This is a genomic window from Mesorhizobium sp. B2-3-10 (assembly GCF_006442275.1).
Lineage (GTDB): Bacteria > Pseudomonadota > Alphaproteobacteria > Rhizobiales > Rhizobiaceae > Mesorhizobium > Mesorhizobium australicum.
On the sequence record NZ_VFVT01000007.1, the window covers coordinates 1 to 55,073 of the forward strand.

Annotated in this window: 62 protein-coding genes and 1 pseudogene (1 of these 63 running past the window's edge); 28 read left to right on the forward strand and 35 right to left on the reverse strand. The window is 61.5% G+C overall.

The window, feature by feature from the left end; translation table 11 throughout:
* From FJ943_RS20245 to FJ943_RS20260, 4 genes are all read right to left on the reverse strand, one after another.
* The coding region (locus FJ943_RS20245; RefSeq protein ID WP_140724216.1) for a hypothetical protein at positions 1-229 on the reverse strand (229 nt) is incomplete at its 3' end.
* Complete coding sequence (locus FJ943_RS20250) at positions 216-1,652, reverse strand: type II and III secretion system protein family protein (protein WP_140724219.1); 1,437 nt, start codon at positions 1,650-1,652, stop codon at positions 216-218. The genes FJ943_RS20250 and FJ943_RS20245, both read right to left, overlap by 14 nt.
* A gap of 53 nt (positions 1,653-1,705) precedes the next feature.
* The gene (gene cpaB, locus FJ943_RS20255) at positions 1,706-2,746 is read right to left on the reverse strand and encodes a Flp pilus assembly protein CpaB (protein WP_140724222.1); all 1,041 of its coding nucleotides are present in this window, start codon (positions 2,744-2,746) and stop codon (positions 1,706-1,708) included.
* A gap of 93 nt (positions 2,747-2,839) precedes the next feature.
* Positions 2,840-3,055 carry a Flp family type IVb pilin gene (locus FJ943_RS20260; RefSeq protein ID WP_140724225.1) on the reverse strand — a complete coding sequence of 72 codons (216 nt, stop codon included), beginning with the start codon at positions 3,053-3,055 and terminating at the stop codon, positions 2,840-2,842.
* Positions 3,056-3,596: 541 nt separating this feature from the next.
* On the opposite strand from FJ943_RS20260, the gene FJ943_RS20265 reads away from it, so the two are divergent.
* From FJ943_RS20265 to FJ943_RS20295, 7 genes are all read left to right on the forward strand, one after another.
* Positions 3,597-4,985 (forward strand): CpaF family protein, encoded by a 1,389-nt coding sequence (locus tag FJ943_RS20265; RefSeq protein ID WP_140724228.1) that lies wholly within the window; start codon positions 3,597-3,599, stop codon positions 4,983-4,985.
* Positions 4,985-5,953 carry a type II secretion system F family protein gene (locus FJ943_RS20270; RefSeq protein ID WP_140724231.1) on the forward strand — a complete coding sequence of 323 codons (969 nt, stop codon included), beginning with the start codon at positions 4,985-4,987 and terminating at the stop codon, positions 5,951-5,953. The genes FJ943_RS20265 and FJ943_RS20270 overlap by 1 nt, the downstream gene beginning before the upstream one ends.
* 18 nt (positions 5,954-5,971) lie before the next feature.
* A complete protein-coding gene (locus tag FJ943_RS20275) occupies positions 5,972-6,922 on the forward strand; it encodes a type II secretion system F family protein (protein WP_140724234.1) in 951 nt (316 codons plus the stop codon).
* Between the two features lie 54 nt (positions 6,923-6,976).
* A complete protein-coding gene (locus FJ943_RS20280) occupies positions 6,977-7,537 on the forward strand; it encodes a tetratricopeptide repeat protein (RefSeq protein ID WP_140724237.1) in 561 nt (186 codons plus the stop codon).
* A 1-nt stretch (position 7,538) separates the two neighbouring features.
* Entirely contained in the window at positions 7,539-8,078 is a 540-nt protein-coding gene (locus FJ943_RS20285) for a prepilin peptidase (RefSeq protein WP_140724240.1), read from the forward strand.
* Between the two features lie 245 nt (positions 8,079-8,323).
* The gene (locus FJ943_RS20290) at positions 8,324-8,626 is read left to right on the forward strand and encodes a hypothetical protein (protein ID WP_140724243.1); all 303 of its coding nucleotides are present in this window, start codon (positions 8,324-8,326) and stop codon (positions 8,624-8,626) included.
* A gap of 368 nt (positions 8,627-8,994) precedes the next feature.
* A complete protein-coding gene (locus tag FJ943_RS20295) occupies positions 8,995-9,489 on the forward strand; it encodes a hypothetical protein (protein WP_140724246.1) in 495 nt (164 codons plus the stop codon).
* A 67-nt stretch (positions 9,490-9,556) separates the two neighbouring features.
* Here FJ943_RS20295 and FJ943_RS20300 read toward each other — a convergent pair whose 3' ends face one another.
* Positions 9,557-11,668, reverse strand: coding sequence for a catalase (locus FJ943_RS20300; RefSeq protein WP_140724249.1), 2,112 nt, complete (start codon positions 11,666-11,668; stop codon positions 9,557-9,559).
* 291 nt (positions 11,669-11,959) lie between these two features.
* Here FJ943_RS20300 and FJ943_RS20305 point away from each other — a divergent pair, with 291 nt between their 5' ends.
* Complete coding sequence (locus FJ943_RS20305; RefSeq protein ID WP_015319164.1) at positions 11,960-12,523, forward strand: sigma-70 family RNA polymerase sigma factor; 564 nt, start codon at positions 11,960-11,962, stop codon at positions 12,521-12,523.
* On the opposite strand, the gene FJ943_RS20310 is transcribed toward FJ943_RS20305, so the two are convergent.
* The 10 genes from FJ943_RS20310 to FJ943_RS20355 form a co-directional block, all read right to left on the reverse strand.
* Positions 12,524-12,700, reverse strand: a complete 177-nt coding sequence (locus FJ943_RS20310; RefSeq protein ID WP_015319163.1) for a hypothetical protein — start codon at positions 12,698-12,700, stop codon at positions 12,524-12,526.
* Positions 12,701-12,733: 33 nt separating this feature from the next.
* On the reverse strand, positions 12,734-13,909 hold the full coding sequence (locus FJ943_RS20315; protein ID WP_246671910.1) for a class I SAM-dependent methyltransferase: 1,176 nt from the start codon (positions 13,907-13,909) through the stop codon (positions 12,734-12,736).
* 70 nt (positions 13,910-13,979) lie between these two features.
* Entirely contained in the window at positions 13,980-14,972 is a 993-nt protein-coding gene (locus FJ943_RS20320) for a GNAT family N-acetyltransferase (RefSeq protein ID WP_140724252.1), read from the reverse strand.
* Entirely contained in the window at positions 14,969-15,844 is an 876-nt protein-coding gene (locus tag FJ943_RS20325; RefSeq protein ID WP_246671911.1) for a glycosyltransferase, read from the reverse strand. The genes FJ943_RS20320 and FJ943_RS20325 overlap by 4 nt, the downstream gene beginning before the upstream one ends.
* A gap of 318 nt (positions 15,845-16,162) precedes the next feature.
* Positions 16,163-17,095: a beta-xylosidase gene (locus tag FJ943_RS20330; RefSeq protein ID WP_140724257.1), complete on the reverse strand. Its 933-nt coding sequence runs from the start codon at positions 17,093-17,095 to the stop codon at positions 16,163-16,165.
* Positions 17,088-17,849 (reverse strand): TIGR04290 family methyltransferase, encoded by a 762-nt coding sequence (locus FJ943_RS20335; protein WP_015319158.1) that lies wholly within the window; start codon positions 17,847-17,849, stop codon positions 17,088-17,090. Before FJ943_RS20335 ends, FJ943_RS20330 begins: the two co-directional genes overlap by 8 nt.
* 2 nt (positions 17,850-17,851) lie before the next feature.
* A complete protein-coding gene (locus FJ943_RS20340; protein WP_140724260.1) occupies positions 17,852-18,655 on the reverse strand; it encodes a sugar phosphate nucleotidyltransferase in 804 nt (267 codons plus the stop codon).
* Positions 18,655-19,755, reverse strand: coding sequence for a glycosyltransferase (locus tag FJ943_RS20345; RefSeq protein ID WP_140665711.1), 1,101 nt, complete (start codon positions 19,753-19,755; stop codon positions 18,655-18,657). Before FJ943_RS20345 ends, FJ943_RS20340 begins: the two co-directional genes overlap by 1 nt.
* Positions 19,756-19,769: 14 nt before the next feature.
* Positions 19,770-20,366, reverse strand: a complete 597-nt coding sequence (locus FJ943_RS20350; protein WP_140617543.1) for a histidine phosphatase family protein — start codon at positions 20,364-20,366, stop codon at positions 19,770-19,772.
* Entirely contained in the window at positions 20,363-21,466 is a 1,104-nt protein-coding gene (locus FJ943_RS20355) for an inositol-3-phosphate synthase (protein ID WP_140724263.1), read from the reverse strand. Before FJ943_RS20355 ends, FJ943_RS20350 begins: the two co-directional genes overlap by 4 nt.
* Positions 21,467-21,623: 157 nt before the next feature.
* Between FJ943_RS20355 and FJ943_RS20360 the strand changes: the two genes are divergently transcribed.
* Complete coding sequence (locus FJ943_RS20360; protein ID WP_140724266.1) at positions 21,624-23,369, forward strand: hypothetical protein; 1,746 nt, start codon at positions 21,624-21,626, stop codon at positions 23,367-23,369.
* Between the two features lie 6 nt (positions 23,370-23,375).
* Here FJ943_RS20360 and FJ943_RS20365 read toward each other — a convergent pair whose 3' ends face one another.
* The 9 genes from FJ943_RS20365 to FJ943_RS20405 all read right to left on the reverse strand — a co-directional run bounded on the left by FJ943_RS20365 (position 23,376) and on the right by FJ943_RS20405 (position 32,607).
* Positions 23,376-23,576: a hypothetical protein gene (locus FJ943_RS20365; protein ID WP_015319152.1), complete on the reverse strand. Its 201-nt coding sequence runs from the start codon at positions 23,574-23,576 to the stop codon at positions 23,376-23,378.
* A gap of 80 nt (positions 23,577-23,656) precedes the next feature.
* Positions 23,657-24,703 carry a UDP-glucuronic acid decarboxylase family protein gene (locus FJ943_RS20370; RefSeq protein ID WP_140617540.1) on the reverse strand — a complete coding sequence of 349 codons (1,047 nt, stop codon included), beginning with the start codon at positions 24,701-24,703 and terminating at the stop codon, positions 23,657-23,659.
* A gap of 23 nt (positions 24,704-24,726) precedes the next feature.
* Positions 24,727-25,830: a glycosyltransferase gene (locus tag FJ943_RS20375; protein WP_140715380.1), complete on the reverse strand. Its 1,104-nt coding sequence runs from the start codon at positions 25,828-25,830 to the stop codon at positions 24,727-24,729.
* Positions 25,827-26,921: a glycosyltransferase gene (locus tag FJ943_RS20380; protein WP_140724269.1), complete on the reverse strand. Its 1,095-nt coding sequence runs from the start codon at positions 26,919-26,921 to the stop codon at positions 25,827-25,829. Before FJ943_RS20380 ends, FJ943_RS20375 begins: the two co-directional genes overlap by 4 nt.
* Positions 26,918-28,048 carry a glycosyltransferase gene (locus tag FJ943_RS20385; protein ID WP_140724272.1) on the reverse strand — a complete coding sequence of 377 codons (1,131 nt, stop codon included), beginning with the start codon at positions 28,046-28,048 and terminating at the stop codon, positions 26,918-26,920. The genes FJ943_RS20380 and FJ943_RS20385 overlap by 4 nt, the downstream gene beginning before the upstream one ends.
* Positions 28,049-28,050: 2 nt before the next feature.
* Entirely contained in the window at positions 28,051-29,151 is a 1,101-nt protein-coding gene (locus FJ943_RS20390) for a glycosyltransferase family 4 protein (protein ID WP_140724275.1), read from the reverse strand.
* The gene (locus FJ943_RS20395) at positions 29,136-30,428 is read right to left on the reverse strand and encodes a TIGR04295 family B12-binding domain-containing radical SAM protein (protein ID WP_140617536.1); all 1,293 of its coding nucleotides are present in this window, start codon (positions 30,426-30,428) and stop codon (positions 29,136-29,138) included. Before FJ943_RS20395 ends, FJ943_RS20390 begins: the two co-directional genes overlap by 16 nt.
* Complete coding sequence (locus tag FJ943_RS20400; RefSeq protein WP_140724278.1) at positions 30,425-31,504, reverse strand: NAD-dependent epimerase/dehydratase family protein; 1,080 nt, start codon at positions 31,502-31,504, stop codon at positions 30,425-30,427. Before FJ943_RS20400 ends, FJ943_RS20395 begins: the two co-directional genes overlap by 4 nt.
* Positions 31,501-32,607 (reverse strand): NAD-dependent epimerase/dehydratase family protein, encoded by a 1,107-nt coding sequence (locus FJ943_RS20405; RefSeq protein WP_140724280.1) that lies wholly within the window; start codon positions 32,605-32,607, stop codon positions 31,501-31,503. The genes FJ943_RS20400 and FJ943_RS20405 overlap by 4 nt, the downstream gene beginning before the upstream one ends.
* A gap of 215 nt (positions 32,608-32,822) precedes the next feature.
* On the opposite strand from FJ943_RS20405, the gene FJ943_RS20410 reads away from it, so the two are divergent.
* A complete protein-coding gene (locus FJ943_RS20410) occupies positions 32,823-33,095 on the forward strand; it encodes a hypothetical protein (RefSeq protein ID WP_015319143.1) in 273 nt (90 codons plus the stop codon).
* Positions 33,096-33,239: 144 nt separating this feature from the next.
* Here the strand turns inward: FJ943_RS20410 and FJ943_RS20415 are convergent, their stop codons facing one another.
* The gene (locus FJ943_RS20415; protein ID WP_015319142.1) at positions 33,240-33,836 is read right to left on the reverse strand and encodes a response regulator; all 597 of its coding nucleotides are present in this window, start codon (positions 33,834-33,836) and stop codon (positions 33,240-33,242) included.
* Positions 33,837-33,840: 4 nt separating this feature from the next.
* Positions 33,841-34,083, reverse strand: a complete 243-nt coding sequence (locus tag FJ943_RS29690) for a hypothetical protein (protein ID WP_140617534.1) — start codon at positions 34,081-34,083, stop codon at positions 33,841-33,843.
* Between the two features lie 83 nt (positions 34,084-34,166).
* Here FJ943_RS29690 and FJ943_RS20420 point away from each other — a divergent pair, with 83 nt between their 5' ends.
* Positions 34,167-37,277 (forward strand): CheR family methyltransferase, encoded by a 3,111-nt coding sequence (locus tag FJ943_RS20420; RefSeq protein ID WP_140724282.1) that lies wholly within the window; start codon positions 34,167-34,169, stop codon positions 37,275-37,277.
* Entirely contained in the window at positions 37,274-37,645 is a 372-nt protein-coding gene (locus tag FJ943_RS20425) for a response regulator (RefSeq protein ID WP_015319140.1), read from the forward strand. Before FJ943_RS20420 ends, FJ943_RS20425 begins: the two co-directional genes overlap by 4 nt.
* A gap of 23 nt (positions 37,646-37,668) precedes the next feature.
* Here FJ943_RS20425 and FJ943_RS20430 read toward each other — a convergent pair whose 3' ends face one another.
* The 3 genes from FJ943_RS20430 to FJ943_RS20440 form a co-directional block, all read right to left on the reverse strand.
* Positions 37,669-37,908 carry a hypothetical protein gene (locus FJ943_RS20430; protein WP_015319139.1) on the reverse strand — a complete coding sequence of 80 codons (240 nt, stop codon included), beginning with the start codon at positions 37,906-37,908 and terminating at the stop codon, positions 37,669-37,671.
* A 126-nt stretch (positions 37,909-38,034) separates the two neighbouring features.
* On the reverse strand, positions 38,035-39,213 hold the full coding sequence (locus tag FJ943_RS20435; protein ID WP_140617532.1) for a zinc-dependent alcohol dehydrogenase: 1,179 nt from the start codon (positions 39,211-39,213) through the stop codon (positions 38,035-38,037).
* A gap of 126 nt (positions 39,214-39,339) precedes the next feature.
* Positions 39,340-40,125: an SDR family NAD(P)-dependent oxidoreductase gene (locus tag FJ943_RS20440; RefSeq protein ID WP_140715363.1), complete on the reverse strand. Its 786-nt coding sequence runs from the start codon at positions 40,123-40,125 to the stop codon at positions 39,340-39,342.
* A gap of 355 nt (positions 40,126-40,480) precedes the next feature.
* On the opposite strand from FJ943_RS20440, the gene FJ943_RS20445 reads away from it, so the two are divergent.
* The 8 genes from FJ943_RS20445 (at position 40,481) to FJ943_RS20480 (ending at position 44,687) form a co-directional block, all read left to right on the forward strand.
* The gene (locus tag FJ943_RS20445) at positions 40,481-40,747 is read left to right on the forward strand and encodes a hypothetical protein (RefSeq protein WP_015319136.1); all 267 of its coding nucleotides are present in this window, start codon (positions 40,481-40,483) and stop codon (positions 40,745-40,747) included.
* Positions 40,744-40,968 carry a hypothetical protein gene (locus FJ943_RS20450; RefSeq protein WP_015319135.1) on the forward strand — a complete coding sequence of 75 codons (225 nt, stop codon included), beginning with the start codon at positions 40,744-40,746 and terminating at the stop codon, positions 40,966-40,968. The genes FJ943_RS20445 and FJ943_RS20450 overlap by 4 nt, the downstream gene beginning before the upstream one ends.
* Before the next feature lie 252 nt (positions 40,969-41,220).
* Positions 41,221-41,439 carry a hypothetical protein gene (locus FJ943_RS20455; protein WP_015319134.1) on the forward strand — a complete coding sequence of 73 codons (219 nt, stop codon included), beginning with the start codon at positions 41,221-41,223 and terminating at the stop codon, positions 41,437-41,439.
* Positions 41,440-41,694: 255 nt separating this feature from the next.
* Positions 41,695-41,922, forward strand: coding sequence for a hypothetical protein (locus FJ943_RS20460; RefSeq protein ID WP_181174592.1), 228 nt, complete (start codon positions 41,695-41,697; stop codon positions 41,920-41,922).
* A 449-nt stretch (positions 41,923-42,371) separates the two neighbouring features.
* Entirely contained in the window at positions 42,372-42,776 is a 405-nt protein-coding gene (locus tag FJ943_RS20465; RefSeq protein WP_140715510.1) for a hypothetical protein, read from the forward strand.
* Positions 42,773-43,993: a divalent metal cation transporter gene (locus FJ943_RS20470; protein ID WP_140724288.1), complete on the forward strand. Its 1,221-nt coding sequence runs from the start codon at positions 42,773-42,775 to the stop codon at positions 43,991-43,993. The genes FJ943_RS20465 and FJ943_RS20470 overlap by 4 nt, the downstream gene beginning before the upstream one ends.
* Positions 43,993-44,352, forward strand: a complete 360-nt coding sequence (locus FJ943_RS20475; RefSeq protein ID WP_015319130.1) for a hypothetical protein — start codon at positions 43,993-43,995, stop codon at positions 44,350-44,352. Before FJ943_RS20470 ends, FJ943_RS20475 begins: the two co-directional genes overlap by 1 nt.
* Before the next feature lie 2 nt (positions 44,353-44,354).
* A complete protein-coding gene (locus tag FJ943_RS20480; protein WP_140724290.1) occupies positions 44,355-44,687 on the forward strand; it encodes a hypothetical protein in 333 nt (110 codons plus the stop codon).
* A gap of 28 nt (positions 44,688-44,715) precedes the next feature.
* Here FJ943_RS20480 and FJ943_RS20485 read toward each other — a convergent pair whose 3' ends face one another.
* Together FJ943_RS20485 and FJ943_RS20490 are read right to left on the reverse strand one after the other, a co-directional pair.
* A complete protein-coding gene (locus FJ943_RS20485; RefSeq protein ID WP_140715508.1) occupies positions 44,716-45,033 on the reverse strand; it encodes a hypothetical protein in 318 nt (105 codons plus the stop codon).
* A gap of 72 nt (positions 45,034-45,105) precedes the next feature.
* Positions 45,106-45,393, reverse strand: coding sequence for a DUF982 domain-containing protein (locus FJ943_RS20490; RefSeq protein ID WP_224595357.1), 288 nt, complete (start codon positions 45,391-45,393; stop codon positions 45,106-45,108).
* A 218-nt stretch (positions 45,394-45,611) separates the two neighbouring features.
* Between FJ943_RS20490 and FJ943_RS20495 the strand changes: the two genes are divergently transcribed.
* The 5 genes from FJ943_RS20495 (at position 45,612) to FJ943_RS20515 (ending at position 49,462) form a co-directional block, all read left to right on the forward strand.
* Positions 45,612-46,355 carry a DUF4142 domain-containing protein gene (locus FJ943_RS20495; RefSeq protein WP_015319126.1) on the forward strand — a complete coding sequence of 248 codons (744 nt, stop codon included), beginning with the start codon at positions 45,612-45,614 and terminating at the stop codon, positions 46,353-46,355.
* A 21-nt stretch (positions 46,356-46,376) separates the two neighbouring features.
* Entirely contained in the window at positions 46,377-46,979 is a 603-nt protein-coding gene (locus FJ943_RS20500; RefSeq protein ID WP_015319125.1) for a general stress protein, read from the forward strand.
* Positions 46,980-47,266: 287 nt separating this feature from the next.
* Positions 47,267-48,076: a hypothetical protein gene (locus tag FJ943_RS20505; RefSeq protein WP_015319124.1), complete on the forward strand. Its 810-nt coding sequence runs from the start codon at positions 47,267-47,269 to the stop codon at positions 48,074-48,076.
* A complete protein-coding gene (locus FJ943_RS20510; protein ID WP_140724293.1) occupies positions 48,069-48,818 on the forward strand; it encodes a metallophosphoesterase in 750 nt (249 codons plus the stop codon). The genes FJ943_RS20505 and FJ943_RS20510 overlap by 8 nt, the downstream gene beginning before the upstream one ends.
* Before the next feature lie 212 nt (positions 48,819-49,030).
* Positions 49,031-49,462, forward strand: coding sequence for a hypothetical protein (locus FJ943_RS20515; RefSeq protein ID WP_023771244.1), 432 nt, complete (start codon positions 49,031-49,033; stop codon positions 49,460-49,462).
* Positions 49,463-49,519: 57 nt separating this feature from the next.
* On the opposite strand, the gene FJ943_RS29695 is transcribed toward FJ943_RS20515, so the two are convergent.
* The 4 genes and pseudogenes from FJ943_RS29695 to FJ943_RS20530 form a co-directional block, all read right to left on the reverse strand.
* On the reverse strand, positions 49,520-49,684 hold the full coding sequence (locus FJ943_RS29695) for a hypothetical protein (RefSeq protein WP_015319121.1): 165 nt from the start codon (positions 49,682-49,684) through the stop codon (positions 49,520-49,522).
* A 91-nt stretch (positions 49,685-49,775) separates the two neighbouring features.
* The gene (locus tag FJ943_RS20520; RefSeq protein WP_015319120.1) at positions 49,776-51,401 is read right to left on the reverse strand and encodes a DHA2 family efflux MFS transporter permease subunit; all 1,626 of its coding nucleotides are present in this window, start codon (positions 51,399-51,401) and stop codon (positions 49,776-49,778) included.
* Positions 51,398-52,450 carry an HlyD family secretion protein gene (locus FJ943_RS20525; protein WP_140715351.1) on the reverse strand — a complete coding sequence of 351 codons (1,053 nt, stop codon included), beginning with the start codon at positions 52,448-52,450 and terminating at the stop codon, positions 51,398-51,400. Before FJ943_RS20525 ends, FJ943_RS20520 begins: the two co-directional genes overlap by 4 nt.
* A gap of 552 nt (positions 52,451-53,002) precedes the next feature.
* Positions 53,003-53,944, reverse strand: a pseudogene (locus FJ943_RS20530) (YihY/virulence factor BrkB family protein).
* A 149-nt stretch (positions 53,945-54,093) separates the two neighbouring features.
* Between FJ943_RS20530 and FJ943_RS20535 the strand changes: the two are divergent.
* From FJ943_RS20535 to FJ943_RS20545, 3 genes are all read left to right on the forward strand, one after another.
* Positions 54,094-54,453 (forward strand): DUF768 domain-containing protein, encoded by a 360-nt coding sequence (locus tag FJ943_RS20535; protein WP_015319117.1) that lies wholly within the window; start codon positions 54,094-54,096, stop codon positions 54,451-54,453.
* Positions 54,450-54,632: a hypothetical protein gene (locus tag FJ943_RS20540; RefSeq protein ID WP_015319116.1), complete on the forward strand. Its 183-nt coding sequence runs from the start codon at positions 54,450-54,452 to the stop codon at positions 54,630-54,632. Before FJ943_RS20535 ends, FJ943_RS20540 begins: the two co-directional genes overlap by 4 nt.
* Before the next feature lie 213 nt (positions 54,633-54,845).
* Positions 54,846-55,073, forward strand: partial view of a DUF427 domain-containing protein gene (locus FJ943_RS20545; RefSeq protein ID WP_015319115.1) — the 5' portion only. It continues 183 nt past the right edge of the window; only the first 228 of its 411 coding nucleotides appear in the window; its start codon is at positions 54,846-54,848; the stop codon falls past the right edge of the window.

Genomic DNA, 55,073 nt, shown 5'->3' on the forward strand with positions numbered 1-55,073 from the left:
GCGGATATTTGTAGTTATGCGCAACAGCGGCGGCGCGCGTGCCATCGCCTTCGATATGCGTATTCCTCGAGGCCGGATTGAGCGGGTCGACCGTCTGCAGCATAGAGTTGAATTTCTGCGTGTCGCCGGCGGCCAATGTCACCGAGTCATAGTGGTTCAGATAGTCCGCGGCACAGCCCGAAAGCGACCCGGTGCACAGGATGAGGATCAAGGCGCTATTTCTTGACATAGAGCATCTTGTCCTTCGATTTGAAGTCCAGCATGTGGCCGTAGGGGCCGGTGACGCCGTCGCCCGTTTCATATTTGCGGATCATGTCTTTGTTCACTTCGAGCTGGCCGAGCACGAAGAATTCCGGGTCGTTGGCGGGCCGCGTCTTGTCGAAAGGTGTCGCCAGCTGCTCGCCGGGCTTCACCGGCCGCACGATATGCGGCGTGACGACGACGACGAGTTCGGTCTCTTCTTTCTGGCTGCTCGAATTGCGGAACAGCGTGCCGATCACAGGCACCTGGCCGAGCCACGGCACCTGGTCCTGAAGCTTGGTGGTCTTGCTGGACAGAAGCCCGCCGACCGCGAAACTCTGGCCGTCGCGCAGTTCGACGACGGTTTCCAGCTTGCGGTTGGTGAAGATCGGGTCGCCGGCGGTGGTGAAGCCGGTCAGGTCGCTGACCTCCGGCGCCAGCTGGATGTGAATCTTGTCGTCGGCGAGCACCACCGGCGTGAACAGGAGATTGACGCCGAATTGCTTGTACTCGATCTGGACCTCGCCGTTCTTGTCGACGCTGCGGATAGGCACCTGCCCGCCCGCGTTGAAGCTGGCGGGTTCGCCGGAAAGCGTGGTGAGATTGGGCTCCGCCAACGTGCGCACCACGCCTTTGGCCTCCAGCGCCTCGATGATCAGGTCGACCTTGATGTTGCTGTCGATAACGCGGGTGATCAGTGCTGCAAACGGATTGGTGTTCGACAGCAGGCCGGTGACTAGATCTGCTGCCGGATTTGCCACCACGCCATCTTGATCGACGGCCGCAATGCCAGTGCCGGTGCGGGTCGTTCCCCTGCTGTTCTTGGTCCTGATCGATACGCCGAGATCGCGTCCGGCGTTGCGCTTGGCTTCCAGCACGCGCACTTCAAGATTGACCTGCTGGCTGTCATCGACCGTGACGGCATTGATGATGGCGTCGGGCCCGTATTGCTGGGCAACTTCCATGATGGCCGCCAGCGTCGCGCCGTCCTTGACATGACCGCCAAGCCGCACCCTGCCGTTGACCGAGCCGATTTCTATCCGCGACCTCGGCGAAACCTGACGGATCGCCGCCGCCATGTCGCTGACATCCACGCCGACCTCGATCTGGATGACGCCGAGCGAACGTTTGTCCGTGGAAAAGAGATTGACCGTGGTGGTGCCGGCGCCCTTGCCGATGACATAGAGTGTGCGGTCGGTCATCGGCTGCGCATCGGCGATCTTCTCGTCGCCGACGACGATGTCGCCGAGATTGGCATTCACCTGGATTGTCACCGATTGCGACATCGGCAGGAAAACACGATGGACGCTGGGGTTCGACACATCGATGAAACGGTCGGCCGCATCGGCAACAACGCTCGACAGCAACGCCGCTAGCGCGGCAGCCGCCATCCCTAACCAAAACCCCTTCATCCCCGTCTCCCCAATGGCTGCCGGTGGCAGCCCTATTCAATCGCGCACTTTTTCTATGGCTGTCGCGGCACGTCATAGGTCTCGAGCTTCACGCCCCGGAAAACCCCGACCGTGGCGCGTGCAGGCGGCTCCGGCTGCACATATTTGATCACTTCCTTGACGACGTCCTTGGCCGGCGGGGCCGGGACCGCCACGGGAATCGGCTTGGCCTTGCCCAACTCGTCAAGCCGGCTTCCGACGCGCTCCACGGCCTGGGCGAGCCCGGCAATCTTGTCGTCGGCGCGCTTGCGCTCGGCTTCCGCCAATGCGTCCGCGGCCGCTTTCTTGTCGAGTTCGGCCTGCCGCTTGGCGACGTCTTCGGGCATTTCGCCGGTCAGGTCGGAAAGCGTCACCCGCTCGGTGACCTCGCCCTTGCTGGCCGCCGCCTGGCGAAGTGCCAGCGACAACTGGCCGGCCCCCGCAGCAAGCGTCAGCTTCTGGGCATCCTTGGTGCTGGCCTCCAGCGTTACCGCCTTCACCACGGTCGGGCTGTCTTTGCTTTCGTCAGCGACTTGGTCGACCGCGAGCACCTTCATACTCTGCAACAGCACGTCGACGAAACTCTTGTCCGCGCCGTCACCATCGCGCACCGTGCGCGTCAGCAACACATCGACACGATCACCCGGGAAGACAAAGCCGGCGACGCCAAGCACGTCGTTGACCCGGATAGAGACAGCTTTCATCCCTTCGCCGAGCACCGCTGAGAGCGTGGCGCGCTGGCCTGGACCGGTGATCTTGCTGGCGAGTATCGGTTCGTTGACGCCGATTGTTTGGAGGGCTTGTCTTGCACCTTCGCCAGCCAGCGCTTCCTTCGCCGTCTTGAACGCGCCTGTCGGAATCGCGCCTGCCGGCCATGCGATTTCGCGCAGCTTGTCGACCGAAAGCGCGTCGCCAAATTTCAACGGCACCGCCGCCACGACGACCGTGTCACGCTGGACTCCGTTCGCCTCCGCCATGGCGCTGCGTTGTCCGGCCAGCCAGATGTTGGCCAGAACCACCGCCAGGACACCGAAAACGCCGGCGAGGACGATCATGATAAGTGTGTTGGCGCGCATGCCCCAAGCCTCAAGCCTCAATGCGGGATTCGCCCGCTGCGATCGGATTCGGACCCGGCTCGAAACGAGCCGGGCCCGAATGTAGTCAGCCGATCAGGTGCCGACGCCCGTAGCTGCGACGCAGCTGCCAACCCCCGCGCCGAGGGCGGTGCAGAGGTTGGTGAACCGGGCGTTCACCCAGTGGCCGATGGCGATGACAGTCAGAATCGATGCAACGGCGATAATGCCGATAAGGATGGAATATTCGACCATGGCAGCGCCGTTTTCATCGTCGCGGAACTGCCGGGTCATCGTCATGAGCTTCTTCATGTCAATTTCTCCCTTTGGAGGTTTGAACCCGACGAGACAGAGCCAAGGATGAACTCCATACCCAAGCATCCCCCGTCATCTCGATCCTAGGTCCCGAGAAATTGCAGAGTCAAACGGGATTAACGGTTCCTTAACTTCGCAATACATGGAATTTCGAACTGAGAGTGCCTCCAATTTTCAGCAAGAGCTTGATTCGTCTAATTTTTCAAGCGCCCTTAACCATTCGTTCACAATTATGCATGCGCCCTAATGGAACTACAGCTAATTTAGCAATACGGCATACTCCTTTATATCTAAGGGGTTATAGCCAGATATGGAGTGGATTGCGACGTTAGAGCACCCAAGCACCAAAGGGCGCTCTGGACGCTTATTCACTCAGTCATGGTTGGCAGCGCGGGACCCATAATAAAAACGATATTTTTCGAGTGCGCTTCTTAACTATGTTGAAAGTATTGGCGGTACGTGAGGCGCCCCGGCGCTTGTGCGTCGCGTGGTTAACGTTTAGTTTCCGCTAATATGCGCTGGAGGGGTATAAGGGATTATGCTGGGGCGGTTTATCAAGGGACCAAGCGAGCAGCAGGTCGCAACAAAGGCTGAGCCGCTGACTGTGCCGCCTGCCGCTTCGGCCCTTTCTCCGACAGTCGAAATCGAATCGCATGCCAACGATTTTCTGACGCTCAAGGTTGATCTTCATCGGCATCTTATCGATCGATTCAATCTGACGGCTCTGGAAAATGCTTCCAAGGACGAGATCCTGAATGAGATCCGCCCCATCGTGCGCGAGTTCGTTCGAAATCGAAATGTGCCGTTGAATGCACGCGAACTCGATCAGCTGACCAGCGACACGGCAGATGAGATGCTGGGGCTTGGGCCGATCGAACCGCTGCTCAAGGACGATTCGATCACAGACATCATGATCAATACCCACAAGCGGGTTTTCATCGAGCGGCACGGCTTGGTCGAAGAGACGGCCATCCGGTTTCGTGATGAGGCGCATCTGCTGCGCGTCATCAACAAGATAGTCTCGAATATTGGGCGTCGGGTCGATGAATCGTCGCCGATGGTTGATGCCCGCCTGGATGACGGCTCACGTGTCAACATCGCGGTGCGGCCTATCTCGGTCGATGGCCCGCTGGTATCGATCCGCAAGTTCTCCAAGAACCCCTATTCCCTCGAGCGTTTGATGGCATTCAATTCGATCCGGCCGCCGATGATCGAGCTGCTGCGGATCGCCGTCCAGGCACGGAAATCGATCCTGGTTTCGGGCGGCACCGGCAGCGGCAAGACGACGTTGCTCAATGCCTTGTCGAGCTACATACCCTCGAAAGAACGACTGATCACCATCGAGGATGCGGCCGAACTGCAATTGCAGCAGCCGCATGTCGGCCGGCTGGAGACGCGGCCACCCAATGTCGAGGGGAGGGGCGAGGTTCGCCAGCGCGAATTGCTGAAGAACGCGTTGCGCATGCGGCCGGACCGCATCATCGTCGGCGAGGTGCGCGGCGAGGAAGCCTTCGACATGCTGCAGGCGATGAACACCGGCCATGAGGGCTCGATGACCACAATCCATGCCAACACGCCGCGCGACGCGATCTCGCGGCTCGAACAGATGGTCGGCATGGCCGGCATGCCGATGACGCATGATTCAATCCGGGCACAGATCGCCTCGGCCATCGACATCATCGTCCAGACACAGCGTCTTTCGGACGGCGGCCGGCGTGTCACCTCCATATCGGAGCTGACTGGCATGGAGGGTAATGTCGTCCAGCTTCAGGAAATCTATCATTTCGTCCGCCGTGAGGTCACAGCCGAGGGCAAGGTCGTCGGAGACTTCCGCGCAACGGGTGTCCGTCCGCGTTTCGCTCCGGAGGCTGCGACGCTTGGCCATCATTTTGCCAAGGACGCCTTCAGCCCGCAGGTCGCCCTCTGATGCCGACCGGTCAAGCTCTACTGTACTTCATCTACATGCTAGCGGCGGCTTCGGTCATTCTCGCCGGCGAAGCCCTGTATCTTTCATTTGCCGGCCGCCGCTCCCGGTCTCTAGCAGTTAATCGCCGATTGAAGCGGCTCGCTGGCGACGTCCCGGCCGAACAGACGTTACAGGGATTGCTGCGAGAGCGCGGGCTCACGGACTCGGGCGATTTTCTTTTCGGTATGGTCTGGTTGAACAGGCTCTATACCCAGTCCGGTATCACCGGAAATCCGTTGACCTTCGCCGCAACATTTCTGCTTGCAGGGCTGGCGATGGCGTTGCTGCTGGTAATCTTCAATTTTTCTGCCTTGCCGTCGCTCATTGTCTTTCTGGTCTTGGGGCTTGTCCTGCCGCTGCTCGTTCTCCGGCGTGCCCGCAACAAGCGAATCCGGAAGTTCGCCAAACAGCTGCCGGATGCGCTGGACATGATTGTTCGCTCGCTGCGCGCCGGACATCCCGCTTCGGTCGCGATCGGTCTTGTGGGGCGCGAGATGCCGGATCCGCTCGGTACCGAGTTCGGTATCGTCTCCGACGAGATCACCTTTGGCCTCAGCATCGAGCAGGCCGTGCGAAAGCTTTCGCAGCGTGTCGGCTTCGATGGCCTTCAGCTGCTGTCGGTATCGCTGTCGATCCAGGCTAAGACGGGCGGCAATTTGACCGAAATTCTGGCTAATCTTTCCTCGGTTATGCGTGAACGGCAGAAATTGCGGATGAAAATCAGGGCACTTTCGGCCGAAGGTCGTGTCTCCGCGTGGATCATCTCCTTGTTCCCTATTGTGATGTTCTTCGCACTTCAAATCCTTGCCCCAGCCTATTACGGCGCCGTCTGGGGCAATCCGCTCATCTTCCCGATATTCCTGATTTTTGGGTTGTGGGCGCTGCTTGGCGATTTCATCATGTACCGGATGGTTACTTTCGATTTTTGACTGGGGCGACGAACAAAATTGTTTTCGAACATTCAGGACCTGGGCTTGTTGGTGTCGATTGCCGTCTTTGTGGCGGCGGTGTCCTTCTTCCTGTTCGGTGCGCTTGTCTTCCTGCCGGCTTTGCAGACACGAAAGCTCGTCGCGCAGAGCCTGATGGGCGAAGGGATTACAGACCGCCGATCGATGCTCGGACAAGACCAGCTTGCCAAGCTTGCCGCGCAACGGCCGGTCGAGGCATACTTCAAGTCGGTCGAGAAGGAGCGGGAAGAGCCAAACGCCTTGGAAGCGAAGCTGTTTCGCGCCGGCTTCTATAAATCGAGCGCACCGCTGATTTATACGCTGTCCCGCCTTGTCGCGGTATGCGTTGGTTTTCTGGCAATGTATGCAATCCTGTCGCGGGTTCTGCCGCCGCAGCTGCCAGGTTTCATCACCCTTGCTGGTTCTGCCCTGTTCGGCCTCGCCTGCATGGTGGTTCCCTCCATTCTGCTCGACCGTTTCGAAAACAGCCAGAAACAGATATATCGTAGAGCTTTCCCCGACTTCATGGACATGATGATCACTTGCGCCGATGCCGGCATGAGCCTGGAGGGGGCAGTCGAACGCGTCAGCCATGAAATGGCCGCCACCCACAAATGGCTGGGAATACAGCTGTCGATCATGAATTTGCAACTGCGCGCTGGCAAGCCGCTGCGAGAGGCGTTGCGCGAACTCTCGGACCGCATTGGCCTTGATGAGGCGAGGGCGCTGGCCGTGCTGTTCCGGCAGTCTGAGGAACTTGGCACCAGCCTCACCGACGCTTTGCGTGTTTATAGCGCGGAGATGCGTGGGCAACGAATCCTGAGTGCCGAGGAGCGGGCCAATTCTCTTCCCGTCAAAATGATGATCCCGTTGGGGTTGTGCATCTTCCCGGTCGTCATGATGGTCATCATGTTGCCGGTGATAATTCGGATGAAGGGCATTTTCTTCTAAATGGGTATATGCTTTGATTCTAAAATAGAGTCGCAGGACTCTTGGGGGATAAAAATGACAGGGCCAACGCGCCTCGCAACCGTCGTCGCTGCCAGTCTGTTGTTGGCGGCGCTTGCCGGATGCCAGACAAACGGTGCGGACACCACTGGTGGGGTCGTGCGCACCAACGAACCCTCGAAAGGCGACGTGACGTCGTTTGGCGACGCCTTCGACGGATTGAAGACCGTCAGCGACGTCGAATATTACGTCTCGGACCAGGCGGTCGCGGAGGCCAAGAACCAGTTCCGCGCCGAAAACTACGGCAATTCCGGCGCCTTGTTCTTCAAGGCGACGCAGTTGGCGCCCAATGACGGCGGCGCCTGGATGGGTTTGGCCGCTTCATGCGACCGCATCCACCGCTTCGACCTTGCCGACCGCGCCTATGGGCGCGCGTTCAAGCTGATGGGGCCGTCGCCCGAATATTACAACAATGTCGGCTATTCCGATCTGCTGCGCGGCAAGCTGCAGGATGCACGCAGCAATTTCCTCAGGGCCTATGAACTGGCGCCCAACGATCCGACAGTCGCCAACAATCTAAAGCTGCTGTCGTCGAGCGTGCAGAACATCGAGCGCTAACATGCTGCTGACCGAAGCGATAGTGCTCAAGATCCTGGCTGCGGCCCTGCTCGCACGGATTGCCTGGCTCGACTTCACCACCCAGAGAATATCCAACCGCGACGTGCTGCTGCTGCTCTGCCTGGGACTTGGATCGCTCCTGCTTTTGTCGCTTCAATCCAGGTCCTGGTGGGATATGGGCTTGAGCGCGATGGCCGGCCTGTTGCTGTTTCTGGCGCTCTTCCCATTCTGGTTGCTGCGCAAGATCGGTGCCGGCGACGTCAAGCTGCTGGCGGTCGTGCCGCTTTTGATCGGCGGTAGTGGCCTGACGGTATTTTCGCTGCTGCTGCTGGTTTTCGCGCTCGCCACGGCCCTGGTCGTGAAGAACCCGCTCCTGCTGCCTCAAAGTGCCTTCCGCGTCTACGTCCAGCATCTCGATGAGAGGGGTGTGGTGCCTTTCGGCGTGCCGATCTCGGCCGCCGCAATCTGCACGATAGCGCTCCAGATCTACTGGAGTTTTGTCCTGGCCAACAGCTCTGGTATCCTCGGCCAGCTCAACTAATCCATCGTCGCCATGTGCATGGGAAGATCGTTTGGGGCTGGTGATCCCGTCCGAACGGACTCTGCCGTTCCTGTCAACTGACAGGCCCACCGCCGCCCCCTGCAAGCAAACCCAGGCGTGCCGAAAGCGTTCGCATCGGCACAAGAACCCATCCATGAGAATTTGGCTGAAGAGCGTTTCACTCGGAACATATCCGGGAAAGACAGGTTTGGTGGAAGCAGTACACAACCAAAGGAGATGCTCCGATGATCACCAAACTTCTCTCCGCAACCGTGCTTACGGTCGCTCTGGCCACGTCGGCCATGGCACAGTCGAACGGCACCGGTTCAGGCTCGACGTCCGGCGCCACCAGTGGCGGCACCACGACCGGCACTGGCGTCGGCACAGGCTCCGGTGCGACGACCACGCCCGCCGACCCGAGCACGACAAATTCGACAACCAAGTCGAACGGCATGACCGACCGTTGCAAGGATGCCGCGGGCAACGACATCGACAACAACACCGCCACCGGCAACACGACGTCGAACATGCAGAACTGCAACAAATGAGCCACTGGCTCGGAGCGCCGCCCGAAGTCGTTCTTCTCCCTGGGGGCGACTGATCGGGCGGTGTTCTTGCTGCAGGGGCGCCGATGAGCCGCGATGGCGTCAGGCAACGCCGTCCGCTCGATCGGGTTGGCAGGCGCGTGCCGGACCTGCATTCCTTCGTCACAAGAAATCGTGACATGCTGGAAAACGCCCGCCGGGCGCCTTGCGGGAGAACCGGTTCACCAAGACCAGTCACGCAAGATCATGGACGGTTCCGGAGGCCGGCAAGCTGGTTCCGGTAGGTCGCTGGACATCAGGTATGTTCAGGCGTGGTGGAACATCGGCGATCAACTGTCGTTGACACGCTCGTGAGAGAAAGGACACCGTCCATGTCAAAATTCCAGGCTGCCACTCCGGATCGTCTGCGGCAACTCAGGCTTGAAGCGTCGGCTTACTTCACCCCGATGATGCTGCACGAGGCATTGCTGCGCCTTTCCCATGCCTGCGGCGATGAAAGCCTTGGGCGGTTCGAGAAGGCCATGGTCGATCAGATAGAGGCGACGAAGGACGATCGGCCGGATTTCGAAACGATCAAGGAATTCGCGATCGAGCAGCTTTATGCCTTGATCCGCGAAGCCAATGAGTCACCAAAGAAGAAACAGCCGCTGGAGAAGATGGATACACGCAGGACGCCCGGCCGCTCCGAAGAACCGCGGACGCTCGAGGATCAACTGCAGGCCGGGTTGGAGGATTCTTTTCCGGCAAGCGACCCTCCGGCGGTGGTGTCCACGGCAATTCCAGGCGGAGCAAAGAAGCTGGTCGGGACCGACGAGGTCCTGAAACAGCAGCGAGAACAGGCCGCCAGAGAGGCCCACCAACCATAGGGCCTAGGCATGGCTGCATACCGGCCTTGCAGCCATGCGCCGGTGTGACAGCGCATGGCTCTCCGCATCAAAGCTTGACGGCGGTCTCCCGTGCCCACAGCCGCAGTTTGCGGCACGCCTCTATAAACGTCTTCACGGAACCTGCGGTATCAAGCCCGATCAGCCCCTCATCGGCATCGGGAGCTACGCCCGCCTTGGCCAGGAGAGGTTGGGCCGCCGCTGTGAAGCCGATGAATTTGCAATGCGCGAACGCATCCGACACGAAGTCCCTCGCGGCCGCCTCGTCGAGCAGCATCTCGGCACCCTCCTCGGAGAGGAGCAGCACCACGGCGTCAAACAACACAGACGGGCCGCCGTCGATCATGTGTCTGGCCTCGATGTGAGTGCCGTCAGCCGCGTCGACGCCGCCCACCTTGGGCGCGATCACCTCCATCACGGCCCCTTCCGTTTCGATGGCGGAACGGAGCTCTTCGAACAGCCCTGTGTCGGTTCCATTGCTAAGCAAGACGCCGACTTTGCGGCCCTTGAAACTGTCAGGCCCGTTCTCGATGATGCTGAGCGCCGGCGAAGGCGGCAGGTCGTCGCGCGTCGGAACGGCTGCCTCCGCGGGGTCGGGCATATTCCGAATGCCAAGCTTGTCGGCGACGGTGGTCGCCAGGGTTTCGTCGATGTTCAGCAGATGCGAAACCATGCGTTCGCGGATCGCCGGTGCCTGGACCTTGCTCAATTCGAAGGTCAGCGCCATGGCGATGTGGCGCTGCTCCGGCGGTGTCTGGCTGTTGAAGAATTGCCGGGCCTGGCTGTAGTGATCGGCGAAGCTTTCCGCGCGCAGACGCACCTTCTGCCCGTCCTCGGCATCGGCGAAGGAACGGAAGCCGCGTTGCGGATCCTCGCGCGGTCCCAGCCCCCATGAATTCGGTTCATAGTTGGCGCGACCGACCGGATTGCGCATAGCCATGTGTCCGTCCTGTTGGAAATGGGCGAACGGGCACTTCGGCGCATTGATCGGAAGATGGGTAAAGTTCGGGCTGCCCAGCCGTTTCAACTGGGTATCGAGATAGGAGAAGTTGCGGCCCTGCAGAAGCGGATCGTTGGAGAAGTCAATTCCGGGCGGCACATTCTGCGTCATGAAGGCAACCTGCTCGGTCTCCGCGAAGAAATTATCCGGCATCCGGTCAAGCACCAGCCGCCCGACCGGGATCGGTTCGAGCACCTCTTCAGGAATGATCTTGGTTGCGTCCAGAATGTCGAAGTCGAAGCTGTCGGCAAACGCCTGATCGAACAATTGCACCGTCAACTCCCACTCCGGGAAATTGCCGGACTGGATGGCGTCCCATAGATCGCGACGGTGAAAGTCTGGATCGGCGCCATTGATCTTGACCGCCTCATTCCAGACCACCGATTGCATGCCGAGCTTTGGCTTCCAAATGAATTTGACGAAGGTGGATTCGTCTTTCGCGTTGACCAGGCGGAACGTGTGGACGCCAAAGCCCTGCATGAAGCGGAAGGAGCGCGGGATCGCGCGATCCGACATGATCCACATCACCATGTGCATCGATTCCGGCATCAGGCTGATGAAGTCCCAGAAATTATCGTGAGCGGTCTGGGCTTGAGGAAAGGCCCGGTCCGGCTCCTGTTTGGCGGCATGGATCAGGTCGGGAAACTTGATCGCGTCCTGGATGAAGAAGACCGGGATATTGTTGCCGACCAGATCCCAATTGCCTTCCCTGGTGTAGAGCTTGACCGCGAAGCCGCGGACGTCGCGGGCGAGATCGAACGAGCCCTTGTTGCCGGCAACCGTCGAGAAGCGCACGAAAGCCGGTGTCTTTTCGCCGGCCCTCTGGAAAATATCGGCACGTGTGTATTTGGCCAGAGACTCGTAGGTCTCGAAGTAACCATGCGCGCCATAGCCCCGGGCATGTACGACCCTTTCGGGAATGCGTTCGTGGTCGAAGTGGAAAATCTTCTCCCGAAAATGAGAGTCCTCGATCAGCGCTGGTCCGCGTTCGCCGATCCGCAATGTGTTTTGATCGTCGGAGACGGGTGTTCCGAGCGCCGTGGTCAGAGTGGGCGTCTCACCCCCGGCGATCTGGTGCAATTCCCCGCCGTTTCCGCGCGCGCTATCCGGTTCCTGTCCACTTGCCGATTGGCGAGCGGAGCGACGGGCGGATTTGGCCATGACATACCTCGTTTTGATGCCGGAGGGGGGTGGAAGTACTCAGGAGGTCAAACTGCCGGTGCGCGGCTTTGTTCCCGTGAAAGAACCGCTGTGCGCGCGTGCATCGCCCAAGGCGCCATCCCTATCGCGGCGACGGCATGGGCCGATTGGGTAAGATGCCCCCGCTGCGCGGAATTTCTGAAGAGTTGTCTTCAGCGCGAGGAACGAACCAAACTTCCATGCATTTAGCAGGGGCTGCGTTCATACACTCTTCTTCTGGGAGCTGGACCATTGTCATCCGGAGGCTACATTTTGGCCGACCAAGAAACCAATGAAGTTTCCATCGTTGAGCTCATACCCGCCATGCGGGCTTTCGCGCGCACCTTCTGCCGCGTCCCCGACGATGCCGACGATCTGGTACAGGAGACACTGACCAAGGGTCTCGCCAACATCGACAAGTTCGAACCCGGCACACGCATGAAGTCGTGGCTCTTCACCATCATGCGCAACACGTACTACACCCGGGTCAAGATCGCTGCCCGGGAAGCGCCAGGCCTGCTCGACTGCGCGTCGTCCCGACCGATTTCGGAAGCCACCCAGGAATGGAGCGTTCAAAGCAAGGAAGTCCACGCCGCCATACAAAAGTTGCCGGAACACCAACGCGAGGTTCTGATGCTGATTGGCGTTCTGGGGGTGAGTTATGAAGAAACGGCCGAGATATGCGGCTGCGCGGTGGGGACGGTAAAAAGTCGGCTGAACCGTGCCCGCGCCAATATTCTCGAGTTGCTTGGGGAGAGTTCGTTGCAGACACTAATCGAAAGACGAAATCATCTATCGGATGGTCAACTCGATATGGAGGGTGACAGCCGCAGATAATCAGTTCTGCACGTCACGTCGACGTTTCTCAACCAGCGCGTTTTGCAACTCCATGGCCAGCCTGGTTAGCCGGTCTGGAATTTTTTCCTGCTCTATGGCGTCCAGGAGAGAAGTGATCTCCTGATCCATGGCCAGACCGAATTGCGGGTCCGCGGTATCGTCGCTCGAGTGAGACATCCATATTCTCTTGATAACCAGCAGTCCCTGACTTTAGTGTGGTGACAAACGCCGGACATTACAAGGCGATGTCCGCCGCCGGCAGTGTTGCCGCCAATCCTTGCACAGCTTTATTTCCTTGGCCTTACGCTGCAGGCAAAGGACATGGGGTGACGGCGTTCTTCGGCGCCTGGTCGGCGGCATGATCCTGATATTGATCGGACTTGACGAGATTGCAGTCCAGCCCGCGCTCATCGCCGTGCTGTTCCCGCAGCCGATCTTTCTTGCCGCGGGTGCCATGATTTCCTCCTTCGGGTCGGTGCCGATCTTCGGCGCCTCTGGTTCGACGTCCGAACTGGCGGCGCGCAGTAATGTTCCGCCGCCACGAGCCAGTAGGAAAGCCTCGCCATCCCATGACCGAAACGGCTTCTCGCCATTGATGACGACCCGCATTTGGTGAGCTTCCGCCAGGCGGCCGACATCGGCGCGGTCCCACGAAAGCGATCCGCGATAGGAATAGTTCAGCAAGGCGAGCCAGCCAGGCCGTTTCAGAACGCGTGCGATCTCATCGAAATGCCGCTCGGCCATGCCGGCCAGAACCAGATAAGGAAAGCTGTCAACCGCCAGCACGCAATCGAAACTGCCGTCGTCGAATTCGCTCAAATCGAGACCGGAGGTTTGCCGCAACTCGACGTTGCCCAGCGCGGCGCACCGCTCGGAGGCGATGGAGATCATCCGCGAGGATATGTCGATGCCGATCATGCGGTTGAAGGAGTTGGAAAGCGCATGCTCGAAACGGCCGATGCCACAACCAATGTCCAGAATATCCCGGCGGGTTCCGGAGAAGTCCTGCTGCTTGAGCCAGGCGACGACTTCGTCGGTCGTGGCCGAGAGCCTTTCCTCATCCCCTAGGGATGCGAGCTGGACACTTGCTGTCTCCGAAATCGCTGCCGCCGCATCGAAGCTCGAGGCCAGCCGCGTGACGACGGCGGCACCGGTCTCCCCGTCGTCGCGTGTGTGCCGAACGGCCGCTCCCGTCGCTCGCAATGTGGCAAAGATATCTGGCTTGCGGCGAAGCAACCCGGCTACCTCTTGCAGCCTTTCCGCGTCTCGCGCATTCATCGGAACGATATCCAGCACGATCTTTGCCAGTTCCGCCGCCCTGATCCCAGTCTGCAGGTGAAGCGCCAGCCTGGCGACGACTGCTTCGGCGCAGACACCATCCGCCATGCAGTCTTCAACAGCCGATCTGATCGTAGTGCGGCGCGGAGCGGATTTTGGCTTGGTTGCAGGCATGGTATCAACTCCGCGTCCAGACCCTGCGCATCGTCCACCTGTCGATGGCGCCCCAGCCATATTTGTACGCTTCCTGGCCGCGCAGGAAATCGAACTCGCGCGCACCTTCGCGGATCGATTCCGCGATCGCGTGGCCGATCAGGATCGCCCCTGGGCTCTCTTCGGCATAGGCGGGGTCGAAGCCCCCGAGATAGGCATAGGCACGACCGCGATGGTGGAAGCCGTAATAGGCCCCGACCGTCCTGCCATCGAGTGCCAAAAGCCAGCATCGGACCAGGCCGCGAGCGTCGAGCAAGGGAAGTGAGCGCCTGTGGAATTCCTCTGCAGCCGCGTCGGCCAACACGCCACCTCCGTGTCCGGCCCAGCGCGTGTCGTGCAGGCGGATCAACTGATCGAGGAAGGTTTGAGGATCGCCTCGTGCCGACGACAACGCGATCCGGCCGCGTCTGGATGCGGCCTGCCGCGCCCGCCGCAACTGGCGCCGGCGCCGGGAGGGTACACAGCCTGCAAGGGTATCGTCTCCGGCGATGGCGAGCACGGGGCAAGCACCATGAGCGGCTGGCCGCCCCGCCTTCAGATCGGGATGCGCAATCGCAAGACCGGCGCCGCCTTCCGGCAAATCCGACAGGATCCACTGCGACCAGCCGACCGAGAGGATCTTTTCGGCAACAATGGCCGCGACCTGGTTTTCGACGCCGGGAACACACAGGATATCCAGATAGTCGCTGAGCGAAATGCCGACCGGAAGAAGTTTCGAGCCGGCGGTCCCGTGCTCCAGATAAAGCGGCGCCAGCCCTATCAGTTCGCTTCCGCGCCAGACCGCGACCGTCGCCAGGTCGCCGGGCCCGAATGTGCGCCACCATGGCACCAGCCACGCAGGAGATTGAAACGGCGTCGCCGAGGAACTCTGCTCCCACAGTCCCCACCAATCCGCCGCAAGCGCATCGAATTGCGCCGGATCATCGATGATCTCGCCGCGCAACACAGACTTGCTCACGGTGTGACGGCGAGGCGCCCGGCATCGGTGCCAAGTCGTGCCAATGCTTGATAGGCATCCATGTAAGACGAGATCATTCGCTCCAGCGAGAACCGCCGTCGCGCCTCGGCGCGGCATGTCTCGACGTCCAGGCTTGACGCCGCAACGATGGCTTGTGCCATCTCGTCGACCGTATTGACGAGAAAACCGGTCTTGCCGTGCTCAATCACGTCCGGAAGCGCACCATTCGGAAAGGCGATCACCGGTGTGCCGCAGGCCAGCGCCTCCATGGCGACGAGGGAGCTGGTCTCGGCGGCAAGGCTCGGGATGACCAGACAGCGCGCTGCGTTGAGAAAGCGTCGCTTGGCGGTGAAACCGAGCGGACCAAGAAAGCGGCGGCGGCCGTCGAGGCGAGGTTGGACCTCGTCGCGAAAGTAACGCGTGTGCGTTTCATAGGGATAGACCTTACCGCCGACGACCAGCGGCACCCCTGCCTGCTTGGCCGCGTCCAGCGCCAGGTGGATGCCCTTTTCCGGGCAGATGCGGCTCAGGACCAGTGCGAAGTCGCGCTTTGGCTGCGGCAGGCTGAGCGCCTCTATGTCTACTCCATTCGGAATTGGCGGGGCCAGTTTGGCGCCGGGTAGCGCGGTTTTCTGCTGGGCGGCCGAGACTGCATGAAGCCACAGGTCGTCGCGCGTCGGCTGCAAGGCCCCGGCCGGATACCAGTCCAGCGGCAGGTGAAGGGTCACCAAGGTCGGGCCATCGTCGGGCAGATAGGCATCGAAATCGATGCCATGCAGATGAACCACATCGATCGGCCACCTGGCGCGGGCAGCGGCGATCGCGGTTCGATGAGCCTGTTGCGCGCGGCTCTTCGCCACCTCGTCGAGCACGCCGCCTTCCGCTGGCGTTTCCACAAGCGTGCCGCTCGCGCTGGAGCCCCGGCAGCCGACGACGATAGACCGATGACCCGCGCCGACCAGTGCCCGATCGAGCATCGACAGGACCTGTTCGGCACCCCCGACCGCATCCGGTCCGACAGGCGCGAGGGGATAGGCGACGTTGAGGACGGTGAGCGTCATGGCCGGCCGAGCCATGGTGCGGGATGGGCGCAGGCGGTTGCGCACGACCTGGTGCCGATCTCGAAGGGGCCGAGGGCCTTGACTTCGGTCAGTGCCTCCGATGATCGCGGACCGGATCGCATGAGAGCCTCACGCAGCCGAGGCCCGCTGCGTCGGGAGCGAGGCGGACGTCATGCCGGGCGCGTAGCGGCGGATCATCGTTGCACAGAACTCGGCGAATTCCTCGGGTACCAGCGGGGGGCTGGTGTGGTGAGGCATCATTCCGCGATGCTCGGGCGTGAAGCAGAAGGTGACCGTGACGTCGAAAGCGGCGAGTGCTTCCATCTGTCGGTCGAACCAGTCCAACGCATTCGGCCTGAAGCTATCGGCCCAGGAAAGCCCCGTGCGCATATTGGTCACGCCGAGCCGCTTCATCCAGGCGACGGCATCGTCCAGCCGCGGGTCCTCGAAATGAAACCACTGCACCAGGCCCATTGCGGGTGTGTAGCGTAGGAATTCTTCCAGCGCCGGTTTTGGCGTACCGTCCTGGCGCAGCAGCCCCATGTGGAAATGGCGGTAATAGGAAGATCCCTCCGCCTCGCGATGCCGCGTCGTTGCTTCCCATTCGCGCGGAAGGTCATAGAGGCTGTACCACTGGATTCGCGGTGCGTTGCCGAGCAGCAATTCGGCGGTGCGCTTGAGCCCCCAGACCTGTATTTCCTCGGCCCCGAAGGTCGATACGCCGACCTCGCTGACCCAGATGGGGAGGTCGGTGACGGTCGCGATCTCACCGATCTTCTGCGGCCATTCCTGAATTTGCCACAGGTTCCAGTCGAGGGGAAAGCCGTGAACAGCGACGGCGTCAACATGGTCCAGCACGCCGAATTCCTTCATGCGCGTGATAAAGCCGGGGTCTATCGGCGAGATGCCGCCAAGCACTTTTGTCAGAGCCGGGTTCTCGGATGCGATCGCGTCCGCCGACAGGACTGCCATCCTGGCAAAGCGGCTCCAATCGGGGTCGAGCTCGGGGTCCCAATGCGATTTGTTGTTGGGCTCGTTCCAGATCATCGCGGCTTCAATCATGGAGCTTTCCTTTCGACGGATATATCGCGCCACCGCCGGCCGGATCGCCGGCAGCGCGGCAGAAATAGACCTCCTGCTCGGGATGCAGAACGATCTCGAAACCGGCGCTGCGCAGCATCGCTTCGGTGCAGGCCCGGTTCGGTATCCACCAGTTGGTCGGATCGTCGGCATAGCGGTGTTCGATGAAATGCAGCTTGGGAAATTCCGGCTGGTCGAACAGATCATGCGTCCAGAAATGATAGTTTTCTTCCAACGCGGGCAGGTCCTTGCTGCCGCGCTGCATGGACTGAAAGATCAACAGGTCGCCGGCGACGTGCTCACGGATCAGGTCGAGCGCGAGCAAGGGGTGGCGCAGATGGTAAAGCACCCCCATGAACAGCACGACATCGAATGTCTCGCGCAGGGCACCGACGTCGTAGACCGACAACTTCTGGAATTCGATATCACAGTCCGCGATCTCGGCGGCAAAGCGGGCCTGCGCCAGATAGGCCTCGTCGAAATCGATCCCGAGGACACGGGCGGCGCCCCGCCGTTTCATCTCGATCGAGTAGAAGCCGGCATTGCAGCCAATATCCAGCACGGTCTTGCCGGTCAGATCAGCGGGTATGGCATCGGCGAATTTGCGCCATTTGATCAGCGGGTAGTTGCCGAGAAAGTGGTCGGGCGCGGTTTCGACGCCGGCCAGGTCCATATTGTGGAACCACGGGCCGAGCGCGTCGATGCGCCGGCGGATTTCGGCATGGGAATGCAACATGGTCAGGCTCCTTCACCCGGAACGACAGGCACATGCGAATGCGCGCCGGGCATGATCGTTGCGGGCTGCTGATGAGCTGACGGGACGCCGTTTTCAAGCAACCGCAGAGCTGTGCGATACCCATTGAAAGTACCGACATCGACATAAGCGGACCCTGCCTTGACACCATAGGCCACCCCCCCGCCCGCAAGGTAGGCGTTGATCAGCGTGCCGATATATTCGTCACGACCATCCCGCTCGCGCCAGAGCGCCGCAAGCCGATGCAGGATATGGCCGGGCATCTTGAACGCGCCCCAAACCCAGTTCGTGGCGGCGTCCTGCCGCTTGACCTGGATTTCGATCACCCGCTCCTCATCATCGGTAACGACGGCGTCGAAGAATTCCGGGCTATCCACCGGGAAGAGCAGAAAAGAAAGCTGATCGTCAGGCAAGCGACAGAAGCCGTCCTCGGGAAACCAGATCGTATCTGGAAGCCCGACGAGGACGACCTCGTCGGGCGCGACGAGGGGCGCTGCCCGGAAAATCGCATCGCAGAGACCGACGGGTTGAGGCTGCACCACGAAGAGCGCTGCCGCCTCACCGTAGCCGGCGGCATAATATTCGAGGATGTCGGATTTGCCCGATCCGATGATGAAGCAAATCTTGTCGACGCCGGCCTGGACCATTCGCCGTACCAGATACTCGCTCACGGCGCAGGGACGTTCGGTCTGTCCGTCGATCCTGCTGCCGACCGGCAGCAGCTCCTTCGAGAAGCCGAGCGGTTGAATGCGGCTGCCGCGTCCGGCAGCAGGCACGATGCCCAACATCAGACTGCTTCCTTCATCGGTTCACCGACTGGGTTTCGCAAGGCATCGGCCAGGATTTTGTCCAGTTCCGCTGCGCGCTTGGCGGAAGTGTGCTCGCCCAAGACCCGTTCGCGGGCTCGCCTTCGAATGCCGTCGAGCTCGAACTCCGGCAATTGCAGTGCCGCGACCACATCATCCGTGTCGCGCGCCAACAGCACTTCGCGGCCGGGTTCGAAGAATTCCGCGAGGCCTGGCCATGCGTCGGTGACGATGGCAGCTCCACACGCGGCCGCTTCGAAGAGCCGTCCCGACGGGCACCAGCCCTTTTGCGCCATCGCTTCGCGGGTGACGTTCAGTGTCAGCCGCGACGAGGAGAAGAACGCCGGATGGTCGGCGGGCGGCAGATGCCTGACGAAGAAGATGTTGTCGCTCCATGGGAATTCCTGCGGATATTGTGCGCCGCCGATGATGAAGCGCTGGTCGGGCAGGCGCGCGGCCGGGCGGACCAGAAGCTTTTCGACGCCGGCCTGGCGATCCGCCGCGTAGGTCCCGAGATAGGACAGATCACCGGCGAATTCGGCCCGCTTCTCTGCCGGCCGGTGCTGGTCCGGATCGACATGCCCGTAGAGCGGCATCACGCGGCGCGCGCCCAGCACCGTCTTCAGCGCCTCGATCGCCGGGCCGCCGGTGTAGCTCAGGACGAGGTCGTAGTCGGCAAGGCCTTCAGGTCCGAAATAGGGCGGCCGCTCACCTTGTTCGACGCGGGCAAGCGTGACTGGAGTATCGAGATCGTAAAAGACACGCAGTCCGCGGCATGCCTGCTGCGCGAGGCGCGAAGCCTCGACGGCGTCGGGACAATAAGAGGTGACGACCACGACATCCGCTTGCTTCATCGCCCGTTCCGCGACGCGGCGGATGTCCTCCCAGTCCGGATAGATGACGACGTTGCCTCCATCGAGTTGATCCAGATCGCGGGTCCCGGCATAATAGGGGGTGTCGCGTTCGAAAAAGGTGATCGACCAGCCCAGCCGGGCGAGGGCGCGGATCAGCCCACGCCACAGCGTGGCATGGCCGTTTCCCCATGAAGACGTGACGGTAAGACCGAAAATGACCATCCGCATGGGGAATTTCCTCGTCAGGCAGCTTCGTTCAATCGCAGGAGCTTCGAGCCCCAGTCGCCCGATACGATCGTCGTGATCGAGGCGGGATCGATGTCGAAGCGAAAGCAGTCGCCTACCGGCAAGCCAAGCACCTTGCAGACGGCGGCCTTAATCACATCGGCGTGGCTGATCAGGGCGACACATTGGTTCTGATGCAGCTCGCGGACGCCGTTCATCAGCGAGACGATGCGCTCCTGGACATCCAGCATGGTCTCGCCGCTCGGTGTCCGGGCCTCCTGCCGCTGATCGTTCCACGCGCGCCAACTGGCATCGCCGTTCAATTCGTCGAAAGTCTTCCCCGACCAGTCGCCGAAGTCGATCTCGTCGAGTTCGGCGCGGATCGCGATTTCGCCGACACCGCAAGCGAGAGCGATCGGAACCGCCGTCTCCTGCGTGCGCTCGCGCGGGCTGCATAGAATGGCTGCAATCGTCTCACGGGCCATGCGGCCGCCAAGCTGCTCGGCTTGAGCCTTGCCGGCCTCGCCGAGACATACACCGGCCATGCGGCCCGCAAGGTACGAGCCGACATTGTCGTGCGCCGCATGGCGGATCAAAAAGAACGTCGTCGTCATTCCGCGACATCCAGCAATGGCTCGTCCTTACCGGCGATGAAAGCGAGCGTGCGCTGGCGCGCTTCGGCGTCGGTGAACTGTTCGGGTGGCGATTTCATGAAGTAGCTGCAAGGACCCGTCAGCGCCCCGGCAATGCCGCGGTCGAGCGCGAGCTTGGCGCAGCGCACCGCATCGATCACCACGCCGGCTGAATTGGGCGAATCCCACACTTCCAGCTTGAGCTCGGCATTCAGCGGCACGCCGCCGAAGGTCGTGCCTTCGACGCGGATGTAGGCCCATTTGCGGTCGGTGAGCCAAGGCACGTGGTCGCTGGGGCCGACATGGATGTTGCCCGGCTCCAGGGGAACATCGAGCTGGCTGGTTACCGATTGCGTCTTGGAGATTTTCTTCGATTCCAGCCGCTCGCGTTCGAGCATGTTGAGAAAATCGGTGTTGCCGCCGAAATTCAGCTGATAGGTGCGATCGATGCGCACGCCGCGCTCGCGAAAGAGATTGGCCAGCAACCGGTGCACGATGGTGGCGCCGACCTGGCTCTTGATGTCGTCGCCGACCAGCGGCAGCCCGCGTTGCTCGAAGCGCCGGCGCCATTCCGGACGCGAGGCGATGAAAACCGGTATGCAATTGACGAAGGCACAGCCGGCCTCGAGCGCGCATTCAGCGTAGAAGTGCGTCGCCTCTTCCGAACCCACCGGCAGGTAGGAGACCAACACATCGGCTCCGCTGTCGCGCAGGATCTCGCTGACATTGGCAACCGGTTCGGGCGCTTCTTCGATTTCGTCGCGCAGATATTTGCCGATCCCGTCAAGCGTCGGCCCGCGTTCGACGAGAACGCCGGTCGTCGGCGCGTCGACAAAGCGGAACGTGTTGTTGGGGGGAGCGTAGATCGCATCCGCGACGTCACGGCCGACCTTGCTTCTGGCGACATCGAACGCACAGACAATTTCGATGTCGTCGACGTGATAGCCACCGAGATCGGCATGCATCAGCCCCGGGATCGGTTCGTTGCTTTTGGCATGACGATAATAGGAGAGGCCCTGCACCAGGGAGGACGCGCAATTGCCCACTCCAACGATACCAACACGAACTTTTTTCGATCCCACGAAACTGCCGCCCTATGCTGTTCAAAGGTAAGTTCCTTGCGCCGAACCGCCACCGTGCCGGAATGTTCCTTGGCTTGGTCAAAAATTGCGCGAAGCAGCATGGATCGAAGCTGCGCGCGCCGCGTTGCCCGCACGGCAAGCATCGGAAACTCGACCAATGATCGTCTACGGCGACCACAAGCGGACCGAGAACGCACGACAGCTTCAGAAGGCGGCGATCGAAATGGCCCAAGGCCTCGATCGCATGCCTTGCGGCATCCGGCGCCATGCCGCATTGGTCGGGCTGTTCGTCAGCGTGTCGGAACTGGTCCAGGGGCTCGCGGATGTCGACTTCAAGGCCCGGGGCGTCGACACCAATTCGCCTTCGCAACGGCAAGGCGCCAGGCTGCTGGTCGGGCTTGCGGCAGAGGTGGCGAGGTCGTGGCGAAACGGGTTCGCCGTAGACGGTGGCATCGACCTGCGACTTCTCCAAATGCTGGCCGGGCTCGATTGCAAGGCAGAGGTTTTGACCGGCTCGGCCGAGGGCTACGCGCACTATGCCCTTTATCCAGAGAGTTATCTCGGCGCGGCGCAGGTATCAGGTCTCGATGCGAACACATGCGTGATCGGCATCCGCAGCATCGGCCTGGGGCTCGCGGCCATGGTGGCGGCCGCGATCGGTGCGCCGGCGCCCATCAGCGTGCGCCCGATCGGGCATCCTTTCGATCGGCGCCTCAATGCCGATCCGGGTTTGGCGGCGGCCTGGAGGAACGAGCCGTCGGCCCGTTTCGCGGTCGTCGACGAAGGTCCCGGCCTGTCGGGAAGTTCGGTCCATGCCGTCGTCGCGTGGCTGAGAAAACAGGGCATCGATACGGACCGCATTCACCTGTTCCCCAGCCATTCGGGCGATCCGGGCGCCGAAGCCTCGCCGGATGTTCGGGAGACATGGGTGCGCTGCCGCAGGCATGTGGCGATGACGTTCGAACGCACCTTCCCCGAAAGCTCGCAAAGTCCAACGCTGCGCGATTGGGTAGCCGAGGCGGTTGGCAGTCCGAAATTGCGCTTGACCGAAATATCCGGGGGCGCGTGGCGCTCCCTTCACTACGCCGACGAAAAGCGCTGGCCACCGAGCACACGCGGCACCGAACGGCGAAAGTTCCTGGCCTCCGCGGGTCAAGGTCGCTGGCTTGTCAAATTTGTCGGCCTCGGCGAAACCGGGCTGCGCAAGATGCAAGCCGCCAGGATGTTGCATCAAGCCGGATTCGGACCGCAAGTCATCGGGGTCTGCCACGGTTTTCTGGTCGAACGGTGGACCGATGGAACCACGATGGATCAGCTGCCGCTGTCCAGGCAGAGACTTGTCGCGGCGTTCACACGCTATCTGGCCTGGCGTGCGACCAATCTGCGGACCTGCGAAGCCGGCGCATCATTGCTCGCCCTCGCGGAGATGGCGGTTCACAATGCTTCCGAAGCTTTGGGCGAAAGCCAGGCGGCTAGACTGCGGACCTGGTTCTCGAAGCAGACGCCCGCAAAGGTGTTGGAACGGGTCGAGATCGACGGCAGGCTGCATCCCTGGGAGTTTCTGGTCGGTTCCGATGGCACGCTGATCAAGACGGATGCGGTCGACCATTGCCGAGGACACGATCTGATCGGCTGCCAGCCGATAGAATGGGACCTTGCCGGCGCCTGCGTAGAATATGGCTTGTCCGAAGCCGAGGCGGCGACGTTGATCGGCGGCATGGATAGCAACATCGACACCAGGCTCATCGATTATTTCAAACCTTGCTATTTGACGTTCCAGCTCGGTCTGTGGAGCATGGCCGCCCAATCCGAGAATGGCCGGGAAAGAGCAAGGCTGGAGGAGACGGCAAACCGATATGAGGCAGGGCTGACACGGTTCCTGGGCCAGGCCAGGGCCGATTAGTCTGCGTCAATCCAGCCTGCGCAGCATGTCTGCTTCCTGCTCGAGAATACTGGCCACCTCCTCCCGCTGCAGATGCGTCATCATCAGGCTGACACAGCACTCCAGATAGGTGATTGAGGCTCGCCGCAAATACGCAGCCGTCTCTCGTTCCGCCATCTTGTCGATATCGGTCCGAGATCGCTTGGGGTGCATGAGGAGGTCCTCCATATGTGGTCCTCCTGTCAAACCAAAAGCTTGCCTGGATGTTCCCGCGGGAATCGATGCGAAGATGTGACCGCGGTCCGGCATCAGGCAGGGAGGTTCTGCAGCCCGCCTGACGTGGGTCTCGCCCTTGTGGAGCGTCCTGCCATTTGATCGCCGATCGAGCCGCCTTCAAGCGTGGCGAAATAGCTGATCGTCCGCGCGAGCCCCTCGGTGAGAGGCACTCTTGGCGTCCAGCCGAGCAGCGTTTTTGCGCGCGAGATGTCGGGCTGCCGGCGTCGAGGATCATCCTGCGGCAGCGGCAGGAACGTCATGTCCGATTTGGTGCCGGTCATGGCCTTCACCAATGCCGCCAGTCGCACAATGGTGAATTCGCCGGGGTTGCCCAGATTGACGGGCTTGCCCGGATTGGGATTGATATCCATAAGGCCCATCAACCCATCGATCAGATCGGAGACGTAGCAGAAGGATCGCGTCTGCATGCCGTCGCCGAAAATCGTCAGCGGGCGCTTCTCGAGCGCCTGCATGATCAGGTTCGAGACGATGCGGCCGTCCGCCGGATCCATTCTCGGCCCGTAGGTGTTGAAGATACGCGCGACACGAACGTCGGCCTTGCCGGCTCGCAGATAGTCGAAGCAAAGTGTTTCGGCGGTGCGTTTGCCTTCGTCGTAGCAGGCGCGTGGGCCGGTGCAGTTCACATGGCCGACATAATCTTCCCTCTGCGGATGTTGCTCCGGATCGCCATACACTTCACTCGTGGAGGCCTGCAGCAATCGCGCGTCGTTGCGGGCGGCGAGTTCGAGCAGGTTCAACGTTCCGATGACGCAGGTTCGCGTGGTGTGGATCGGATCGGCCTGGTAACGCGGCGGCGAGGCGGCGCAGGCCATGTTGAAAATGCGATCCACCGGCTCGCCCAGGTCCAATGGCCGGCAGATATCTTGCTCGATCAGCCGGAAACCCGGCTGGTCCATGATCGCGTTGATGTTCTCCATGCGACCGGTAAGAAAATTGTCGGCGCAGATCACACGCCAGCCATCGCGTAACAATGCTTCGCAAAGATGCGAACCGAGGAAGCCCGCGCCACCGGCGACGAGCACCGTCTTTGCCCTTTGCGCTTTTTTTGTTTGTCGCATCGCGATTTTCTCCTGTCTGCCAGTCATGCTGCACTTCCGATATCGAGATCGAGGACCACCGCCCCCTTTTGCGTAAGCGCTGTGATGAATTCGCGAGCCCTGGCCGCACCGGTGTGGGAGGCAAGGACGAGTTCGCGTGCCCGGTCGGCCATCGCGAGACGTGTACGAGCCGATTCCCGGGACAGGATCGCGACGACCTCGTCCGCCATCCTGGCCGTGTGGATCGTCGATGCGGGAAAGAAGCTGTCGAGGCCTGGCCAGCGGTCGCTGATGATCGGCGTGCCGCAAGCCGCGGCTTCGAAAAGGCGCACGCTGGGCGACCATCCCGCGGCAATCATGGAACTGCGTGTGACGTTCAGGGTGTAGCGCTGACGGCTATAGAATGCGGCATGATCGGCCGGCGGCAAGTGTTCGATGCGCTCGACATTGTCGGGCCAGTCGATGTCGGACGGATATTGCGAGCCGGCCACGACGAAACGCCGATCCGGCATGCGCCGTGCAGGCTCGAGCAGAAGCGCGTTGAGTGTGGCTTGCCGGTCGGCGCTGTAGGTGCCGAGATAACCGAGATCCCAGCCGATCGGATCGGCGGTGCGGTGATGCCGTTCCGGATCGACCGAACAGTAGAGCGGCTCGGCGCGGCGTGCGCCGAAGGTCTGCGTCAGATCGGCAAGCATCGGGCCGCCGGCAAAAGAGAAATAGATGTCGAAGTAGGGGATTTGGCGCCAGCTCAGATAGTCGCAATCGTCCGCCGACAGCTTCGCCAGGGTCACCGGCGTGTCGATGTCGTAAAAGCAGAGTTGTCCTTTGCAAAGTGAAGCGACGGTGTCGATCACCGCGCGCCCTTCCGGTACGAAGGAGCCGATCACCACGACATCGGCCTGTTGCAGACACCGCGCGTAGTCGCGTTGCAGTTCCTGCACGGTTTCGTAGTAGCGCAAGGCGCAGAAATCCGGATCGCGCAAATCGCGGTGATTGGCGTACCATGGCACATCGCGCTCCAGAAAAGTTACGCGATGGCCGAGTTGGTGGAGGCCTTTCAACAGACCTCGAAAAGTGGTGGCATGGCCGTTTCCCCAGGACGAGGAAAGCGACAGGCCGAGAAAGACGATGTCCAACTGCCTGGTCATTCGGCTGCCTCCACGGTCCCGTGCGTCAAATGCCGTTTGAAGACCGCATCAGCCACGGCCGCCCGCAATGCGTAGGTATGATCGGCGAGAACGCGTCGAAGTGCGGCCTGGCCGATCGCCTTTGCCCGAACTGGGGTCAGCGCCTGCATGATCTCGGCGACATCGCCGCCGTCGCGCGCCACAAGGATCTCCTCGTCGGGCTTCAGGAACAGCTCGACGCCGAGCCAGGCATCGGTGATCAGGCAAGCGCCGGCGCCGGCCGCCTCGAAGACACGCGTGGCGGGTGAAAAACCGTTCGCGGCCATGCTGTCGCGGCTGATGTTCAGCACCGCCTTTGGCGTGACATTGAAGGCGTTGTGATCGCGGGTGCCGACATGGCCGAGCCAGCCGACATTGGCGGGGAGCGGCTTGTCGCCCCACCCAGATCCGCCGAGCAGAAAACGTTGTTCCGGCAGCTGGCTCGCAGGATCGAGGAAGAACGATCCCACCCGCGCTTCACGATCCGGCAGCCTGTTTCCGAGGAACGCCAGATCGCAGGCAAAACGCGCATTGCTGGCGACCGGGTGGTGCGTTTCGGGATCGAGCGCATTGTAGATTGGCACGCACTCGTTCGCGCCCATGGCACGATAGGCCCAGACTACGGGATCGCCGCCACCATAGGTCAGCACAAGGTCGATTTCTTGCAGCGCACGATGCAGCGGGTGGTCCGGCTCGTCGCGCAGCTGGGCGAGTGTGGCCGGCGCGTCGACGTCCCAGAATACAATGAGCGCATCGCTGCGGGCGTGGTCGAGCACGGCGCGAAGCAGCGCCTCGTCCTCGAAGCCGACGCCACTCGCCTTGACGACGATATCGGCCTCGGCGGCACGCGCCGCCACCTGCATCAGGGCATGGTGGGTTGCCTCGTAGACGACGACAGAGCACCAGTCCGGCGCCTCGATGTCGCGGTTCTTCTGCCGGTCATAGACGTCAGGCTCATAGAAGGTGATTTCGTAGCCCAGTTGCGAAAGCGCCTTCAGCAATCCTCGGTAATAGGTCGCGGCGCCGTTCCAGTAGGACGACAAAAGGCTCGATCCATAGAATGCGATCTTCATGCTGCGGCTTCCTTTGCGGCGGTCAGCTCGGCGGTGTGCAGGGTCGTGCATTGCCAGAGCACGTCGAACAACTCGTCGACGCGGTGACGACAGGTGTGCCGCGAGCGGATGGTCTCAAGACCCGAGGTCACCAGGGAGGCCGCAAAATCGGGATCGGCCAACACCGCCTGGAGGTGTTGCCGCATTTGCGATCCATCCTCGGCAAACAGGAAGTCGATGCCGGGCCTGAAAAGCTGCTCGACGTCGGACCAAGGCGCTGAAATCAGCGGGATGCCGCAGGCAAGTGCCTCGAACATGCGGATCGTCGGAATTCCGGGCAAGCCTTCACGATAAGGACGCCGCGGGATGTGCACGGTGACACGATGCGCGGCGAACGCCTTCGGCACGTCGGCATTGGCGATCCACCCTTCGTAGCGCAGACCCGCGGCGGCCAGTTCAGCAAGTGCCGGCTGGGGATAGCGGACACCGTGAACAGTGGCCTGAAGACTGAGATCGCGCACGGGTTCGATCAGGAACTCCTGGATTTCGGCCGTCCGCTCGTCGTCGCCCCAGTTTCCGATCCAGACCAGGTCGGACGTCGCGTGGATTTCCGGGTGCGGTTTGAACAGCCGATCGTCCGCCGCTTCATGCCAGGTGAAGACACGCTTGCCCCACCCGGCGCGCAGATAGCTCTCGCGCAGCGCTTCGCCAAAGGCGAGAACGCCATCATAATGTTCCAGGCGGAGCGCCGAGATTGCCTCGGTGGCCGACACGGCGCGGTGATGGGTGTCGTGAAACAGCAAGGTGAATTTGCCGCCATCGGCCCGGGCACGGCCGATGCGAGCGACAAGCTCCGGGTCGGTCCATTCGTGGACGATCACCACGTCGGCCTCGGCGATCCAGGCTTCATGGTCGAACCCGGCATCGTAGGTCACCGGCATCAATTCGGGGAAATCCTTGCGAAAACGTTCGATCGCGAAGGATCCCCTCTCGGCCAGTAGGTTCGATCGGCTCCAGCCGTCCGCCGGCTCCAGAGCGATGGCCTGATGCCGGCGCGCCACCAGTTCGCGCATGACGCCGCGAAGGAAATGGGCATTGCCGTGGTTCCAGTCGGAGACGAGCGAGTGGGTGTAGAACAAGAAGCGCATGATCAGCGCTCCGCCACGGCCAGCGCCGCCTTTTCGTAGACATCGCGCATGGCCGCTGCCTGTTTCGCCAGAGTGAACCTGCGGCTTCGGCGGAGGGCGGCGTGGCCGAGCTCCCGCCTATGCCCCGCATCGCTGGAAAGACGATTGATGCAGGCAGCGAGATCATGCGGGTCGCGCCCGTCAAAGAACATCGCGGCCCCGTCCCATAACTCGCGATAGGTCGGGATGTCCGAGAGCACCAGGGGCGTTGCCGACATGGCCGCTTCCAGAGCCGCCAGACCGAACGGTTCGTAGAGCGACGGAGACACGAAAATACCGGCGCGGGCCATCAGCGAGCGCACCTCGCCATGCGGCAGTGCTCCGAGAGGAACGGCATGGTTGACGATGGCGCGCTCGCCGTTAGGGCCGTGAAGCGAACCGGCTGTAAAGAGAGGCCATTGCGTCAACGAGGCGGCCTGGTCGACCACCACCACATTCTTTCCCTCGTCCCACCAGCGGGCGGCGGCGAAGACGAGCGGCTGGCGGGTTTCTGCTGTCGGGACGGGGCGTGCGGCATTTCCGACGACGTGAAGGCGTGCGATCGGGCCATAGCAGGTCTCGAGCATCTCGGCATGGCTGCGGCTTGGAGCGATGACTGCGTCGGCCCTGTCGAAGCCGCGCCTGTTGCGCTCTTTCTGCCAGCTCCATGCGCTATCCAACGCCTGTCCCTTGACGGAATGGAACCATGTCGTCACGCATGAATGCGAGACGGCTATGACTGGGCAAGGCGCGTCCAACCCCACGGCCTGCGTCGGTCCGTTGAGATGGACAAGGTCGATGGCGTAGTCGCGTATCGGCGCACGCAATTCCAGCGGCAGACGGTCGAGCTCGCCGGCGCTGCGGGTCATCCAATCCAGTGGCGTATTCAGCCAGATGAGCGTCGCGAAGGACCGTGCCTCTTCGGCCTGTTGCCTGGATGGGTGCGGCCCCAGGCCGGCGAACACAACGCTGTCGCCGCCATTGACCAGTTCCCGGCCGAGATCAAGCGCATAGCGCCATACTCCGCCCATGGCGTCGACGGTCATCAGGATGCGGCGCTTGCGTGGCGTCAGTGTCCGCAACATGCCGCCTCCAGTTCCGCCAGCGGGCGCGGGCGCTTTTCCTGGATGTCGCTGAACTTCTGGAACGATGCGAGGTAATGATCATGAGCGCGCTCCCAGGCGAGGTCGTCGGGTTCGCCCCAAAGCTCGCGATAGCTGGGCGAACTCGGATATGGATACAGCGGCACGGGTTCATTGGCCCACACGCCATTGTCGATCAGGTGGGCTCGCCAGTGATCGACAAGGGCAGGATCGTCCTCGACGACGCCGATCAGATTGGCCTGGACGAAGGGAACGTGGCGTCTGGCCTTGACCAGCAGCGCGGCAAGCTCCTCGGTGCCCAGCCGGCAGCGCTTCGCCAGCATGGCCCGCCCTTCCACCGTCAGGCTTTCGAGGCCGGCTTCGATGGACACGCAGCCTGCCGCGCCCAGCAGTTCCAGCAGCTCGGGTTTCCACAGATCGATGCGGGTCTGGACGCCGAATTTCACATCGCGGCCGACCAACGCCTCCAGCAACGCTTTTTGGGGCAGGAAGATTTCGTCGATGAAGTAGATGTAGCCGACACCCTGGGCGATCAGCCTATCGATTTCAGTCACCACCGCTTCGTGGTTGCGGCGGCGATAGGCATCGCGGAAATCGATCTTGGCGCAGAAGCTGCAATTGTAGGGACAGCCGCGCGACGCCTCGACCTCGGCGCCGAATCCAAGCTGTTGGTCATCGAACCGGTGATGGTGGTGTGAATGGGCGGCAATCCAGTCGGACGGCCATTCCAGCGGCGGGTGATCGACAAACGAACTGGAATGGACGCCGCCGTTCGAAACCAGCTTGGCATCCCGCAGATAGGCGGTTGAGGGTACCGCGCTCCAATCGTCGCGTCGTGCAAGTTCCGCGACGACTTCCTCGCATTCGCCGCGCACGACAATGTCGACGCCCAGCTTGCGCAAGGTCGGCGCCGGTGTCGCCGAACCATGTGGCCCGACCGCGACCGTGCGTCCGCCACGCCCGGCCAGGCGATTGAGGAAATCGGCCGGCACCCGCAATTCCGGCGGTGCGCAGCGCCAGAACAGATAGGTCGGCGCGGTGCTGACGACCGTCATTGCCGGCGCGAAATCAACCACGCGTTCGCAGAGTCCGGAATTGTCGAGCTTCTGCAATTGCCCGTCCAGCATCAGCACCTCATGGCCGGCCGCCTCGAGCAGGGCTTTCGAATAGCCGAGTTCCAGCGGCAGATGCGGTTGGCGGCAGCCGAAATAGATGCTGTCGTCATATGTCCAGGACGGGTTGACCAGCGCTATTCTCATGCGACGTACCTCACGGCTTCGGGGCGGGGCTCGAGCCGGTGGCGCTGCAGCCAGTCGGCGAGATCGCGAATGCCCTCACGCCACGCAACCTGCGCCTTCCAGCCAAGCGCGGTTTCGATCTTGCGGGTATCGGCGACGAAGAAGGGCTGGTCGCCGGTCCGTTCCCCATCATGGCGGATCGAGAGCTCGCGACCGGTCAGGCCGCCGATCTCGCTCAACAGCATACGCAGGCTGAGCGCGTTTTCAGGTCCGCCGCCAAGATTGAATGCCTGGCCCTTGGTGAGCTCGATATGGTCCAGCACGGCCCTGTAGGCGGCGACTGCATCGGAAACGTGCAGGATGTCGCGCACCTGCCTGCCGTCGCCATAGATGGTGATTTCCCGTCCCGTCAGGGCGCTGAGCAGGAAGTGCGCTACCCAACCCTGGTCCTCGGTTCCAAACTGGCGCGGTCCGTAGATGCAGCTCATCCGCAGCACCGCCGTCGGCATGCCGTAGGACTTGGCATAATCGAGCACATATTGGTCCGCCGCGCCCTTGGAGCAGCCATAGGGTGTGCAGAAATCGAGGCCGCGAGCCTCGTCGATCCCGCCGGCCTGGATCGCGCTATCGCAAGGTATGTAGCGGTCGTCGTCCGCGCGAACCGCGACGTCGGGGAGGCTGCCGTAAACCTTGTTGGTGCTGGCGAAAATCACTGGGATGCGCTCGCCGCTCAGCCGCGCCGCTTCCAGCACGTTGAACGTGCCGCGAAGATTGATGTCGAAATCCTCGTCCGGCCGGACCAGGCTCGTGGTGACGGCCGTCTGCGCGGCGAGATGGAAAATCGCCTTGCATCTCATCAGGGCCGGCGCCAAGGCATTGGCGTCCCGCACATCGATGGTCTCGACCGTTAGGCGGCCACCGTGTCTCTGTGCGAGCCATTGCAGGTTCTGTTCGACGCCGGGACGGCTGAGATTGTCGACCACCAGCACTGGCTCGCCATCCGACAACAGGCTGTCGGCCAGGTTTGATCCTATGAAGCCGCTGCCGCCGACGATGGCGACCGGCGCTTCGCGTCGGTTGCGTGCGCCCGGGCTCATGACACCAACCCGCGCTCTTCGAGTTCGCGCTTCATTTCGGCGCCGCGATCGACGGCGGCCGTGTTGCGCACCCAGGAAACGAAATCCCCGAGAGAGTTCTCCAATTGCAGGCCGGGTTCGAAGCCGAGCAGCTCACGTGCCTTGGAGATATCGGCGAAGCAGTTGCGAATGTCGCCGGAGCGCGCCTTGCCGAGCAGCTCGGGCGAACGGTTCGGGGTTCCCATGGCTTCGGCCAGCAATCGCGCGACTTCGCTGATCGCATAGGCGCGGCCGCTGCCGATGTTGATGACGTGGCCCTTTGCCTGACGTTGCTGCAGCGCAAGGCGAAAGGCGCGGGCGACGTCATGCACATGAACGAAATCGCGCTTCTGTTCGCCATCCTCGAAGATCATCGGCCGTTGGCCATTGGCGAGACGTGAAGCGAAATTGGCCAGCACGCCGGTATAGGGATTTGATAGCGCCTGGCCGGCACCGAAGACATTGAACAGGCGCAACGCGACCGCATCGATGCCGTAGGCTTCGCCGAAGATCAGCACGGCGCGTTCCTGGGCGTATTTCGTCAGCGCGTAGATCGAGGCGAGGTCGGCCGGCTTTTCTTCATCCGTCGGCAGCGGCGAAAGGGGGTCGCCTTCCGGCGATAGCGGATTCCACTGTCCGCTTTTGATGTCGCTTGACTTGCGCCTTGCATTGTCGATGCGCCGGCCGTCGGGCGTGGCATAGAGGCCCTCGCCATAGACGCTCATCGAGGAGGCGACGACGATCCGTTCGACCGGATGCTCGATCAGCGCTTCAAGCAGTGTCGCCGTGCCGAGATCGTTGGTGCCGACATAGCGCGCGATCTCGTACATTGATTGTCCGACGCCGACTTCCGACGCCAGATGAATGACGGCGTCGACGCCTTCCAGCGCCTCGGCAACGGCTTCGCGGTCGCGAATGTCGCCCTTGATCAGTTCGGCACCTGCGGGAAGCGCGACCGCTTCACCCGCATGCACCTGCTCCAGCAGGGCGTCGAGAATGCGAACTGAATAATCCTGAGCGATGAGTTCTTGTGTGACGTGGCGGCCGATGAAGCCGCAGCCTCCTGTAACCAATATGCGTTTCACGACGACTCCTCGGACAAGTGACCTCGGCGCCCCGAACTTTTCGGCAAAAGGTTTGTTCCCTGTGCTTCAACAAAGTTCCCTTCGCGGGCTTCGCCTGAAAGCAAGCGCAACACCATCGGCCCGCGATGCGGGAACATTGCCGCCGGTATGCTGTTAGGGCGCTCGACAGCCGCCGTGACGCCGAAAGGCGAAGCCGATGATCAAGGGAGATTTCAATGTCGCAGTCCCAGACGACCACCAATCACGACGAAATTCGCAAATGGGCCGAGGAGCGGCAGGGCCGGCCGGCGGTGGTCCGCACCAAGGGCGAGGGCGGCATCCTGCGGATCGACTTTGGCGAGCCCGAGGAAGCATTCGACCCCATCGATTGGGACGAGTTCTTCCGGATATTCGACGAGAACGATCTGGCCTTCCTTTATCAGGCCAAGACCAGCGACGGAAAATCCAGCCGTTTCAACAAATTCGTCGAGCGCGATCGCAAAGGTTAAGAAGGCCTGGCGGCCGATGCAGCGGGCCCCAGAAAATCTCGAAAGTCGCTGGAACAATCGACTGCCCTATTGCTTCGGGCGATGATCCAGAAAGGTGATCCAGCAGCCCCCAAGGGAAGCGCCTTGGCCTCGGCCCAGGAGAATTCAATGCATCAGCTTTGCGCCGCGGGCTTTGGCCACTTCTCGCATGACGTCGTTGAGCCAGTTTTCGGTGGACTGGCCAAGCTGCCGGTGGTCGACGTCCCGGATCGCTTGCTCGAGTGTCCTCTCGACCAGCCGGTCCGATGCGTTGACGTCTCCCAGCAGAAGACGCGCCGCGAGGCGCAGTTTGGGCAAAAGGGTGAAAACGTCGTCTGGCGGGGAGGGCACGGAGATGTCCGCTTGTTCGGACGCCTGCGGCGGAAAAAGGGCATTGAACACAGCCTTGCTGCCCGAGGATTTCCGCAAATTGCTGGCGTAACGGAGATGCTCGGGGATGGCGATGTCGTTGTCGCCGCTGAAGAATACGAAGGGGATACCGCGGCGCATCAACTTGTCGGCGATCGGAAACACACGTCGGCCGTTGAGATTGACGTCCAGGATTGCAGCTTCGGCTTGATCGGTATGTTCAGACGCCTGCTCGACGGTAGCGGCGGGCCCGAGAATGATAGCACCCATGTTGCTGAAAAACCTCGCAAGATCTCCAGCCATCGACCATTCGTCTTCGACAATCAGAAGATGCAACCCCCGCAGATCGCGCACGTCGTCATCCTTTCTTCGAACGGAGTTTAGGATGCAAAGAAGGCACTTCCACTTTCCTGTCATCCAGCGCCGCTTGCAACCGTTTCGCAAGCACCAGCATGCGATCCGGGATGGGCCCATCGAGACCTTCGATTAATTCAGGCGCCCCCGGCACCATTGGCGCCAGGAGTTTCAGGCCAGCAGAGCGTTTTGTCATTGAACCACCATGGATATCGGGTTCAACGTCATCCTTGCTGACTTGTTCCATCCTCCCTGCGCGCTATATGGTTGTGTCCTGTCCGATCCGACGTTGAGAGGCTTCATGTCGGTCGGGCGAAAGGGGGACAAGCCGTGACAGCCCGATCAATCAAGTTCCCCATCGTCGGCATCGGTGCGTCCGCTGGTGGCATTCCCGCAATGGAAGGGCTTTTCAAGGGCATCACCGACCGGCCCGGCATGGCGTTCGTGATCATCACGCACCTCAGTCCCAAGCGCAACAGCCTGCTTCACGAGGTCATCGACCGCTACACCGAGATGCCTGTCGTGGTGGTCGAGGACGGCGTGGCCGTCGAACCCGACCACGTCTATGTGATGCCGGAAAACGTCACTCTGGTCATCGAGAATGGCGTGCTGCACCTGCGGCGCCCCAATGGGCTTACCCAAGAGCGCAAACCTGTCGATATCTTCTTCAGCGCACTGGCCGACGACCAGGGCGAATACTCGGTCGGCGTGATTCTGTCGGGCGGTGATTCCGATGGCACCCTGGGCGTGAAGGCGATCAAGGAGCGGGGCGGGCTCACCGTCGCGCAAGCGCCGGACGGCTATGGTCCGCGCAATCCCGACATGCCGCAGAGCGCCATTGCCAGCGGGCTCATCGATGTTGCCGTGCCCGCCGAGGAGATTGGGGCGAAGCTCGAGGCTTACGCCAGGGGCTTCGACACGCTGGACGGGCTGACGAACGAAGAGGACGACCATGCGGCCGACATAGATAAGGTCCGCGAACAGATATACGGCATTTTGCGCAGCCACTCCGGCCACGACTTTTCAGGCTATAAGACCAAGACATTCCTGCGCCGCATCAAGCGGCGCATGCAGATCGCCCAGATACAGTCCATCAATGGCTATATCGACTGGCTGAAGAAGGACCCTCGCGAGGTGATGAACCTGTTTCGCGATCTGCTGATCAATGTCACCAACTTCTTCCGCGATCCCGATGCCTTCGAATTGCTGGAGCAAAAGATCATCCCGCGGCTGTTCGAGGGCAAGACCGCGACCGATACGGTCAGGGTCTGGGTTCCCGGCTGCGCCACCGGCGAGGAGGTGTTCTCCATCGGCATCCTGCTGCGTGAACACATGGAAACGCTTTCAGCCGTTCCGCGCGTCCAGATATTCGCCACCGACATAGACGAGCCGGCCCTGGCCGTGGCGCGCGCCGCACGCTATCCCGAGGCCTTGATGCAGGGTCTTTCCCCGGAGCGCAAACAGCGGTTTTTCAACGGCGATGGCGAAAGCTACGTCATCAGCAACGAGATCCGGGAACTGTGCATCTTCTCGCCGCACAGCGTCATCCGCGATCCGCCCTTCTCGCGCATGGATCTGGTTTCGTGCCGCAATCTGCTGATCTATTTCGGCCCAGCCATTCAAAGCCGCGTTCTTCCTGTCTTCCACTATTCGCTGAAGCCGGGTGGCTATCTTTTCCTCGGCACGTCCGAAAGCGTCGGGCAGCACGAAAATCTGTTCGCCACCGTCGACAAGAAACATCGCCTCTTCCAAGCACGGGAGCATGCCTCGCCACATATCAGGCTGCCGGCGCTGATCGGGGATGTCCATTCCGGCGTCTTTCCCGCCGAAACCGCCGGCTTGAAGAAGGGCACGGTCGGCTATCCGCTGCGCCAGGCTGTCGAGGCGCAGGTGCTGGAGCGGTTCGCGCCGCCGCATGTCCTCGTCAACGCCGAAGGCGACGTCGTCTACTATTCGGCGAGGACCGGAAGATACCTCGAAGCGCCGCAAGGCATCCCCAGCCGGCAGTTGCTGACGATGGCGCGCCGCGGGCTTCGCCTGGACCTGCGCGCCGCATTGAGGGAGGCGACGACGACACGCCGCACTGTTGTGCGGGACAATCTCGCCGTCGAGGAAGACGACGAACGCGTCCAACCGATCAGGCTGACCATCGAACCCCTGGCCGAGAGGGGCAATGGTGAGCCGCTTTACCTTGTCCTCTTCGAGCCGTCGGGCCCGACCCAGGCCCGATCCGATGAGGACGGTGGCGGCCGTGACAGCGACAGCACCGCCGATCTTGAGCGGGAACTGCGCGACACAAGAGAGCGCCTTCAATCCACCATAGAGGAATACGAGACGGCCCTCGAAGAGGTGAAATCGTCGAACGAGGAACTCGTCTCCGTCAACGAAGAGGCGCAATCCACCAACGAGGAACTTGAAGCGTCCAAGGAAGAGATGCAGTCGCTCAACGAAGAGCTCAACACGATCAACGCGGAGTTGACCAGCAAGATAGAAGAGCTCGATCACGCCAACAGCGATCTGCGCAATCTGTTCGAAAGCACCGACATCGCGACCATTTTTCTCGACCGCAGTCTTGTGGTGCGGACCTTCACGCCGGCGGCCTCATCCTTCTTCAGTCTGCGCCCCTCCGACGTCGGCCGACCGCTGACGGATCTGTCGAGCCAACTCGATTATCCCGAGTTGAAGCAGCACATCGACAAGGTGTTCGAGACCGGCGAGACCCTGAACCACCATCTTGCGCGCGATTCCAGGGGCCTGTTTCACATGGTCCGCATCAATCCCTATCGGGACAAGGGCAACAGGATACAGGGCGTCGTGGTGACACTGGTCGACGTCACCACCCTGGCGCGGGCGGAAGAGCATCAGCAGGTGCTCATCTCGGAGCTCAACCATCGCGTCAAGAACATGCTGGCGGTGATCGCCAGCATCGCCAACCGGACGCGGGACAGTTCGGATACGAAAGAAGAGTTCGCGGAGGCCTTGATCGGCCGGCTGCATGCCATGTCCCGGGCCTACGGATTGCTGACCCGCGAGAGGTGGAAAGAAGCTTCGGTCAAGGAACTGCTCCACCAGGAACTCGAGCCGTTCGGCATCGAACGGATCGAACTCGATGGCGACGACGTTAGACTCGGCCCGCAACAGGGGCTTTCCCTCAGTATGGCCATCCATGAACTGGCAACCAACGCGGCCAAGTATGGCGCCCTGTCCAAGCCTCGAGGCAGGATTGGTGTCAGATGGGCGATGGACGGCGATAATTTCACGCTTGGCTGGCGCGAAAAGGACGGCCCTCCGGTCAAGGAGCCGTTGAACAACGGCTTTGGCCTGAACCTGTTGAAGGGGGAAATCGGCTACAGGCTCGGGGGCCAGGTCGACACCTCCTTCCACAAGGAAGGTCTTGAGGTCCAGATCGCTTTTTCGGCAAACCACAAGGACGCGCCGTGAGCGACAGACCGCGCGTTCTGGTGGTTGAGGACGAGTGGCTGATCGCGGAGGACGTCGCGTCTGATCTGCGAGCGGCGGGCTATCCCGTGGTCGGGCCTGTTTCGTCCGTTGCCGCAGCACTTCGGCTGGTCGAGGCCGATAAGGTCGACATGGCGTTGCTGGACGTTCAACTGAACGCCGAAACGAGCCTGCCGATCGCAGAGATATTGCTGACTCGCGGCACTCCTTTCGCGTTCGTAACGGGATATGGGCGGGGCGATCTTCCCGCCCGGTTCCGAAACTGCAAATTCGTGGCAAAACCCGCAAGCGAAGCGGCCATCCTCACTGCCGTGGCCGACTTGGCATCGCTTCGCGCCAAGAAACCGTGATCCAAAGAGCTAGCCTGTCGCGATCAATCCAGCGGCTTGTCGGTGGGCCGGGGCGTGGTGCTCGCCTGGCGCGGCCGACCGGCATTTCGGTTGGCGACCGGATTGTCCAATGGAACGCTTGACGGGCGCGACGCGCCCGCGGTCTTTGGCGTCAGCGGTTTTGCACCGGCATCCGTGTCGCTGGCATCCCTCCTTGGGTGCGGCAGGCCCTCGGCGTTGGGTGACCGGACGGCGGGTTTCGAGGCAGAATCTTCCTTGGCCATGATGGTTCCTTTCCTTGCACGAAACGATTTCAATCATCGGCACGATTGAAAGTTCCGCGACCGCGACGGCGCCATGAAGGGGAAGGCACGAGCGAAGACGAAACGGTTCTCGTGCCGATGAACGGCTCACCCATGCGGCCGCATGACCACCTTGATGCAGCCGTCCTGCTTGTCGCGAAACGTCTTGTAGAGATCGGGCCCGGCTTCAAGGCCGGCCCTGTGCGTGATCACGAAGGACGGGTCGATCTCGCCGGTCTGGACCTTGGCCAAAAGCGGTTCGAGATACCGCTGCGTGTGGGTCTGGCCCATACGGAACGTCAGGCCCTTGTTCATCGCGGCGCCAAAGGGGATATGATCGACGAGGCCGATATACACGCCGGGGATCGAAATGGTGCCGCCCTTGCGGCAACAGTAGATTGCTTCGCGCAGCACATGTGGCCTGTCGGTGCCGAGGAAGGCAGCCGCCTTGACCTTGTCGAGCATGGAGTCTGCACTGGCGCCGGCATCGGCTTCGGTACCCACGCAATCGATGCAGCGATCCGGCCCTCGGCCATCGGTCATCGCCATCAGGGCGTCGTAGATATTTGAATTGCTGAAATCGAGTGTCTCGGCCTTGCCATGTTCGCGAGCCATGGCCAGTCGTTCCGGAACCTTGTCGATCGCGATGACGCGACCGGCGCCGAGCATCCATGCGCTCTGGATGGCGAACTGGCCAACCGGACCGCAGCCCCAGATCGCGACCGTGTCGCCGGGCTCGATGCCGGCGTTTTCCGCTGCCATGTAGCCGGTCGGAAAGATGTCGGAAAGAAACAGCACCTGCTCGTCATCCATGCCTTCCGGCACCTTGATCGGGCCGACATCGGCGAATGGTACGCGCAGATATTCGGCCTGGCCGCCCCAATAGCCGCCAACCAGATGCGAATAGCCGAACAGGCCGGCCGGCGATTGTCCCATCACCTCGGCCGCTTGCTTGGCATTGGGATTGGACCGGTCGCAAAGCGAGAACAGCCCCTTCTGGCAAAACCAGCATTCGCCGCACGAAATGTTGAACGGCACCACGATGCGGTCGCCCTTCTTGAACTTGGAATGACCGCGGCCGACCTCCACGACCTCTCCCATGGTCTCGTGTCCAAGCACGTCGCCCGATTCCATGGTCGGCATGTAGCCGTCCATCAGATGCAGGTCCGAGCCGCAAATGGCGCAGCAGGTGACCTTGATGATGACGTCACGGTCATCCTCGATGGCCGGATCCTGCACCTGATCGCAGCGTATATCGCCTTTGCCGTGCCATGTGAGGGCTTTCATCCTGTTGCTCCTGCGTTGACTATTTTGAGGTATCGGCAAATGCAGCTTTCATTCAGCCGAAGTGGGCGCCACCGACGATTACCTTGCGATACTCGCAAAGGGTCTGCGTCCGCAGACAGGAAGAGATCAGTCCCTGGACGCTGAACCCGGCTCGGCCATTTTGCGATGCTGTTCGGCCAGCGTACCTGCCGGAGTGATATGCGCGGCGGCGACCTGCAGCTTGTTCTTCCAGCCGCTGATCACTTGTTCCTCTCCCGCCATCATCGCCTCATAACCGGTTCTGGCGACATCTGCCGGATCGTCCTTCTCGTCGGTGCCGACCTTGGTATCCATCATTTCGGCGCGTTCGAAGAACCGCGTCTGCGTCGCCCCGGGCATCAGCACCGTGACTGTGACGCCGGTGTCCCGCATCTCATGGCGCAGCGCGATCGAGAAGGAATCGATGAACGCCTTGGTGCCGTTGTAGACGGCCTGGAAAGTGCCGGGCATGAAGCCGGCAATCGATCCGGTGAACAGAATTCGGCCACGGCCGCGGCGTGCCATCCTGGCGCCGAGCTCATGCGCAAGGTAGACCGTGCCGGTGATGTTGGTGTCGATGACCCGGCGAACCTTCTGCCAGTCCTGGTCGAGAAAGCCGTCGCCGAGGCCGCGTCCGGCGTTCAGGAACAGAAGGTCGATGTCGCGATCGCCGACCCGCGCAATGAGTTGATCGACGCCTTCGACGGATGCCAGATCTGCCTCGACGGCTTCAACGGTCACATCATGCGAAGCCAGAGCCTCGGCCGCCTGTTGGACCGCGGGCTCGTCGGCGGCTATGACCAGGTTATAGCCGTCCTTGGCGCATAGTTTGGCAAGTTCCCTCCCGATGCCGCTCGATGCGCCCGTCACCACGGCCAGCTTTGCGTTGGTCATCATGTCCTCCGAAGTTCGTTCCGGCCGAACCAGCGGGGTCCCTGATTGTTCCGCGTGGACCGGATCGAATGCCGGGCTGCCGAAGGGCCATGCCAGTCGACCCCCTTGGCGCGTTCAGGCACGAACAACGCGAAGATGACGAAGTGGAACAACTGAGGCCGATCCAGGTTCGGTGTCGTGCGGCGTCGTCGCTCCCCTTGTTTGGCGCCGCGCGATCGGGTTCCCCTCAGCCTGATCAGCCCGCGCGCTCCCCGGCCGGGAGGCGCGGGCTTTCTCATGAGCTTGGCGGTCGTGTTTCGAGTTCAGCTGGGAACAACCCACACACTCGGCAGTTCGGCGCGCAGGAGAAACGAAAATGCAATATGCCGATGAAATCGCGCTCAGGCGCGTGAAGATGCTGGTCGAACAATATGTATCCGCCAGAAGCAGGAGATATGACTTCGTCTCGACCGAGTTGGCGTGCAAGGCCATTCGTCAGCTGGTTCGCAGCCCCATCGACGATAGCGAGCTGGATCATTTGCTGGCTAAAAGTGCCGTCAAACAAGGGCTTTCCATCCGGTTCGATCGAATAGGTCCCTTGCAGGTTGCTTCACCCGAACTCATCCAGGAAAAGTCAGTATGAAAGCGATGTGGTTGATTTGGTCGGCATCGGCGTTGCTCGCCCTGGCGGCGTGCAACAACAATGCCGACCCCGTCAAATCCAAGACGGATACGATGAACAGCCAGCCGGTGAACAAGAATCCAACGACGGATACCAATCCGACACCGCAGTCCAGCACCGGCGGGGACCAGCAAGGCACGCAGCCGACACAGCCGGCATCACCGAAGCCATCTGGTGGTTAGGTTTTGCCGTTGCTTGCCCGGGTAGTGACGCCGGCGAGAATCGTGAGACGCGCATGAGTTGCAAAGTGACGCCGCGTCTGGTTTCGATATGATCGCAACAGCAAGGGCGCACGTCGCTGGCGCGACCCGGCCGAGCTCGATCCCGTTGCGTTGCTTCGCGGCTGCGGTGACGGCCGGCGCCCGGCCTCGGTGCCACCTGGCTGTGGAACTATTTTCGTCAGTGGCTGTTCGGCAGGCGAAGGGAGCCGCAGGATGGAACGACGCAACGCACTACTCTCGCTGGTGATAGCCGCTGTCATCATCGTCGGTTTCCTGATCGGCTTTCTCTACGTCGATGTGGGGTGGCGCACCTCGCCCCTGAAACGAGCGCCTGAGCAGAACCAGGGCGGCAACGCTCCGGCGGACACCTCACCGGCTGCAGGGGTCAAGAAAGACCCCAAGGAAAATACCGAGATGCCGGGGCAGCAGTGATTCTCGGCTCGCCAACAGCCGCAACTTGGTTACCAGTGGCGCCGTCTTTAATTTCAGCCGAGGGCGTTGTCTGTCCTCCACCGTGTTGTGCCTGACGTTCCTTCTGCTCCCGGCCTGGTTGGTCGCTGGTTTCCCGACTGGCTCTGCCATCGCGCTTCGAATATCGAAACGGCGCCGGGCGCTTGCGTGCTTCTCGGAACATCTCCGCTGGACTGACCATTATCAGGATGGAGAGCAAAGCTATGGAGCTTGGTGATGGGTATCCTTTCCGATCTGGACAAGAAGCTGACGGACAACCTGTATGAACACGGCAGTGAGCTCACCGACGCGGTAGCGGACCTGCCGCGGCCGGTCGTTGAAACCGTCGACCGGCTGATGCTTTTCATTCAGCCCGAAGCGCGCGAGACAGTGAGAAATCAGGTTCTTGGCCTGGTTCACGAATACCGGATTGAGAACCCTACAGACCCAACAGAGCAGGATTGAACACCTAGCCGTTCTGGTCGATCGCGTGGGGCGCGGGCTGGCTGCCGCTATCGTTGCTCGTTCTATGGCTGCCGAGCCACAGCCAAGCCGCGATGATTACGACCGCCACGATGGCTATCCAGACTATGAGACGAGGCATTGCCGAATCCTCTGTGCAGCAGTCCATCACGTCGATGATCAGGACGGGTCGCCACCTTCCCGTGTTCCAATCCCACAATCGATGCTTTGTTCCGCTTGAATTGGGTCTCGTGGCCGGCGGGCCTCTGTCGTTGGTCCTTATGTCTCGCGGTCGGCGCCTGTCCGAGCGGTGGCGTTTGATTGACCGGCACACCGGGCGCTCTAGATCAATTCACGCCGACCGCGACTTCCATCGGCTCGGGGAGACCAGTCTCGTGGCGCACCAAACGCCGGCTTTGACCTTTAGTGGCCCTTATCCCAGGCTGAGTTGTATGTGCGTGCTGTTGCTCACGAGCGTCTTGGCGGGATGCTCGTCCTCCGACCAGATCGAGCAGCAATCACAAACGGCGGCCTCCGCGGCACAGACCGTATCGGTAATGCTCGATGCTTGGATGGATGGGGCGGCGCCGTTCGCATACACAGCCGGCACGCTGCGGTCGACCGGCAAGACTCTGGCCGACGCCGAGGCACAAATCCGATCGGCCGGAACGGCTGAACCCGCCGAGCAATCTGCTTTGGCGGCAGCGGTCAAGGATCTGTCAGCCGCGGTGGCTCGCGCCGAAGCGGGATTGCAGGCGGACAATCGAGCGGAGGTCCAAAACGCAAAGCAGGATCTTCGACGGGGCTCGCGCACGCTGGCGACCGCCTATGCCAGATATTTCGCGCCGAAGCCATGAAGAAGCTCGTGGAGATATCGCTCGGCGTGGTTACCAGCGTTGGCGGCTTCCTCGAAGTCGGATCGATGGCGACGGCGGCGCAGGCGGGCGCAACCTTCGGTTTCCAGTTGATCTGGGCCGTGGTCCTCGGCACCATCTGCATCATCTTTCTGGTGGAAATGGCCGGCCGGTTCGCCGCGGTGAGCCATCACACGATCTGCGACGGCATCCGCGAGAGATTTGGTTTCAACGTCTTTGTGTGGCCGTTGCTTGCCACCTTGCTGCTCAGTCTCATGGTGCTCTCCGCCGAGATCGGCGGCGTTGCCATCGCACTCGAACTTGCCACGGGCATAGGCTTCCAGTGGTGGGCTCTGCCGGTGGCTTTTCTGGCATGGCTGCTGCTCTGGAAAGGCACGTTCGGTTTCATCGAGAAAGGCGTGTCGATGCTCGGCTTGGTGACGTTGTGTTTCGTCGTCGCGGCCGTGATGCTGAAACCCGATTGGACGGCGGTCGCGGCTGGCGCAGTGCCTTCGCTGCCAGCCCACGATACCGCCAATTACTGGTTCATGGCGGTCAGCATTCTCGGCGCCTCGATATCGCCCTACCTGTTCATGTTCTATTCCTCGGGGGCTATCGAGGACCAGTGGGACAAGAGCTACCTCGGCGCCAACCGAGCCATAGCGGGACTGGGGATGACCTTCGGCGGCACTATTTCGATCGGCGTGTTGATCGTGGCCGCTCTCGTGCTGGCGACGCACGGCATCAACCAGGTCGATGACTATCACCAAATGCCGTTGATGCTGATCCCGGTATTCGGCTTCTGGGGTTTCATCCTGTTCGTAGCCTCGCTCGCCATTGCCTGCTTCGGCGCTGCACTCGAAGTCGCGCTGCAGCAGGCTTACCTCGTAGCGCAAGGTTTCGGCTGGACCTGGGGCGAGGACCGCAAGCCGCGCGAGAATCCAGGCTTCAGCGCCGTGTATACGGTATCGTTGTTGCTTGCGGCCATCCCGATCATGCTTGGTGTCGATCCGTTGAGGCTCACCATATTTTCCATGGCGCTGACGGCGGCCAGCCTGCCGTTGACGGTGGTTCCATTCCTGTTTCTGCTGAACGACGAACGCTACGTCGGCGAGCATCGCAACGGCATTCTCTCGAATGCCGCGGTCATCTTCATCATCGCGCTCGGCTTTGTGCTGGCCGTGGTGACGATCCCGCTGCAGATATTCGGAGGCACATGATGGAGTTGCTGCGTGATCTCCTGGACAAGCAGGTGGTCGACCGCCGCCAGGTCAAAATCGGCAAGGTCGATGGGCTGGTGGCCGAATTGCGGCAGGGCAAGCCCCCAAGGATCGTCGCGATCGAACTCGGCTCCATCACCTTGGCGCGTCGCCTTGGCACGTGGCCGGGGCGATGGATGGCGCAACTCGCGGCAAAGCTGGGTGGCAAGCGCCATGGCGAGCCGCATCGGATCGCCTGGCACAAGGTGAAGGATATCGGCGTCGACATCGAGTTCGATATCGATGTGCGTCGGACGACGATCTTCGCCTGGCAGGACTGGTTGCGCGATCATGTCATCGGTAGAATTCCGGGAGCTTGATGATGACCATCGTCAATCTTGAACATCTGGCTGGGCGACGCCTGCTGTCGCAGCGGGGCAAGAGCATCGGCTACATCGAGGAAATCCGCGCCGAACCGGATGGCGACGATTTTGTCGTTACCGAATTCCATGTCGGCGTCTACGCCGCTTTCGAGCGTCTTTCGACCTCGGCCATAGGCGTGGCCGTGCTCGATCTCTTTCGGCTGCGCCGCCGCGATGGCCTATACCGCATCCCTTGGGACAAGCTCGACATTTCTAACCCGGCGCGGCCGCGGCTGCTGTGTCCGATAACCGAACTTTCCGGCATGAAGAGCGCACCCGATCTTCGCGAATAGGCCGTCGCCGCGCTTTCTCGTAGACGTTTCACCGCAGCATGCTCGCCGCCAGAAAAACCGCGGCCGCTACCAAAACGACGGCTGCAACGACCAACAGCGGCCAGTTGCTGCGAGGCCGCGGTTTCGGCTCGCCTTCGACTGGCCGCATCGCATTGGCGAAGCTGGCGTCATTTTCGAATTTCGGCCGGCGGGAACGTGGCGGCTCCGTAGGGATCGGATTTTGTGTGTCCGCCGCCTCGGCATCGGTCTCCATCGGAGCAACGGCAGGATCGAAGCCCGGCGTTTTGTCCTGCGTCTCTCCCCCCTGGATCTCGCCTCTGGCAGAGGCCGGTGTAGGAATTGACATCTTGGCACTGACCTCTCTCGTTCGAACCAGGCTCTGCCAAATCCGCAGCGGTGGTGCGCATAGCGCCAACGATTAGATTTGATCGCCGAGCAGAATCCTGGCGTCCTTGGCCGCAACAATGAACGCCTGTCGTGCAACCCTTGGAGGCTTTTCGCCACGCATCACCGCAAGGCAGGCCCTGATCGCGGCAAGACGCCTTTCCGACGTCGGCTTTGGCCAGTCCCGCAGCAGCACTTCGGCGGCATCGGACACAGAGACCACAACCCTGTCGCGGTCTATGCGGCCAGGTTGAATAACGATCGGTTTTCTGAAATGGCCTGTACGCACCCGCCCCTCCAAGACCTTCGCCTGTTGCTCCACGGAGCCTTCCGCGGACGGCCTCTAACGCCGCGACAGTCGATTTGTTCCAGTGCACCTGGCGTTTGGAATTTGGAATAACGACGCTTGAGCCGCTCGTCTCCACCCATGGTTTTCTGGCGCTGCCGGGTCTAGCGGCATGGGGCCTGGAGAGCGGAACAAAGCGCATCTTGGCTTGTTAGGACGCAGCGCAAATTCGCTCACCGACAAGGACAAAGCCGATGAAAACACGACACCTTCTCGCATCCCTCGCGGTTGCTTCCACGGTTCTCGCAATGCCTGCCTTCGCGGCCGACAGCGCCCAGGATTTTGTCGACAAGGCTGCCGTCGGCGGCAAGTTCGAAGTGGACTCGAGTCAGATTGCCTTGGGCAAGGCCCAGGACCAGCGCATCAAGGATTTTGCCCAGATGATGATCCGGGACCACGGCGCCGCCAACACCAAGCTGCAAGCGGTCGCCGGCGAACAAAAACTGAAGGTGCCCTCAGCGCTCGACGCTCAGCATCAGGGCGATCTGGATAAGCTCAAGAACGCGCAGGGGCCGATTGATCCGGCCTATGTCGACGCGCAGCGCAAGGCGCATGACGAAGCCGTCAAGCTGTTCGAGGATTATGCCAGCGGGGGTGACAACGCCGCGCTCAAGACTTTTGCCCAGCAAACGGTCGGCACACTGAAGATGCACCAGCAGGCGATCGAAAAGATCGCCGCCGGGCAAGATTCCGTTACGGGAGCGACAACGCCGGCGGTGAAGACCGACAATACTCCCAACGCCGCCGCCCTCGTTCCTGGTGCAAACAGCTTCACCGAAGCCCAGGCCAAGAGCCGTATCGAGAACGCCGGATATTCGAACGTGTCGAAGCTGACCAAGGACGATCAGGGCATCTGGCGCGGCCAGGCGGCCAAGGGAGGCGAAAACCTCAACGTTGGCGTCGACTACCAGGGCAACGTGGTTGCCGCAAGCAAGTGAGCGTGGATCAGGAGAAATCACATGAAAACCGTAACTGGACTGTTCGACAATTATGACGACGCGGCCGATGCGGTCGGCGAGCTTGAGGCGACGGGAGTCCCGCATTCCAACATCAGCATCGTCGCCAACAACTCGGATGACTGGTACGACGCAAATCGTTCCGAGGCTGCTGAAGACGCTGGCAGCGGTGCCGGAATCGGAGCCGTGATCGGCGGCGCCGGGGGGTTGCTCACGGGACTTGGCGTCATGGCCATCCCGGGTGTTGGCCCGGTGGTCGCGGCCGGATGGCTCGCCGCCACCGCCGCCGGTGCGGTTGCCGGTGCCGTGGCCGGTGGAGCGGCCGGCGGCATCATTGGCGCTCTGACGGAATCGGGCGTGCCCGAGCGCGATGCGCACGTCTATGCGGAAGGTGTACGCCGCGGCGGTACCTTGGTGACGGCCAAGGTGGAGGACGAACTCGTGCCGAATGCCGAGCAGATTTTGGGGCAATCCCGATCGGTGGACCTGGCCGAACGCCGCAGATCGTACGAGGCCGACGGCTGGACCGGCTTCGATGCCAATGCAGGCGAATACGTGCCGGGCGAGATCGATCGCGACGGCGGACGTGCAATCAATCGACCCTGAAAGCGGCTCACGTTCCTCTGACTGGCACGCAGCGACGAGGTCGCGGAAATCGATCTTGCCGCGCTGTGCTGGGGCGCTTTGCGGCGTTTAAGCACCATCGAATCCATCTCGAGGGCATCGGGCTGGGTTCGATTGCGTTTGAAGCCATGTTCCCAGCGGAATCTCCGCCGCTCAGAACAGATCGCTCCATGACGAAACGGACCCCGCCCGCAAGGCGGAACCATGGAGGGGTCGACGTTGTTGTCCCAGCGGCCGACTTGTCGGTTGGCGGCTAGGAGCCATCATTGATGACCACCGATCGATCACGCGAAGACGTCCTGGTTTCGCTCCCGTTGATCAATGCAAAGGCGGCGCCGACGCTTAAGCACGCCGGGGCGGAGGTGTTCTACATGGAAGCCGTCCGCGAGCTCACCGCCACGGACATTCCCTTTCTGGTCGCTGGAACCTATGCGGTAAGCGCCTATACCGGCGTCACTCGCCAGACTAAGGATCTCGATATCTTCTGCAAGGCCGGTGACTACGCGCGGATCCTCGCCCATTTCAAGGAGCTTGGATATGCCGTCGAAATCGTGGACGACCGGTGGCTTGGCAAGGTGTTCAAGGGCAGGCATTTCTTCGACGTCATCTTCGGATCGGCCAACGGCATGATGCCTGTTGGCGATCGATGGCTGGAGCACGCCAGACAGACCGAGTTGCTGGGCAGCCGTGTACGGATCATCGGCCCGACCGAACTCATCTGGTCCAAATGCTTCATCCAAGACAGGGGCCGGCACGACGGCGCCGATATCGCCCACACGATCCTCAAGGCACACGACCAGATAGATTGGCACCGGCTGCTTTCCTATCTGGAGGTTCATTGGGAGGTCCTGCTGATGCAGCTCATCAACTTCAGATGGATTTACCCAAGCGAGCGCGATCACATCCCGGCATGGCTCCTCGATGAACTCCTCGACCGCCTCGCCAAGCAACGGCAATTGCCGTCCCCCAGGATGAAGATCTGCCGCGGGCGGCTGCTGTCGCAAACCGACTACGAGATCGATGTCAAGGAATGGGGCTTCGCCGGCGTCGGCGGCGTGGGAGATTTTCGTGATGCCTGACCGCCTGGAGAACGCCGCGCCGAAGGATAACGCAGGGACGCTCAGAGTTGCTGCCATGGGGGACTTGCATGTCAGGGAAGATCCCCGAACCTCGTATCGCGATCTCTTCGGCGAGATATCGAGGGAAGCCGAGATTCTCGTCCTGACGGGAGATCTCACCAATCTCGGCAAGCCTCGTGAGGCGGAGATGCTCGCCGAGGACCTGCGCAACTGCTCGATCCCCGTGGTGGCGGTGCTCGGCAACCACGACTACGAATCCGGCGCGGTGGACGACGTCGCAAACATCCTGCGCCAGGCGCATGTTCACCTTCTCGATGGCCATGCGGTCGAAATCGAGGAGGTCGGCTTCGTCGGCGTGAAAGGGTTCGTCGGTGGCTTCGGATCGCGCATGCTCGGCTCCTTCGGCGAACCCGCGATCAAGGCGATGGTCTCGGAAAGTGTCAACGAGGCAATGCGCCTCGAAAACGCGATGCGCCAGGTACGGGCGAAGCGGACGCTCGTGGTCCTCCACTACGCGCCGATCGCTGAGACCGTCGAGGGAGAACCGCTGGAGATATTTCCGTTTCTTGGCTCTTCACGCCTTGCCGAGACGATCGATCGGTTCAGGGTCAGCGCCGTTGTGCACGGTCACGCGCATCGCGGCTCCTATGAAGGCCAAACGCCCGGCGGCGCCAAGGTTTACAACGTCGCCATGCACGTGGCCAAACCGAACGGCCGCCCCTATGCCCTGCTGGAACTCTGACGCCACGGCATCGTGCGAGCATTCAGTTGGAAGGCTCTGCCAGGAAGTGGCGGCGCGATAGTGCGAGCTGATCACGGTTGTTGGCCCGCGATATTATTTTGGAGTTCGTCGCCAGCGGCGAATTCGTCAAACCTCCGTCTTGTCGAAGCCCTGCCGGGCGATAATTTCTTCAGAAGGCGTGGGTGCTTCTCCCTCTCAGACAGGAGCCGACCATGAAACATCAGACACTCGACCAGCTCCAAACCGTCGCCAGGATTGAGCCGCTGGCGCCGTTTTCGGTAATGACACGTAATGAACGCATCGCGCGTTGGGCTGAACTTCTCGAGCAAAATCCCGAACGATGCCTCGGTGCGCTAACCGGCACGGAACATTTGCGTCCTGAAGCACGGGCCATCGCACGTGGGGAAGGATCGGCACTCGCGGTTGCCTTCGAAGACCCGATCTTGCGTGCATCGGGGCTGGGGGACGACACATACGGCGAGGCAAAGCGCTTCTTCGAATTGAGCGACTGGCAACTCCACGACATTGTCTGTGATTGCCACGTCGGTGCCACCATGAAAGCCCGATGGGCCGCGGCTCGGGTCCGTGCAACGATCAGCGGGAACAGGCTCTTTGCGTTCCTGAGGCGGTGCTTGATGCGGTGAGACCAAGGGGAGGTCGTTGCATGTCCGCGACGACCTCCTACACCGCCAATGCGCAAGCTATCGCCGATCGTCCTCGCGATAGAGCTGATCGGTAGCGCGGTCGCTTTCCCTGCGTTCAACCGGACCACGGTTACGGCGGGTTACCAGGACATAGGCAATCAGTATGACCAGCAACGCTGGCCCGCCGGCGACGACGATTAGCCACATGATACCGTCTGACATGGGAAATCTCCTTTCCTTCACAACCGGCAAGAAGACGATCCGTTCCGCTTGGAGCGGTTCGCGGTGCGGACCGGCCGGCGATCGGTTCCTGTCATCCAGGAGGTCCAGACGCCTCCCCGCTATTGCCGGTCGGGTTTCCTTGCGAAGACCGCAGCAGAAGGGCGAGAGGAACCAGCAGCGCCGTTGCCACCGCGCAGTAACGAAAGACGTCGATATAGGCGAGCAGTGAAGCCTGGCGGGCGATCAACTGCCCGATCCAGCCAATGGCCTGCTGCTTGGCCTGGAGCATCGAGGAACCCTCGGCGACGAAGTGCTCGGTCGCCTGCCGTACCACCTGCTGGTAGGCGGGCGACGATTGCGCGGTGTGGCCGACAAGGTTCGCCTGATGGAGTTGTGCGTTCTGGGCGATCACAGTGTTGGAGAGCGACACGCCGATGCTGCCGCCGATATTGCGGGCAACATTGATCAAGGCCGAGGCCTGGTTGGTCTTTTGCGGCGCCAGACCGACATATGCCGCGGTCGAAATCGGGATAAACAGGAACGGCAATCCGATCATCAGGAAGATGCGGGCAAAGGCAAAGAAGCTGAAGCTGGCGTCGGGCGTAAGCGAAGTCATATGCCACAGGCCGATCGCCACCACCGCCATGCCCGCCATGATCAGGTATTTTGGCTGGACGATGCCGGCGGCAAATCCCGAAATCGGCATGAGCATCAGCATGGCGATGCCGCCCGGCATCATCGACAGGCCCGATAGCGTCGCCGTGTAGTCGAAGGCGGTCTGCTGCAGCTGGGGCATCAGCTGCGTGGTGCTGAACAGCACCGCACCGACCGCCATCATCACCAGGAAGGATGTACCGAACTGGCGGGTGAACAGCAGGCGCATGTCGACGATCGGATCGCGGTGGCGGAATTCCCATGGGATCAGCAGGGCGAAGGAGATCGCCGAGATAATGGCGAAAGTCGTGATGAAGCTCGACGCGAACCAGTCGTTGCGCTGGCCCTCGTCGAGAAAGATTTCGAGGCAGCCGAGCGCGGTCGCCACCAGGATGAATCCGACCCAGTCGATCCTGAGACCTCCTTTCAGCCGCTGCTGGCGTTCGCGTTCGAGTACCTCCGGTTCGACCAGCAGCCACTGCACCAACGCCAGTGACATGATGCCGAACGGCACGTTGATGAAGAAGATCCAGTGCCACGAAAAATTGTCGGTCAGCCAGCCGCCGATGGTCGGCCCGACCGTCGGCGCGACGATGACGGCGATGCCGTAGAGGGCAAATGCCTGCGAGCGCTTTTCAGGCGGAAAGGTGTCGGCCAGGATGGATTGCTCGCTTGGCGCCATGCCGCCGCCGCCGAGGCCCTGCAGGATCCTGAAGACGATGAGCATCTCGAGATTGGGCGCCAGCCCGCACAGCAGCGATGCCAGGGTAAACGTCGCGACGCAAAGCATGTAGTAGCGCTTGCGGCCGATCACGCTGGCCAGCCACCCACTGATTGGAATGATCACGGAGTTGGCGACCAGATAGGTGGTGATGACCCAGGTACTTTCATCCATGCCGGCAGCCAGGCTGCCGGCGATGTTGCGCAGCGCCACATTGGCGATCGAGGTGTCGAGCACCAGCATGAAGGTGGCAATGGAGACAATGATGGCGATGAGCCAGGGATTGCGCTCACCGGCCGCGGATCGGCTTTCGCCCTGGTCGCTGGCGTTGTCGCGGCTCATCGCACCTTGACCGTCGGCACCACCGACAGGCCTGGGCCGAGCAGCACATCGGGCGGGTTGTCGAAGACGATCTTGACCGGCACACGCTGCACCACCTTGACGAAATTGCCGGTGGCATTTTCGGCGGGCAGCAGACTGAAGGCGGTGCCGCTGCCGGCCTGCAGGCTGTCGACATGGCCATGAAAGGTCTTGTCCGGATAGGCGTCGATATCGATGTCGACCGGCTGTCCGGTTCGCATCCTGTCGAGTTGGGTTTCCTTGAAGTTCGCCTTTACCCAGACTTCGTTGGGAACGAACATCATGAGCACCTGACCCGGCTGGGTGTAGGTGCCGATGGCGGCCGAAATGCTTGTCGCGCGGCCGGCGACAGGGGCTGTAATAGTGGTACGGGTCAGTGCCGTGCGGGCTTGATCCCGGCTGGCCTGTGCCTGGTGAAGCTTGGCTTCGCCGCTTTTGGTCTGTGCCTGCAGCACTGTCACCTGGCTCTTCGCCGCGGCCACGTCCGCCTCGGCGCTGTCCAGGGTTGCCTGGTCCTGTCGAAGGGTCGATGCAGCCTGCTGCGCCTGCTGCTGCGTCACCGTGCCCTTCGTCAGCAATTCGCGATTGCGCTGGTCTTCGGCCTTGGCGAAGTCGAGCGCTGCCTGGGCCAGCGCCACCTGCTTCTGGGCGGCGTCGATCTTGGCATTTTGCGCCTCGATCTGGGCCGCCACATTGGTGATGTCGGCCTGAGCGGCGGCTACGCCGGCATCCGCTTGGCTGAGCGATGCCCGGTAGTCGCTGTCGTCGATGCGCAAGAGAACGTCACCCTTGCGCACCGGCTGGTTGTCGGTGACGGCCACATCGGTGATACGCCCGGCAATCTCGGCGCTCACCGTTACCGTGCGGGCATCGATGAAGGCATCATCGGTGGATTCATACTGACGCGTATTCAGCCACCAGACCGCCACACTCATCGCAACAAGCAGAAGCAGGAGGACAATTGCCGCTGTCCAATAGGGATGGCGCCTGGGAAAGCCCAGCAGGTTCGATTTCTGCGGCCTGTCGTCCATTTGCCGATCGTCCGATTTGTCGTGCCGCGAACTTGGCTGGCTGGCGAGACGCTTGCTTTGTCCAGCCCTGTCGTCGGACGGGTCCGGCTCGCTTTTCTGAGGCTTCGTATCCACGGAACTGGCTTTCAGCAGACTGAAGGGTGATGTCCGCGGTGGCGAACGCGGTTTCAACGGCAAAGCCTTGGCAAAGGTTCCTGTTTTGACTTCCCGCCAGCGCCATGGGCAGCGACGCCCTTCAGCCAGTCGGTGTGTGGCTGCTCATCCTCTTTGGCCTGCCCGATTGGGCAATAGGACCGCCCTCCCATCAACCTGGGGCGCTGAGTACCAGCATTCCCGTTTTATAGACGATAGCCGCACTTGGTGAGAGTGGCTCGAATCTTGTCGCTCGTGCAGGTGACGATGGGACATCTACCTGAAAGTTTCATCAGTCCGCAGTCTTGCCCAATGTGTCGGCGACGACCGCGCCGCGCTCACCCATGGGAACCGCCGGGCCTGTGGTCGAGTCACAGGCTGTCTGATGTTCCATTTCCGCGTTGATGGCGGCGCCGGCGATCAGGATGATGACTGAAATCCATGTCCACATCATCAGGCCGACCACGGCACCGAGCGAGCCGTATGTCGCGTTATAGTTGGCAAAATGCTGGAGGTAGAACGAGAACAGCCACGACGCGATGATCCATGCCGCGGTTGCCGCAAGCGCTCCCCAGCTCAACATCGCCATTTAGCATGTTCCCGGCTCGGCCCGAAGCGGTAGAGCAAGGAAATGCCGGTTAGGATCGACACCACCAGGATGGGCCATCGGGATACCGCAACCACGGTTTCTGTCCAGGCATCAAGGTAGAAAAAGCGCAACAGCGCCGGAACAACACCCACCGTAAGCAGCAGCACGATGCCGATGAGCAGGGCTCCGACCGTGAACAGGATCGACATCAGATTGAGGGTAATGAACGAACGTTTCTCACGCTCTTCGTAGGCGATGTTCATCGCGTCGAAGAGCGCCTTCATGCCGCTGTTGGCGCTCCAGAGGGCGATTGTCAGGCCTATGAAAAAGCCTGTGCCGAGAGCGCCTGCTTTCTGGCGGGCCAAGGCCTGCAACTGATCGCGGATAAGATCGAGCCCGCCCTGCGGTAGCAATCCCTGGAGGTAAGCGACATGGTCGGCGACCGTGACCGGGTCCGCGACGAAGCCATAGATCGAGATGAAGGCTGCCAGGGCGGGAAACAAGGCGAGCAGGAGATAGAAGGTCGCGCCGGCAGCCACCAGCAGAACCCGGTCCTTGTTCAACTCTTCCCAAAGTCGCCAGAAGATGTCCTTCCACCCCAGCCCAGTGATTTGAGATGGCCACGTGGCGTCGCGCCCACGGCTTCCTGGCTCCCGCTCTGCCGCGGCGTTGCTGTCCTTCGTTGTCGAGGCCGCGCGGCCGGCTGCTTCCTCATCGATCAGCGAGGGCTGCTTGTCGTTCGGCGGAGAGCCTCGTTGTGGTTTCAAAGCCATTACCGGGTTCGCTGATGTCCAAAGCGTGGCTGACAACGCGGGATGAAGACACCCGTTCCCGATGCGCGGCCGATCACGATTTTCCTCCTTCCCTGCATCTTTTGCGGCCGATCGGCGTTTGAAATTGGTCAAGTGAACGGGTGTGTCCGATGAGAACGACAACCAGGGATAAGCTCAGGGGCGAAGCGGAGTTGTCCGAGGACGCCGACCTGATCGTCAATCGAACAGCCCACTTCATTTCGGATTGGATCGAAGAACACGTCGTTGACGAGCCTATCCCTATGTCCGGCATCGATGCCGCGGAGGAACTCGCAAATCAGTGCGTGGCGGATGCGCAAGATGAGGGGATCGCGGCGCAGGACATCCAGGATGAGGTGGGCGATCTTACTGAATACATCGCGGAAACGATCGATGAAGGGAACGGCTCCCCCTTGGAAGGGGTGGCCACGGCGGCAACCAAAATCGCGGAACCTCGTTTGTCGAGTGTCAACTCGAGGAGATGGCGATGACGAGGTTCCTATCCTTTCTGATCCTGGCAACGGGTCTTGCGCTCACCGCATGTGACAACAACACCGAGCCGACGAAGGCCAACACCGACACCGTCACCAAGAACCCACCAGTCGACCAGGACGCCAGACCGAAGTCGACGACCGGTGGCGATCAGCCAACTGCCCCGGCGACCAAATGAACGTGATTTCCTATTGCTATACGCCGCTGCCGCTTGCGTGGCTGGCCTGACGGATGAGGCTCCGGTCATTCCCCTGGCGCGGCTAGGCTGATGACTGCGGACGCCAGGATTTCCGGAGGGACCGGAACCTCAATCCACTGCCGCGCATTTCGACTTCACGCGTGGAAGACAAATGTCATCCAACCATCAAGACGCTGGCCAAGGAGAATTCAGATGCAAGGTTCAGAAGCGATTTCCAGGCGCCCTATCGGCGGCATGAGCATAGAACCATTCCTCGGCACGGTGACGGTCCGGTTCTCCGACGCGATAGTCGCCGCAAGCGACCGTGCGAAAATTCTTCGGGAGGAGGGCCATGAGCCGGTCTTCTATATCCCCTTCGAGGATATCTATTTCGACCTCCTCGAGAAGACCAACACCACCAGCGAGTGCCCGTTGAAGGGA

Bases quoted from the DNA above. Each gene is read 5' to 3' on its own strand.
- FJ943_RS20250 (WP_140724219.1), bottom strand. From the start codon at position 1,652: ATGAAGGGGTTTTGGTTAGGGATGGCGGCTGCCGCGCTAGCGGCGTTG.
- cpaB (WP_140724222.1), bottom strand. From the start codon at position 2,746: ATGCGCGCCAACACACTTATCATGATCGTCCTCGCCGGCGTTTTCGGT.
- FJ943_RS20260 (WP_140724225.1), bottom strand. From the start codon at position 3,055: ATGAAGAAGCTCATGACGATGACCCGGCAGTTCCGCGACGATGAAAAC.
- FJ943_RS20265 (WP_140724228.1), top strand. From the start codon at position 3,597: ATGCTGGGGCGGTTTATCAAGGGACCAAGCGAGCAGCAGGTCGCAACA.
- FJ943_RS20270 (WP_140724231.1), top strand. From the start codon at position 4,985: ATGCCGACCGGTCAAGCTCTACTGTACTTCATCTACATGCTAGCGGCG.
- FJ943_RS20280 (WP_140724237.1), top strand. From the start codon at position 6,977: ATGACAGGGCCAACGCGCCTCGCAACCGTCGTCGCTGCCAGTCTGTTG.
- FJ943_RS20285 (WP_140724240.1), top strand. From the start codon at position 7,539: ATGCTGCTGACCGAAGCGATAGTGCTCAAGATCCTGGCTGCGGCCCTG.
- FJ943_RS20290 (WP_140724243.1), top strand. From the start codon at position 8,324: ATGATCACCAAACTTCTCTCCGCAACCGTGCTTACGGTCGCTCTGGCC.
- FJ943_RS20295 (WP_140724246.1), top strand. From the start codon at position 8,995: ATGTCAAAATTCCAGGCTGCCACTCCGGATCGTCTGCGGCAACTCAGG.
- FJ943_RS20300 (WP_140724249.1), bottom strand. From the start codon at position 11,668: ATGGCCAAATCCGCCCGTCGCTCCGCTCGCCAATCGGCAAGTGGACAG.
- FJ943_RS20310 (WP_015319163.1), bottom strand. From the start codon at position 12,700: ATGTCTCACTCGAGCGACGATACCGCGGACCCGCAATTCGGTCTGGCC.
- FJ943_RS20315 (WP_246671910.1), bottom strand. From the start codon at position 13,909: ATGGCGGATGGTGTCTGCGCCGAAGCAGTCGTCGCCAGGCTGGCGCTT.
- FJ943_RS20330 (WP_140724257.1), bottom strand. From the start codon at position 17,095: ATGATTGAAGCCGCGATGATCTGGAACGAGCCCAACAACAAATCGCAT.
- FJ943_RS20335 (WP_015319158.1), bottom strand. From the start codon at position 17,849: ATGTTGCATTCCCATGCCGAAATCCGCCGGCGCATCGACGCGCTCGGC.
- FJ943_RS20340 (WP_140724260.1), bottom strand. From the start codon at position 18,655: ATGTTGGGCATCGTGCCTGCTGCCGGACGCGGCAGCCGCATTCAACCG.
- FJ943_RS20345 (WP_140665711.1), bottom strand. From the start codon at position 19,755: ATGCGGATGGTCATTTTCGGTCTTACCGTCACGTCTTCATGGGGAAAC.
- FJ943_RS20350 (WP_140617543.1), bottom strand. From the start codon at position 20,366: ATGACGACGACGTTCTTTTTGATCCGCCATGCGGCGCACGACAATGTC.
- FJ943_RS20360 (WP_140724266.1), top strand. From the start codon at position 21,624: ATGATCGTCTACGGCGACCACAAGCGGACCGAGAACGCACGACAGCTT.
- FJ943_RS20365 (WP_015319152.1), bottom strand. From the start codon at position 23,576: ATGGAGGACCTCCTCATGCACCCCAAGCGATCTCGGACCGATATCGAC.
- FJ943_RS20370 (WP_140617540.1), bottom strand. From the start codon at position 24,703: ATGCGACAAACAAAAAAAGCGCAAAGGGCAAAGACGGTGCTCGTCGCC.
- FJ943_RS20375 (WP_140715380.1), bottom strand. From the start codon at position 25,830: ATGACCAGGCAGTTGGACATCGTCTTTCTCGGCCTGTCGCTTTCCTCG.
- FJ943_RS20380 (WP_140724269.1), bottom strand. From the start codon at position 26,921: ATGAAGATCGCATTCTATGGATCGAGCCTTTTGTCGTCCTACTGGAAC.
- FJ943_RS20385 (WP_140724272.1), bottom strand. From the start codon at position 28,048: ATGCGCTTCTTGTTCTACACCCACTCGCTCGTCTCCGACTGGAACCAC.
- FJ943_RS20390 (WP_140724275.1), bottom strand. From the start codon at position 29,151: ATGTTGCGGACACTGACGCCACGCAAGCGCCGCATCCTGATGACCGTC.
- FJ943_RS20395 (WP_140617536.1), bottom strand. From the start codon at position 30,428: ATGAGAATAGCGCTGGTCAACCCGTCCTGGACATATGACGACAGCATC.
- FJ943_RS20400 (WP_140724278.1), bottom strand. From the start codon at position 31,504: ATGAGCCCGGGCGCACGCAACCGACGCGAAGCGCCGGTCGCCATCGTC.
- FJ943_RS20410 (WP_015319143.1), top strand. From the start codon at position 32,823: ATGTCGCAGTCCCAGACGACCACCAATCACGACGAAATTCGCAAATGG.
- FJ943_RS29690 (WP_140617534.1), bottom strand. From the start codon at position 34,083: ATGGAACAAGTCAGCAAGGATGACGTTGAACCCGATATCCATGGTGGT.
- FJ943_RS20430 (WP_015319139.1), bottom strand. From the start codon at position 37,908: ATGGCCAAGGAAGATTCTGCCTCGAAACCCGCCGTCCGGTCACCCAAC.
- FJ943_RS20435 (WP_140617532.1), bottom strand. From the start codon at position 39,213: ATGAAAGCCCTCACATGGCACGGCAAAGGCGATATACGCTGCGATCAG.
- FJ943_RS20440 (WP_140715363.1), bottom strand. From the start codon at position 40,125: ATGACCAACGCAAAGCTGGCCGTGGTGACGGGCGCATCGAGCGGCATC.
- FJ943_RS20445 (WP_015319136.1), top strand. From the start codon at position 40,481: ATGCAATATGCCGATGAAATCGCGCTCAGGCGCGTGAAGATGCTGGTC.
- FJ943_RS20450 (WP_015319135.1), top strand. From the start codon at position 40,744: ATGAAAGCGATGTGGTTGATTTGGTCGGCATCGGCGTTGCTCGCCCTG.
- FJ943_RS20455 (WP_015319134.1), top strand. From the start codon at position 41,221: ATGGAACGACGCAACGCACTACTCTCGCTGGTGATAGCCGCTGTCATC.
- FJ943_RS20460 (WP_181174592.1), top strand. From the start codon at position 41,695: ATGGGTATCCTTTCCGATCTGGACAAGAAGCTGACGGACAACCTGTAT.
- FJ943_RS20465 (WP_140715510.1), top strand. From the start codon at position 42,372: ATGTGCGTGCTGTTGCTCACGAGCGTCTTGGCGGGATGCTCGTCCTCC.
- FJ943_RS20470 (WP_140724288.1), top strand. From the start codon at position 42,773: ATGAAGAAGCTCGTGGAGATATCGCTCGGCGTGGTTACCAGCGTTGGC.
- FJ943_RS20475 (WP_015319130.1), top strand. From the start codon at position 43,993: ATGGAGTTGCTGCGTGATCTCCTGGACAAGCAGGTGGTCGACCGCCGC.
- FJ943_RS20480 (WP_140724290.1), top strand. From the start codon at position 44,355: ATGACCATCGTCAATCTTGAACATCTGGCTGGGCGACGCCTGCTGTCG.
- FJ943_RS20485 (WP_140715508.1), bottom strand. From the start codon at position 45,033: ATGTCAATTCCTACACCGGCCTCTGCCAGAGGCGAGATCCAGGGGGGA.
- FJ943_RS20495 (WP_015319126.1), top strand. From the start codon at position 45,612: ATGAAAACACGACACCTTCTCGCATCCCTCGCGGTTGCTTCCACGGTT.
- FJ943_RS20500 (WP_015319125.1), top strand. From the start codon at position 46,377: ATGAAAACCGTAACTGGACTGTTCGACAATTATGACGACGCGGCCGAT.
- FJ943_RS20505 (WP_015319124.1), top strand. From the start codon at position 47,267: ATGACCACCGATCGATCACGCGAAGACGTCCTGGTTTCGCTCCCGTTG.
- FJ943_RS20510 (WP_140724293.1), top strand. From the start codon at position 48,069: ATGCCTGACCGCCTGGAGAACGCCGCGCCGAAGGATAACGCAGGGACG.
- FJ943_RS20515 (WP_023771244.1), top strand. From the start codon at position 49,031: ATGAAACATCAGACACTCGACCAGCTCCAAACCGTCGCCAGGATTGAG.
- FJ943_RS29695 (WP_015319121.1), bottom strand. From the start codon at position 49,684: ATGTCAGACGGTATCATGTGGCTAATCGTCGTCGCCGGCGGGCCAGCG.
- FJ943_RS20520 (WP_015319120.1), bottom strand. From the start codon at position 51,401: ATGAGCCGCGACAACGCCAGCGACCAGGGCGAAAGCCGATCCGCGGCC.
- FJ943_RS20525 (WP_140715351.1), bottom strand. From the start codon at position 52,450: ATGGACGACAGGCCGCAGAAATCGAACCTGCTGGGCTTTCCCAGGCGC.
- FJ943_RS20535 (WP_015319117.1), top strand. From the start codon at position 54,094: ATGAGAACGACAACCAGGGATAAGCTCAGGGGCGAAGCGGAGTTGTCC.
- FJ943_RS20540 (WP_015319116.1), top strand. From the start codon at position 54,450: ATGACGAGGTTCCTATCCTTTCTGATCCTGGCAACGGGTCTTGCGCTC.